The sequence below is a fragment of the Kitasatospora purpeofusca genome, assembly GCF_042691725.1.
Classification (GTDB): domain Bacteria; phylum Actinomycetota; class Actinomycetes; order Streptomycetales; family Streptomycetaceae; genus Kitasatospora; species Kitasatospora purpeofusca_B.
Genome location: NZ_CP170483.1, coordinates 5,267,408 through 5,323,790 on the forward strand (window position 1 = coordinate 5,267,408; position 56,383 = coordinate 5,323,790).

53 protein-coding genes and 1 tRNA gene (2 of these 54 cut by a window edge) are annotated in these 56,383 nt (G+C 71.8%); 44 read left to right on the plus strand and 10 right to left on the minus strand.

The window, feature by feature from the left end; translation table 11 throughout:
* The 18 genes from rplJ to ACFCLZ_RS22670 all read left to right on the plus strand — a co-directional run.
* A protein-coding gene (gene rplJ, locus ACFCLZ_RS22585; RefSeq protein WP_380278698.1) for a 50S ribosomal protein L10 crosses the window boundary here: on the plus strand, positions 1-86 show its end. The gene continues 478 nt to the left of window position 1, outside the view; only the last 86 of its 564 coding nucleotides appear in the window; its start codon lies off the left edge, out of view; it ends in the stop codon at positions 84-86.
* Between the two features lie 90 nt (positions 87-176).
* Entirely contained in the window at positions 177-560 is a 384-nt protein-coding gene (gene rplL, locus ACFCLZ_RS22590) for a 50S ribosomal protein L7/L12 (protein ID WP_380278700.1), read from the plus strand.
* Between the two features lie 698 nt (positions 561-1,258).
* Positions 1,259-4,735 (plus strand): DNA-directed RNA polymerase subunit beta, encoded by a 3,477-nt coding sequence (gene rpoB / locus ACFCLZ_RS22595; protein ID WP_380278702.1) that lies wholly within the window; start codon positions 1,259-1,261, stop codon positions 4,733-4,735.
* Positions 4,736-4,836: 101 nt separating this feature from the next.
* Positions 4,837-8,730, plus strand: a complete 3,894-nt coding sequence (locus tag ACFCLZ_RS22600) for a DNA-directed RNA polymerase subunit beta' (RefSeq protein ID WP_380278704.1) — start codon at positions 4,837-4,839, stop codon at positions 8,728-8,730.
* 157 nt (positions 8,731-8,887) lie between these two features.
* A tRNA-Met gene (locus tag ACFCLZ_RS22605) sits at positions 8,888-8,961 on the plus strand.
* A 171-nt stretch (positions 8,962-9,132) separates the two neighbouring features.
* Positions 9,133-9,831: a hypothetical protein gene (locus ACFCLZ_RS22610; RefSeq protein ID WP_380278705.1), complete on the plus strand. Its 699-nt coding sequence runs from the start codon at positions 9,133-9,135 to the stop codon at positions 9,829-9,831.
* 91 nt (positions 9,832-9,922) lie between these two features.
* Positions 9,923-11,131 (plus strand): sensor histidine kinase, encoded by a 1,209-nt coding sequence (locus ACFCLZ_RS22615; RefSeq protein WP_380278707.1) that lies wholly within the window; start codon positions 9,923-9,925, stop codon positions 11,129-11,131.
* Positions 11,128-11,808 carry a response regulator gene (locus ACFCLZ_RS22620; protein WP_380278709.1) on the plus strand — a complete coding sequence of 227 codons (681 nt, stop codon included), beginning with the start codon at positions 11,128-11,130 and terminating at the stop codon, positions 11,806-11,808. Before ACFCLZ_RS22615 ends, ACFCLZ_RS22620 begins: the two co-directional genes overlap by 4 nt.
* 164 nt (positions 11,809-11,972) lie before the next feature.
* A complete protein-coding gene (locus ACFCLZ_RS22625) occupies positions 11,973-12,560 on the plus strand; it encodes a hypothetical protein (RefSeq protein ID WP_380278711.1) in 588 nt (195 codons plus the stop codon).
* Positions 12,561-12,634: 74 nt separating this feature from the next.
* Positions 12,635-13,375, plus strand: a complete 741-nt coding sequence (locus ACFCLZ_RS22630) for an NAD-dependent deacetylase (RefSeq protein WP_380278712.1) — start codon at positions 12,635-12,637, stop codon at positions 13,373-13,375.
* A gap of 224 nt (positions 13,376-13,599) precedes the next feature.
* Positions 13,600-14,991 (plus strand): methyl-accepting chemotaxis protein, encoded by a 1,392-nt coding sequence (locus ACFCLZ_RS22635; RefSeq protein WP_380278714.1) that lies wholly within the window; start codon positions 13,600-13,602, stop codon positions 14,989-14,991.
* Positions 14,988-15,500, plus strand: a complete 513-nt coding sequence (locus ACFCLZ_RS22640) for a hypothetical protein (RefSeq protein WP_380278716.1) — start codon at positions 14,988-14,990, stop codon at positions 15,498-15,500. Before ACFCLZ_RS22635 ends, ACFCLZ_RS22640 begins: the two co-directional genes overlap by 4 nt.
* Before the next feature lie 34 nt (positions 15,501-15,534).
* Entirely contained in the window at positions 15,535-16,194 is a 660-nt protein-coding gene (locus ACFCLZ_RS22645; protein ID WP_380278718.1) for a VWA domain-containing protein, read from the plus strand.
* A gap of 14 nt (positions 16,195-16,208) precedes the next feature.
* Positions 16,209-17,462: a protein phosphatase 2C domain-containing protein gene (locus ACFCLZ_RS22650; RefSeq protein WP_380278720.1), complete on the plus strand. Its 1,254-nt coding sequence runs from the start codon at positions 16,209-16,211 to the stop codon at positions 17,460-17,462.
* The gene (locus ACFCLZ_RS22655; RefSeq protein WP_380278721.1) at positions 17,459-18,442 is read left to right on the plus strand and encodes a hypothetical protein; all 984 of its coding nucleotides are present in this window, start codon (positions 17,459-17,461) and stop codon (positions 18,440-18,442) included. The genes ACFCLZ_RS22650 and ACFCLZ_RS22655 overlap by 4 nt, the downstream gene beginning before the upstream one ends.
* 104 nt (positions 18,443-18,546) lie before the next feature.
* A complete protein-coding gene (locus tag ACFCLZ_RS22660; RefSeq protein WP_380278723.1) occupies positions 18,547-19,761 on the plus strand; it encodes a cytochrome P450 in 1,215 nt (404 codons plus the stop codon).
* The gene (locus ACFCLZ_RS22665) at positions 19,758-20,783 is read left to right on the plus strand and encodes an ADP-ribosylglycohydrolase family protein (protein WP_380278725.1); all 1,026 of its coding nucleotides are present in this window, start codon (positions 19,758-19,760) and stop codon (positions 20,781-20,783) included. Before ACFCLZ_RS22660 ends, ACFCLZ_RS22665 begins: the two co-directional genes overlap by 4 nt.
* Before the next feature lie 213 nt (positions 20,784-20,996).
* Complete coding sequence (locus ACFCLZ_RS22670; protein WP_380278727.1) at positions 20,997-22,310, plus strand: serpin family protein; 1,314 nt, start codon at positions 20,997-20,999, stop codon at positions 22,308-22,310.
* Positions 22,311-22,317: 7 nt separating this feature from the next.
* Here the strand turns inward: ACFCLZ_RS22670 and ACFCLZ_RS22675 are convergent, their stop codons facing one another.
* The 5 genes from ACFCLZ_RS22675 to ACFCLZ_RS22695 form a co-directional block, all read right to left on the minus strand.
* Entirely contained in the window at positions 22,318-23,421 is a 1,104-nt protein-coding gene (locus tag ACFCLZ_RS22675) for an ADP-ribosylglycohydrolase family protein (RefSeq protein WP_380278729.1), read from the minus strand.
* Positions 23,422-23,485: 64 nt separating this feature from the next.
* Positions 23,486-24,784 carry a DUF2786 domain-containing protein gene (locus tag ACFCLZ_RS22680; protein ID WP_380278731.1) on the minus strand — a complete coding sequence of 433 codons (1,299 nt, stop codon included), beginning with the start codon at positions 24,782-24,784 and terminating at the stop codon, positions 23,486-23,488.
* A 327-nt stretch (positions 24,785-25,111) separates the two neighbouring features.
* Complete coding sequence (locus ACFCLZ_RS22685; protein ID WP_380278733.1) at positions 25,112-26,020, minus strand: hypothetical protein; 909 nt, start codon at positions 26,018-26,020, stop codon at positions 25,112-25,114.
* A 73-nt stretch (positions 26,021-26,093) separates the two neighbouring features.
* A complete protein-coding gene (locus tag ACFCLZ_RS22690) occupies positions 26,094-27,737 on the minus strand; it encodes a transporter (protein ID WP_380278734.1) in 1,644 nt (547 codons plus the stop codon).
* On the minus strand, positions 27,734-28,543 hold the full coding sequence (locus tag ACFCLZ_RS22695) for an ABC transporter ATP-binding protein (protein WP_380278736.1): 810 nt from the start codon (positions 28,541-28,543) through the stop codon (positions 27,734-27,736). Before ACFCLZ_RS22695 ends, ACFCLZ_RS22690 begins: the two co-directional genes overlap by 4 nt.
* Positions 28,544-28,856: 313 nt before the next feature.
* Between ACFCLZ_RS22695 and ACFCLZ_RS22700 the strand changes: the two genes are divergently transcribed.
* The 9 genes from ACFCLZ_RS22700 (at position 28,857) to ACFCLZ_RS22740 (ending at position 39,887) form a co-directional block, all read left to right on the plus strand.
* Complete coding sequence (locus ACFCLZ_RS22700; protein ID WP_380278737.1) at positions 28,857-29,474, plus strand: DUF1707 and DUF4190 domain-containing protein; 618 nt, start codon at positions 28,857-28,859, stop codon at positions 29,472-29,474.
* Positions 29,475-29,898: 424 nt separating this feature from the next.
* Complete coding sequence (gene rpsL / locus ACFCLZ_RS22705) at positions 29,899-30,270, plus strand: 30S ribosomal protein S12 (protein WP_014144289.1); 372 nt, start codon at positions 29,899-29,901, stop codon at positions 30,268-30,270.
* A gap of 2 nt (positions 30,271-30,272) precedes the next feature.
* Positions 30,273-30,743, plus strand: coding sequence for a 30S ribosomal protein S7 (gene rpsG, locus ACFCLZ_RS22710; protein WP_148644378.1), 471 nt, complete (start codon positions 30,273-30,275; stop codon positions 30,741-30,743).
* Positions 30,744-30,782: 39 nt separating this feature from the next.
* A complete protein-coding gene (gene fusA / locus ACFCLZ_RS22715) occupies positions 30,783-32,888 on the plus strand; it encodes an elongation factor G (protein ID WP_380278739.1) in 2,106 nt (701 codons plus the stop codon).
* Between the two features lie 199 nt (positions 32,889-33,087).
* Complete coding sequence (tuf, locus tag ACFCLZ_RS22720) at positions 33,088-34,281, plus strand: elongation factor Tu (RefSeq protein ID WP_376086168.1); 1,194 nt, start codon at positions 33,088-33,090, stop codon at positions 34,279-34,281.
* Positions 34,282-34,526: 245 nt separating this feature from the next.
* Positions 34,527-35,693: an acyltransferase family protein gene (locus tag ACFCLZ_RS22725; protein ID WP_380278741.1), complete on the plus strand. Its 1,167-nt coding sequence runs from the start codon at positions 34,527-34,529 to the stop codon at positions 35,691-35,693.
* Positions 35,694-35,895: 202 nt separating this feature from the next.
* Positions 35,896-36,912, plus strand: coding sequence for a glycosyltransferase family 2 protein (locus tag ACFCLZ_RS22730; RefSeq protein WP_380278742.1), 1,017 nt, complete (start codon positions 35,896-35,898; stop codon positions 36,910-36,912).
* A gap of 92 nt (positions 36,913-37,004) precedes the next feature.
* The gene (locus tag ACFCLZ_RS22735; RefSeq protein WP_380278744.1) at positions 37,005-39,404 is read left to right on the plus strand and encodes a hypothetical protein; all 2,400 of its coding nucleotides are present in this window, start codon (positions 37,005-37,007) and stop codon (positions 39,402-39,404) included.
* Between the two features lie 30 nt (positions 39,405-39,434).
* Positions 39,435-39,887 carry a GtrA family protein gene (locus ACFCLZ_RS22740; protein ID WP_380278745.1) on the plus strand — a complete coding sequence of 151 codons (453 nt, stop codon included), beginning with the start codon at positions 39,435-39,437 and terminating at the stop codon, positions 39,885-39,887.
* A gap of 13 nt (positions 39,888-39,900) precedes the next feature.
* Here the strand turns inward: ACFCLZ_RS22740 and ACFCLZ_RS22745 are convergent, their stop codons facing one another.
* The 5 genes from ACFCLZ_RS22745 to rfbA form a co-directional block, all read right to left on the minus strand.
* Positions 39,901-41,094, minus strand: coding sequence for an acyltransferase family protein (locus tag ACFCLZ_RS22745; protein ID WP_380278747.1), 1,194 nt, complete (start codon positions 41,092-41,094; stop codon positions 39,901-39,903).
* Positions 41,095-41,173: 79 nt separating this feature from the next.
* A complete protein-coding gene (locus ACFCLZ_RS22750; RefSeq protein ID WP_380278749.1) occupies positions 41,174-42,130 on the minus strand; it encodes an NAD-dependent epimerase/dehydratase family protein in 957 nt (318 codons plus the stop codon).
* Between the two features lie 72 nt (positions 42,131-42,202).
* The gene (locus tag ACFCLZ_RS22755) at positions 42,203-43,105 is read right to left on the minus strand and encodes a glycosyltransferase family 2 protein (protein WP_380278751.1); all 903 of its coding nucleotides are present in this window, start codon (positions 43,103-43,105) and stop codon (positions 42,203-42,205) included.
* Between the two features lie 174 nt (positions 43,106-43,279).
* Positions 43,280-43,879 carry a dTDP-4-dehydrorhamnose 3,5-epimerase family protein gene (locus tag ACFCLZ_RS22760; RefSeq protein ID WP_380278753.1) on the minus strand — a complete coding sequence of 200 codons (600 nt, stop codon included), beginning with the start codon at positions 43,877-43,879 and terminating at the stop codon, positions 43,280-43,282.
* Positions 43,876-44,751 carry a glucose-1-phosphate thymidylyltransferase RfbA gene (gene rfbA, locus ACFCLZ_RS22765; protein WP_380278755.1) on the minus strand — a complete coding sequence of 292 codons (876 nt, stop codon included), beginning with the start codon at positions 44,749-44,751 and terminating at the stop codon, positions 43,876-43,878. Before rfbA ends, ACFCLZ_RS22760 begins: the two co-directional genes overlap by 4 nt.
* A gap of 104 nt (positions 44,752-44,855) precedes the next feature.
* Here rfbA and rfbB point away from each other — a divergent pair, with 104 nt between their 5' ends.
* The 17 genes from rfbB to rplN all read left to right on the plus strand — a co-directional run.
* A complete protein-coding gene (gene rfbB / locus ACFCLZ_RS22770) occupies positions 44,856-45,830 on the plus strand; it encodes a dTDP-glucose 4,6-dehydratase (RefSeq protein ID WP_380278757.1) in 975 nt (324 codons plus the stop codon).
* Entirely contained in the window at positions 45,827-47,128 is a 1,302-nt protein-coding gene (locus ACFCLZ_RS22775) for a hypothetical protein (RefSeq protein WP_380278759.1), read from the plus strand. The genes rfbB and ACFCLZ_RS22775 overlap by 4 nt, the downstream gene beginning before the upstream one ends.
* 95 nt (positions 47,129-47,223) lie before the next feature.
* Positions 47,224-47,625, plus strand: a complete 402-nt coding sequence (locus ACFCLZ_RS22780; RefSeq protein WP_380278761.1) for a DUF2304 family protein — start codon at positions 47,224-47,226, stop codon at positions 47,623-47,625.
* Positions 47,622-48,398, plus strand: a complete 777-nt coding sequence (locus ACFCLZ_RS22785; protein WP_380278763.1) for a glycosyltransferase family 2 protein — start codon at positions 47,622-47,624, stop codon at positions 48,396-48,398. The genes ACFCLZ_RS22780 and ACFCLZ_RS22785 overlap by 4 nt, the downstream gene beginning before the upstream one ends.
* 326 nt (positions 48,399-48,724) lie before the next feature.
* The gene (locus tag ACFCLZ_RS22790) at positions 48,725-50,542 is read left to right on the plus strand and encodes a hypothetical protein (protein ID WP_380278764.1); all 1,818 of its coding nucleotides are present in this window, start codon (positions 48,725-48,727) and stop codon (positions 50,540-50,542) included.
* Between the two features lie 422 nt (positions 50,543-50,964).
* Positions 50,965-51,273, plus strand: coding sequence for a 30S ribosomal protein S10 (gene rpsJ / locus ACFCLZ_RS22795; RefSeq protein ID WP_012785157.1), 309 nt, complete (start codon positions 50,965-50,967; stop codon positions 51,271-51,273).
* A 14-nt stretch (positions 51,274-51,287) separates the two neighbouring features.
* Positions 51,288-51,935 carry a 50S ribosomal protein L3 gene (gene rplC / locus ACFCLZ_RS22800; RefSeq protein ID WP_189916064.1) on the plus strand — a complete coding sequence of 216 codons (648 nt, stop codon included), beginning with the start codon at positions 51,288-51,290 and terminating at the stop codon, positions 51,933-51,935.
* 5 nt (positions 51,936-51,940) lie between these two features.
* A complete protein-coding gene (gene rplD, locus ACFCLZ_RS22805) occupies positions 51,941-52,618 on the plus strand; it encodes a 50S ribosomal protein L4 (protein ID WP_344338031.1) in 678 nt (225 codons plus the stop codon).
* Positions 52,618-52,935 carry a 50S ribosomal protein L23 gene (gene rplW, locus ACFCLZ_RS22810; RefSeq protein WP_380278767.1) on the plus strand — a complete coding sequence of 106 codons (318 nt, stop codon included), beginning with the start codon at positions 52,618-52,620 and terminating at the stop codon, positions 52,933-52,935. The genes rplD and rplW overlap by 1 nt, the downstream gene beginning before the upstream one ends.
* Before the next feature lie 36 nt (positions 52,936-52,971).
* Positions 52,972-53,808 carry a 50S ribosomal protein L2 gene (gene rplB, locus ACFCLZ_RS22815; protein ID WP_376086155.1) on the plus strand — a complete coding sequence of 279 codons (837 nt, stop codon included), beginning with the start codon at positions 52,972-52,974 and terminating at the stop codon, positions 53,806-53,808.
* An 11-nt stretch (positions 53,809-53,819) separates the two neighbouring features.
* Positions 53,820-54,101: a 30S ribosomal protein S19 gene (gene rpsS / locus ACFCLZ_RS22820; RefSeq protein ID WP_030055821.1), complete on the plus strand. Its 282-nt coding sequence runs from the start codon at positions 53,820-53,822 to the stop codon at positions 54,099-54,101.
* A 50-nt stretch (positions 54,102-54,151) separates the two neighbouring features.
* Complete coding sequence (gene rplV, locus ACFCLZ_RS22825; RefSeq protein WP_045304593.1) at positions 54,152-54,499, plus strand: 50S ribosomal protein L22; 348 nt, start codon at positions 54,152-54,154, stop codon at positions 54,497-54,499.
* Entirely contained in the window at positions 54,499-55,323 is an 825-nt protein-coding gene (rpsC, locus tag ACFCLZ_RS22830) for a 30S ribosomal protein S3 (RefSeq protein WP_030263494.1), read from the plus strand. The genes rplV and rpsC overlap by 1 nt, the downstream gene beginning before the upstream one ends.
* 5 nt (positions 55,324-55,328) lie before the next feature.
* The gene (rplP, locus tag ACFCLZ_RS22835; RefSeq protein ID WP_030300385.1) at positions 55,329-55,748 is read left to right on the plus strand and encodes a 50S ribosomal protein L16; all 420 of its coding nucleotides are present in this window, start codon (positions 55,329-55,331) and stop codon (positions 55,746-55,748) included.
* Positions 55,748-55,972, plus strand: coding sequence for a 50S ribosomal protein L29 (rpmC, locus tag ACFCLZ_RS22840; RefSeq protein WP_030300387.1), 225 nt, complete (start codon positions 55,748-55,750; stop codon positions 55,970-55,972). Before rplP ends, rpmC begins: the two co-directional genes overlap by 1 nt.
* A complete protein-coding gene (gene rpsQ / locus ACFCLZ_RS22845; protein ID WP_030055826.1) occupies positions 55,972-56,244 on the plus strand; it encodes a 30S ribosomal protein S17 in 273 nt (90 codons plus the stop codon). Before rpmC ends, rpsQ begins: the two co-directional genes overlap by 1 nt.
* A gap of 102 nt (positions 56,245-56,346) precedes the next feature.
* Positions 56,347-56,383 carry the beginning of a 50S ribosomal protein L14 gene (gene rplN / locus ACFCLZ_RS22850; RefSeq protein ID WP_030393301.1) on the plus strand. The gene runs 335 nt beyond the window's last position, so only the first 37 of its 372 coding nucleotides appear in the window; it begins with the start codon at positions 56,347-56,349; its stop codon lies off the right edge, out of view.

A 56,383-nucleotide genomic window follows, 5' to 3' on the forward strand; every position in this document is an offset into this window, starting at 1 on the left:
GCACTGTGGACGCGCTGCGCGACAAGGTCGAGCAGGGCGGTGCCGGTACGCCGGCTCCCGCCGCCGAGGAGACCGCGGCCGAGTAATCGGCCGGGGCCACGCCTCGCTGCGGGCCCGTACGCCCGCCAACCCGTACATCCGGCACCACCTGCCGATTTAGTGGAAGGACGCCAATCATGGCGAAGCTGTCCCAGGACGAGCTGCTCGCGCAGTTCGAGGACCTCACCCTCATCGAGCTGGCCGCGTTCGTGAAGGCCTTCGAGGAGAAGTTCGACGTCACCGCCGCCGCCCCGGTCGCCGTTGCCGCCGCCGGTGGCGCTGCCGCCGCCGCCGAGGCCGTCGAGGAGCAGGACGAGTTCGACGTCATCCTCGAGGGTGCCGGCGACAAGAAGATCCAGGTCATCAAGGAGGTGCGCACCCTGACCTCCCTCGGCCTGAAGGAGGCCAAGGACCTCGTTGACACCGCCGGTGCCAAGGTCCTGGAGAAGGTTGCCAAGGACGTTGCCGAGAAGGCCAAGGCCGCCCTCGAGGCCGCCGGCGCCAAGGTCACCGTCAAGTGACTCTCCGCCCCCTCTGAGGGGGCTGTGGGCCGGGCCGATCACCCTTGTGGTGGTCGGCCCGGCCTTTTGCGTTCTCCGGCCCCGCCGGCCGTTCCGTGCGTGGACACACCGGTGTGGCCGAACGCTCACTCGGCACTGTCGGTGCGGGCGGGTATGGTGATCGCTGTCATCGGGTGAGGCCCCGACCACGGCTTCTGTAACGCCGGGGTGGTCCGGCGCGATGAAGGGGTCGAGGTCCGCGCCGGAGGCGGGCCCTTGACGAACCCGGCAGGGCGCGCGATTCTCAAGGCGCGAGTCGGCCCGGTTGGTCCTCCGTCGGATGCATAACCGGCGGCTCCGGCGGGAAGTGACTCCACGTGAGTCGTGGGGCCCGGTGAGTTCGGGCCGGTGCAGTACCCGGCGGGCGTTCGCGCCCGACGGCTACCGGGAGGAGTCTCCGATTCGGTCTCCGAATCAGAGCTGGACAGCAGTGTCGCCATTGGCTACACTGTCCCTTTGCGCTGCCTGTTAGCTGCTCCGTGACTCGTCGCCCGGAGTTTGCGTTGCCCCGAAGGGGTCTGGCACCACCTCCGCAAAGCGGCTCTGACCTGAGGTTTCGACCTCGGCAGAGGCCAGTGGCGAGGGAGGCGGGACCAAGCCCGTGAAGGCCCGGCTGGTACGCGCGTAGTGAGCTCCGAGCCCTCGGAAGGACCCCCCTCTTGGCCGCGCCGCGCAACGCCTCGAACAATTCCGCCGCATCCACCGCCCCGCTCCGCGTCTCCTTCGCGAAGATCAAGGAGCCCCTCGAGGTCCCGAACCTCCTGGCCCTGCAGACCGAGAGCTTTGACTGGCTGCTCGGCAACGCGGCCTGGAAGACCCGGGTCGAGCAGGCGCTGGAGAACGGTCTGGACGTCCCCACCAAGTCCGGTCTGGAGGAGATCTTCGAGGAGATCTCGCCGATCGAGGACTTCAGCGGGTCGATGTCCCTGACCTTCCGCGACCACCGTTTCGAGCCGCCGAAGAACTCGATTGACGAGTGCAAGGACCGCGACTTCACGTTCGCGGCCCCGCTCTTCGTCACGGCCGAGTTCACCAACAACGAGACCGGTGAGATCAAGTCTCAGACGGTCTTCATGGGCGACTTCCCGCTCATGACCCACAAGGGCACGTTCGTGATCAACGGCACCGAGCGTGTCGTCGTGTCGCAGCTCGTCCGCTCCCCGGGTGTGTACTTCGACTCCACCCTGGACAAGGTGTCCGACAAGGACATCTTCTCCTGCAAGGTCATCCCCTCGCGTGGTGCCTGGCTGGAGATGGAGATCGACAAGCGCGACATGGTCGGCGTCCGCATCGACCGCAAGCGCAAGCAGTCCGTCACCGTGCTGCTCAAGGCCCTCGGCTGGACCAACGAGATGATTCTCGAGGAGTTCGGCGAGTACGAGTCGATGCGCGCCACCCTGGAGAAGGACCACACCCAGGGCCAGGACGACGCGCTGCTCGACATCTACCGCAAGCTGCGCCCGGGCGAGCCGCCGACGCGCGAGGCCGCGCAGACGCTGCTGGAGAACCTGTACTTCAACCCGAAGCGCTACGACCTCGCCAAGGTCGGCCGCTACAAGGTGAACCGCAAGCTCGGCAACGCCGAGTCGCTGGACTCCGGTGTGCTCACCGAGCCCGACATCATCAACGCGATCAAGTACCTGGTCAAGCTGCACGCCGGCGAGGTCGACTGGCGTGACGAGACCGGCCGCGACATCGTGGTCGAGGTCGACGACATCGACCACTTCGGCAACCGCCGCCTGCGCAACGTGGGCGAGCTCATCCAGAACCAGGTCCGTACGGGTCTCGCCCGTATGGAGCGCGTCGTGCGCGAGCGCATGACCACCCAGGACGTCGAGGCGATCACGCCGCAGACCCTGATCAACATCCGGCCGGTCGTCGCCTCCATCAAGGAGTTCTTCGGCACCAGCCAGCTGTCGCAGTTCATGGACCAGACGAACCCGCTGTCGGGCCTGACCCACAAGCGCCGTCTGTCCGCGCTCGGCCCCGGCGGTCTCTCCCGTGAGCGCGCCGGCTTCGAGGTCCGTGACGTGCACCCCTCGCACTACGGCCGCATGTGTCCGATCGAGACCCCGGAAGGCCCGAACATCGGTCTGATCGGGTCGCTGGCCTCGTACGGCCGGGTCAACGCCTTCGGCTTCATCGAGACCCCGTACCGCAAGGTCGTCGAGGGCGTGGTCACCGAGCAGGTCGACTACCTGACCGCCGACGAGGAGGACCGCTACGTCATCGCCCAGGCGAACGCCCCGCTGACCGCGGACCTGCACTTCGCCGAGCCGCGCGTCCTGGTCCGCCGCCGCGGCGGCGAGATCGACTACATCCCGGGCACCGAGATCGACTACATGGACGTCTCGCCGCGCCAGATGGTGTCGGTCGCGACCGCCATGATCCCGTTCCTCGAGCACGACGACGCCAACCGCGCGCTCATGGGCTCGAACATGATGCGCCAGGCGGTGCCGCTGCTGAAGAGCGAGGCCCCGCTGGTCGGCACCGGCATGGAGTACCGCTGCGCCGTCGACGCCGCGGACGTCATCACCGCCGAGAAGCCGGGTGTCGTCCAGGAGGTCTCGGCCGACTACGTCACCGTGGCCAACGACGACGGCACGTACACCACGTACCGCGCCGCCAAGTTCACTCGCTCGAACCAGGGCACCGCCTTCAACCAGAAGGTGCTCGTGGACGAGGGCACCCGGGTGGAGGTCAACCAGGTGCTGGCCGACGGCCCGTGCACCGACGAGGGCGAGATGGCCCTCGGCAAGAACCTCCTCGTGGCGTTCATGTCCTGGGAGGGCCACAACTACGAGGACGCGATCATCCTGTCGCAGCGCCTCGTGCAGGACGACGTCCTCTCCTCGATCCACATCGAGGAGCACGAGGTCGACGCCCGTGACACCAAGCTCGGCCCCGAGGAGATCACCCGGGACATCCCGAACGTCTCCGAGGAGGTCCTCGCCGACCTCGACGAGCGCGGCATCATCCGCATCGGCGCCGACGTCGTCACCGGCGACATCCTGGTCGGCAAGGTCACCCCGAAGGGCGAGACCGAGCTGACCCCGGAGGAGCGCCTGCTGCGCGCGATCTTCGGCGAGAAGGCCCGTGAGGTCCGCGACACCTCGCTGAAGGTCCCGCACGGTGAGTCCGGCAAGGTCATCGGCGTGCGCGTGTTCGACCGCGAGGAGGGCGACGAGCTCCCCCCGGGTGTCAACCAGCTGGTCCGCGTCTACGTGGCCCAGAAGCGCAAGATCACCAACGGTGACAAGCTCGCCGGCCGTCACGGCAACAAGGGCGTCATCTCCAAGATCCTGCCGGTCGAGGACATGCCGTTCCTGGAGGACGGCACCCCGGTCGACATCATCCTCAACCCGCTGGGTGTCCCGTCCCGAATGAACCCGGGACAGGTCCTGGAGATCCACCTCGGCTGGCTCTCCAAGCAGGGCTGGGACGTCTCCGGCCTCGCCGACGAGTGGGCCAAGCGCCTCCAGGCGATCGGCGCCGACAAGGTCGAGGGCGGCACCAACCTGGCCACCCCGGTGTTCGACGGCGCCCGCGAGGACGAGATCACCGGTCTGCTGGACCACACCACCCTCACCCGTGACGGTGAGCGCCTGGTGAACTCCACCGGCAAGGCGCGGCTGTTCGACGGCCGCTCCGGCGAGCCGTTCCCGATGCCCGTCTCGGTCGGCTACATGTACATCCTCAAGCTGCACCACCTGGTCGACGACAAGCTGCACGCCCGCTCGACCGGCCCGTACTCGATGATCACCCAGCAGCCGCTCGGTGGTAAGGCGCAGTTCGGTGGTCAGCGCTTCGGTGAGATGGAGGTGTGGGCCCTTGAGGCATACGGCGCGGCCTACGCGCTGCAGGAGCTCCTCACCATCAAGTCCGACGACGTCCTCGGCCGCGTGAAGGTCTACGAGGCCATCGTCAAGGGCGAGAACATCCCCGAGCCCGGCATTCCCGAGTCCTTCAAGGTCCTCATCAAGGAAATGCAGTCGCTCTGCCTCAACGTGGAGGTGCTGTCCTCGGACGGCCAGTCCATCGAGATGCGGGACTCCGACGAGGACGTCTTCCGCGCCGCCGAAGAGCTCGGCATCGACCTGTCCCGGCGCGAGCCGAGCAGCGTCGAAGAGGTCTGACGGAGGTGGGGCCGGCTGCCCACTGAGCAGCCGGCCCGCCCCCAGGCCCCCCTCAGACCACACGAACGACTCTCGACTTACGAAAGAGGGCTTGACGACCAGTGCTTGACGTCAACTTCTTCGACGAGCTCCGCATCGGCCTGGCCACCGCCGACGACATCCGCCAGTGGTCGCACGGCGAGGTCAAGAAGCCGGAGACCATCAACTACCGCACCCTGAAGCCCGAAAAGGACGGCCTCTTCTGCGAGAAGATCTTCGGCCCGACCCGGGACTGGGAGTGCTACTGCGGTAAGTACAAGCGCGTCCGCTTCAAGGGCATCATCTGCGAGCGCTGCGGCGTCGAGGTGACCCGCGCCAAGGTGCGCCGCGAGCGGATGGGCCACATCGAGCTGGCCGCCCCGGTCACCCACATCTGGTACTTCAAGGGTGTGCCGTCCCGCCTCGGCTACCTGCTGGACCTGGCGCCGAAGGACCTCGAGAAGGTCATCTACTTCGCCGCCTACATGATCACCTGGGTCGACGACGAGCGCCGCCAGCGCGACCTGCCGTCCCTGGAGGCGCACGTCTCGGTCGAGCGCCAGCAGATCGAGAACCGCCGCGACTCCGACCTCGAGGCCCGTGCCAAGAAGGCCGAGACCGACCTGGCCGAGCTGGAGGCCGAGGGCGCCAAGGCCGACGTGCGCCGCAAGGTGCGCGAGGGCGCCGAGCGCGAGATGAAGCAGCTGCGCGACCGCGCGCAGCGCGAGCTCGACCGCCTCGACGAGGTGTGGGCCCGCTTCAAGAACCTCAAGGTCCAGGACCTCGAGGGCGACGAGCTGCTCTACCGCGAGCTGCGCGACCGCTTCGGCACCTACTTCTCCGGCTCGATGGGCGCGGCGGCCCTCAAGGACCGCCTCGAGACCTTCGACCTGGCGGAGGAGTCCGAGCGCCTGCGCGAGATCATCCGCACCGGCAAGGGCCAGAAGAAGACCCGTGCGCTGAAGCGCCTCAAGGTCGTCTCCGCGTTCCTGCAGACCACCAACAAGCCCAACGGCATGGTGCTGGACTGCGTCCCGGTCATCCCGCCGGACCTGCGTCCGATGGTGCAGCTGGACGGTGGCCGCTTCGCGACCTCCGACCTGAACGACCTGTACCGCCGCGTCATCAACCGCAACAACCGCCTGAAGCGGCTTCTCGACCTCGGCGCGCCCGAGATCATCGTGAACAACGAGAAGCGCATGCTCCAGGAGGCCGTCGACGCGCTGTTCGACAACGGCCGCCGCGGCCGTCCGGTCACCGGCCCGGGCAACCGCCCGCTGAAGTCCCTCAGCGACATGCTGAAGGGCAAGCAGGGCCGTTTCCGCCAGAACCTGCTCGGCAAGCGCGTCGACTACTCGGCCCGTTCGGTCATCGTCGTCGGCCCGCAGCTCAAGCTGCACCAGTGCGGTCTGCCCAAGGCCATGGCGCTGGAGCTCTTCAAGCCGTTCGTGATGAAGCGCCTGGTCGACCTGAACCACGCGCAGAACATCAAGTCGGCCAAGCGCATGGTCGAGCGCGCCCGCCCGGTCGTGTGGGACGTCCTCGAAGAGGTCATCGCCGAGCACCCGGTCCTGCTGAACCGTGCGCCCACCCTGCACCGCCTCGGCATCCAGGCCTTCGAGCCGCAGCTGGTCGAGGGCAAGGCCATCCAGATCCACCCGCTCGTCTGCACCGCGTTCAACGCGGACTTCGACGGTGACCAGATGGCCGTCCACCTGCCGCTCTCCGCGGAGGCGCAGGCCGAGGCCCGCATCCTGATGCTGTCCTCGAACAACATCCTGAAGCCGGCCGACGGTCGCCCCGTCACCATGCCGACCCAGGACATGGTGCTCGGTCTGTTCTTCCTGACCTCGGACCGCGACAACGTGAAGGGCGCCGGCCGCACCTTCTCGTCGACCGCCGAGGCGATCATGGCCTTCGACGCCCGCGAGCTGGACGTCCAGGCCCCGATCGAGCTGCGCCTGCCCATCGGCACCGTCCCGCCCCGCGGCTGGACCCCGCCGCTGGACGAGGACGGCCAGTCGTCCTGGTTCGAGGGCGAGTCCTTCCGCCTGAAGACCACCCTGGGCCGCGCGCTCTTCAACGAGCTGCTGCCCGAGGACTACCCGTTCGTCGACTACGAGGTGGGCAAGAAGCAGCTCTCCGCGATCGTCAACGACCTGGCCGAGCGCTACCCCAAGGTCACCGTCGCGGCGACCCTGGACAACCTGAAGGCGTCCGGCTTCCACTGGTCGACCCGTTCGGGTGTCACCGTCTCGATCTCGGACGTCATCGTCCCGCCGAGCAAGCCCCAGATCCTGGAGGGCTTCGAGGCGAAGGCGGAGAAGGTCCAGAAGCAGTACGAGCGCGGTCTGATCACCAACGACGAGCGCAAGCAGGAGCTCGTCGGCATCTGGACCCAGGCGACCAACGAGGTCGCGGACGCCATGGCCGCGAACTTCCCGAAGACCAACCCGATCTTCATGATGGTCGACTCGGGCGCGCGTGGAAACATGATGCAGATGCGCCAGATCGCCGGTATGCGTGGTCTGGTGTCCAACGCGAAGAACGAGACCATCCCGCGACCCATCAAGGCGTCGTTCCGTGAGGGTCTCTCCGTGCTGGAGTACTTCATCTCCACCCACGGTGCCCGTAAGGGTCTCGCGGACACCGCCCTGCGTACCGCCGACTCCGGCTACCTCACCCGTCGTCTGGTCGACGTCTCCCAGGACGTCATCATTCGCGAGGAGGACTGCGGTACCGAGCGCGGCCTGAAGCTGGCGATCGGCTCCGTGGGCGCCGACGGCGTGCTGCGCAAGGCCGACGACGTCGAGACCAGCGTCTACGCCCGCATGCTCGCCGAGGACATCACGGTGGACGGCAAGCTGCTGGCCACCGCGAACACCGACCTCGGTGACGTGCTGATCGACGAGCTGATCCGCCACGGCATCAGCGAGGTCAAGACCCGCTCGATCCTGACCTGTGAGTCGGCCGTCGGCACCTGTGCCTTCTGCTACGGCCGCTCGCTGGCCACCGGCAAGCTGGTCGACATCGGTGAGGCGGTCGGCATCATCGCCGCCCAGTCCATCGGTGAGCCCGGCACCCAGCTGACCATGCGTACCTTCCACACCGGTGGTGTGGCCGGTGACGACATCACCCAGGGTCTGCCGCGTGTCGTCGAGCTCTTCGAGGCCCGTACCCCCAAGGGTGTGGCCCCGATCTCGGAGGCGCAGGGCCGGGTCCGCATCGAGGACACCGAGAAGACCCGCAAGCTGGTCGTCACCCCGGACGACGGCACCGACGAGATCGCCTACCCGGTCTCCAAGCGTGTCAAGCTCCTGGTGAGCGAGGGCGAGGCGGTCGAGGTCGGCCAGAAGCTGACCATGGGTGCCACCAACCCGCACGACGTCCTGCGCATCATGGGCCAGCGTGCCGTCCAGATCCACCTGGTGGCCGAGGTCCAGAAGGTCTACAACTCGCAGGGTGTGTCGATCCACGACAAGCACATCGAGATCATCATCCGGCAGATGCTCCGCCGCGTGACGATCATCGAGTCGGGCGACGCCGAGCTGCTCCCGGGCGAGCTCGTCGAGCGCGGCCGCTTCGAGACCGAGAACCGTCGTGTGGTCTCCGAGGGCGGTCACCCCGCCTCCGGCCGTCCGCAGCTGATGGGTATCACCAAGGCCTCGCTGGCCACCGAGTCCTGGCTGTCGGCCGCCTCCTTCCAGGAGACGACCCGGGTCCTCACCGACGCGGCGATCCACGCCAAGTCGGACCCGCTGCTGGGCCTCAAGGAGAACGTCATCCTCGGTAAGCTCATCCCGGCCGGTACGGGTCTGCCCCGCTACCGCAACATCCGGGTCGAGCCGACCGAGGAGGCCAAGGCCGCGATGTACTCGGCCGTCGGCTACGACGACTACGACCTGTCGCCCTTCGGCGCCGGCTCCGGCCAGGCGGTCCCGCTGGACGACTACGACTACGGCCCGTACACCGGCTGAGTCGGACGGTCCCCGTCCGCAGGGCGGCCACCCCCTTCCCGGGGGGTGGCCGCCCTGCGGCGTTCCCCGGGGCGGCGTTCCCCGGGGCGGCGTTTTCAGGGGAAAGCGAAGCCGATTAGGTATCCCGGCCGAAGTCGCGTAGAGTCGTGTTTACCGACGCGGGGTGGAGCAGCTCGGTAGCTCGCTGGGCTCATAACCCAGAGGTCGCAGGTTCAAATCCTGTCCCCGCTACAAATCGAAGGGCCCGGAGGCTTCAAGCCTCCGGGCCCTTCGGCGTTCCAGGAGTACTCCGTCGTGCGGGGGAGGGCGGGAAACCGCTCCGGCGGGGGAGGTGGGGGCGGGGGCGGAGGGGAAAGGCTCGGGGCGTCGGATCGACGGTGCGAACGGGCGGAGGACGCGGGGATGGGTGTGCGGCGGCTGCTGGGGGCGGTGGCGATCACCGGGGCGGTGGGGCTGGGGTCGGCCGGGTACCTGTGGGAGGCCGGGTACCTGGGGCCGGCGGGCGAGCCCGAGCGGCTGACGGTGTCCTACGGGGTGGCCGAGCCGGTGCGGGAGCTGGTGGTCGAGGGGCTGACCGGCGGCATCGAGGTCCGGGCCGGGGACGCGGTGCGGGTGGTCGAGGAGCAGTCCTTCCGCGGCGATCCGCCGCGGACCCGGCACGAGGTGAGCGGCGGGACGCTGCGGCTGGCGTACGACTGCTCAAACTGCGGGGTCGGCTACCGGGTGACCGTCCCGGCCGGGACGAAGGTCCGGCTGAGCAGCGGGACCGGCGGGATCCGGCTGGAGGGGCTGGCCGGGGAGGTGCGGGCGACGGCCGGCACCGGCGGGGTGGAGGCGAGCGGGCTGACCTCGGCGGAGGTGCGGGTGAGCGTGGCGACGGGCGGCATCGACTTGGGCTTCGCGACGAGCCCGACCACCGTGGAGGCGCGGGCGGACACCGGCGGGGTGCGGGTCGCGGTGCCCGGCGGGGAGGAGCCGTACGCGGTGGACGCCGGGGCGGGCGCCGGCGGGGTCGAGGTGACGGTGCCCCGGCGGGCCGGCGCGGCGCGCAGCATCACGGCGCGCGCCGGGGCCGGGGGCGTGGCGGTCACGGGTGGCTGAGGCCCGCGGCGGCGGGGGCGTGCCCACCGGGCTGCCGGTCGGGCATGATCTTCTCCGCGGGGGCGGCTTCCCCGGCTACGGGGGAGAGGTCATGGCCGGACGGACGGCGCGGTGGCGGGCACGGGTGGCGGGGATCGACCCGTTCGTGGTGGACGGCCTGCCGGCGGCGGCCTCGGCGGCGGTCTCGCTCTGGTCGGTGTACCAGGACGTCACCGACAGGCCCTGGTGGGTCTACCTGCTGGCGCTGGGGACGGCCCTGCCGCTGCCTTGGCGGCGGCGCGCGCCCGTCACCGTGATGGTGGTCAGCGGCCTGGTGTCGGCGGTGCTCTCGGTGGTCGCCCATTCGGCGATGCCGCAGCTGCCGCTGTTCGTGGTGGTCACCCTGTACACGGTGGCCGACCGGGCCCGGGACTGGCAGCGCTGGAGCGTGCTGGCGGTGGTCGCGACCGCCAACGTGGTGGGCACGCACTCGCCGAACGGCGCGCTGTTCTCGCTGATCACCACGGTCGGCGCGTTCGTCTTCGGGTGTCTGGTGCGAGAACTGCGCCGGCTGGCGGCGGTGGAGGCGGAGCGGGCCCGGGAGGCCGGCCGGCGGGCGGCCAGCGACGCGGCCCGGGCGGTCGCCGAGGAACGGGCCCGGATCGCCCGGGAGATGCACGACATCCTGGCGCACGCCGTCGCGCTGATGGTGATCCAGGCGGAGGCGGGGCCGCTGGTGGTGCACGGCGACCCGGACCGGGCGGTCAAGGCGTTCGACACCATCGCCGACTCCGGGCGGGACGCGATGGCGCAGCTGCGGCGGCTGCTGGGGGTGCTGAAGGAGGAGGGCAGCGAGCCGGAGCTGGCGCCGCAGCCCCGGCTGGCCGAGCTGCCCGCGCTGGCCGAGCGGGTGCGCCGGACCGGGGTGCTGGTCGAGCTGGAGGTCGACGAGGAGGTCGGGCCGCTGCCTCCCGACGTCGAGGCGGCCGGCTACCGGATCGTGCAGGAGGCGCTGACCAACACGGTCAAGCACGCGGAGGCGAGCCGGATCTCGGTCCGGGTGGTCCGCGAGGGGGAGGAACTGGCGGTGCTGGTGTCCGACGACGGCCGCGGGGTGCGGCTGGGGCGGGGACGGGCGGCTTCTGCGGCGTCCGGCTCCTCGGGCTCCTCCGGCTCCTTCGGCGGCCGCGGGCTGGTCGGCATCCGGGAGCGCGCGGCGGCCTGCGGCGGCCGGGCCGAGGCCGGCCCCGGGCCGCGGGGGCGGGGATTCCTGGTGAGCGCCCGGCTGCCGCTGGGCACGGTGCGGAGGGTGGCGGGATGACGCCGATCCGGGTGGTGGTCGCGGACGACCAGGAGCTGGTGCGGGCCGGGTTCGGGATGATCCTGGACGCGCAGCCGGACATCGAGGTGGTCGCCGAGGCGGCGAACGGCGCGGAGGCGGTGGAGGCCGTCCGGACGCACGGTCCGGACGTGCTGCTGCTGGACGTCCGGATGCCGGTGATGGACGGCCTGGAGGCGGCCCGCCGGGTCTGCGCGGAGTACCCCGGCACCCGGGTGATCATGCTGACCACCTTCGACGTCGACGACTACGTCTTCGACGCGCTGTACGCGGGGGCCAGCGGGTTCCTGCTCAAGGACGTCCGCCGCGACGACCTGGCGCACGGGGTGCGGATGGTGGCCTCCGGGGAGGCGCTGCTGGCTCCGTCGGTGACCCGCCGGCTGATCGGCGAGTTCGCCGCCCGCCGCCCGGGCTCCGCCGAGCGGCCGGTGCGGGCGCCGTCGCGGCTGCTGGAGCAGCTGACCGCGCGCGAGCGGGAGACGCTGGTGCTGCTGGCGCGGGGGCTGTCCAACGCGGAGATCGCCGCCGCGCTGGTGGTCAGCGAGCACACGGTGAAGACCCATGTCAGCAATGTGCTGGCCAAGCTGGGGCTGCGGGACCGGGTGCACGCGGTGGTCTTCGCGTACGAGGCGGGCGCGGTGGTGGCGGGGGAGGCCTGACGGGCCTCGCCGTGACGGACCTCGTCGTGACGGGCCTCGCCGTGACGACCTCCCCCGCGCGGGGGAGCGGCCGGGTTCGCCGGTACGGGTGATCCGCGACGAGGGGCGCGGCGGACAGGATCCGGGGTGTCGGTCACCACGGACCCTTCGTCAGGAGCACACCCATGGACACCTCGCGGTGCAGCAGCGTCACCACGTTCGCCGTCGTCGCCGCCCCCGTGCTGATAGCGCTGTACGGCGGCATCCGGCTGCTGGACGGCTCGCGCGAGCCGGGCCCCGGCTGGCTGGTCGGCCACGGCCTGATGCTGCTGGGGCTGCTGCTGTTCGGCCCCGTGCTGGCCGCGCTGGGGCGGGGGCGCGGGGTGTGGGGCCGGGCGGTGGCGGGGGTGGCGTTCGCCGGGCTGGCCGCCTCGCTGGGGCAGATCGGGATCGACCTGTACGTCGGGGCGGTGGCGGTGGACAAGGCCGACCAGCACCGGCTGTTCGACGGGATCCAGAGCCGGCCGGGCGTGCTGCCGGCCTTCTACTCGGTGGGCCCGCTGCTGTTCCACGTCGGCCTGCTGGCGCTGCTGGTGCTCGCCGCGGCCGGCGCCGGGCGGGTGCTGCGCTGGTGGAGCCCGGTGCTGGTGCTCGCCGGGACGGTGCTGACCGCGGCCGACCTGGCGTTCGTCCCGGTCGCCGCAGGCTGCTACCTGGTGGCGCTGGCCCCGCTGGGCGGCTTCGGCGCCGCCGCCCGGCCGGCCGCAGTCTGAGCGGCGGGCCGGCCCGCCGGGGCGCGTCGATTTATCGGTGGCGGGCGGACCGTGCGGGCCGTACCGTCCCGGGCATGAACGCCAAGCGCCCGCTGATCGCCGTGCTCACCGGCGCCGGGATCTCCACCGACTCCGGCATCCCCGACTACCGCGGCCCGAACGGGCTCTGGCAGCGCGACCCGGACGCGCAGCGGCTGGTCACCATCGGCCCGTACCTGGCTGAGCCCGAGGTCCGCCGCCAGGCCTGGCGGATGCGGGCCGAGGCGGGGGCGCTCGCCGCCGAGCCGAACGCCGGGCACCGGGCGCTGGTCGGGCTGGAGCGCTCCGGGCTGCCGGTGCGGGTGCTCACCCAGAACGTCGACGGGCTGCACCAGCGGGCCGGGCAGACGCCCCGCAAGGTGCTCGAACTCCACGGCACCGCACGGGAGGTGCAGTGCGTGGAGTGCCGGGCGGTGGGCCCGACGGAGGAGGCGCTGGAGAGGGTCGCGGCGGGCGAGCCGGACCCGCAGTGCCGGGCCTGCGGCGGGATCCTGCGCCCGCGCACCGTGATGTTCGGCGAGCAGTTGGACCCGGAGGTGCTGCAGCAGGCGGACGCGATCAGCAAGGCCTGCGAGCTGTTCATCGCCGTCGGCACCAGTCTGCAGGTGTTCCCGGTGGCCGCGCTGCCGTACAACGCGGTGAAGACCGGCTCCCGGCTGATCATCGTGAACGGCGAGCCGACGCCGTTCGACGAGGCCGCCGAGGAGGTCGTCCGGGAGCCGATCTCCACCGCCCTGCCGGCCCTGGTCCGCCGGCTGGTCGGCCGGTACCTCTGAGCCCGCCGCGGCCACCTGCGGGGCACGGCATGTTCGGTGACGAACCGTCAGTTCCGATCCGAACCGGCCGCTCCCGGTGGCCGGTTCTGCGCTACGCTGCCGCGCGGAGCGGCGTGGCCGGATTCCGGCCGCCGGGGGGAGGTCGCACGGGCGGGCGCGCCCGTGTGTGCCGTACCGGCCACGGGCGTCCCCCGCTCCGCGGCGGCGCGTACGAAGGAGCCCTCATGACCTCAGGCCGACTGCTGGACCGCCATGCGATCGGGGGCGAGCTGCGGGCGCTGGCGGACCGGCCAGGGCTGGCGCAGCGTCAGGAGGAGCTCAGGGAGCTCGGTTTGGCGCTGTCGGGAACCGGCGACCTCGACCGGTGGGCCGAACTCGACCTGGTGCACAGCTTCGTCCGGCCGGAGAGCGTGCGCGCCGCGGTGCGGCCGCGCCCCGAGCCGAGGTTCTGGGCCTGGGCCGAAGTCGCCCTGGGCGCCCTGGTGTTCGTCCCGCTGCTGGTCACCTGGGCCGGGCTGATGCAGGCCACCAGCGCCTACCGGGCGCTGATCGGCGCGGACGCCGGGCAGGCCGCGCGCCCGTTCCTGCAGCTCTGGCAGACCGGGTTCGAGGGCCGGCTGCCCGGCTGGGCCACCTTCGGCGACGTCGCCCTGTCCGCCACCCTGTTCATCGCGCTGCTGCTGGCGCTCTCCGTCGCGCACGGTGTGCGCAGGGCGGGCACCGAGCGCCGCGAGGCGGCGGCCGAGGGCGAGGCGGAGGACCTGCTGGCGGAGCTGGCGCCGGTGCTCACCCGCGCCCAGCTGGTGCTGAACGAGCGCCGCCGGTCCACCCCGCAGCGCTTCGCGGCCGAGCTGACCGGCGCGGCGCAGACCCTGGAGCGGCTCGGCCGGCAGGCCGCCGACACCCAGCGCGAGCTGAGCGAGGCGGCGCTGGCCGTCGAGCGCTCGGTCGCCGGGGCCGAACAGCGCCTCGCCGAGGCGGGCGAGGCGGTCGACCCGCTGCGCCGGGCCGTCGACGGCGTCGAGAAGGCGGTCGACGGGATCGGCGAGGCGGTCGACGGGGTCGGCCGGGCGGTGCGGGACAGCGGGGACCGGCTCGCCGAGACCGTCCGGGACGGCGCGGCGGCCACCGACGGCCTCGTCCACCGGGGCGGGACGCAGGTCGCCGACGCGGCCGAGCTGCTCCGGCGGGCCACCGACCGGGTGGGGGCCGAACTCGCCGGTGCGGGCGAGCGGGTGGAGGAGGCGGTGCGCGACCTGGCGGTCGCCCAGCGCGGGTTCACCACCGGCGCGGAGACCGTGGCCGACGTCAACGGGCAGGTGCTGGAGCGGCTCGACGGGCTGACCCGGGAGGTCGCGGCGCTGGCCGACCGGGTCGCGGCGGCGGCCTCGGCGGCCACCGCGGCGGCGGCGCGCCTGGAGGCGTCCGGGGCGGGCGGGCAGCGCGCCGGGTCGGGCCCGGTCATGGTGAAGACGGTGTCCGGGCCGGGGCCCGACACGGGCGCCGCCCGGTCCCGGGACGCCGAAGCCGCCGGCGCGGCCGACGCCGCCGGGGACGTCGACGACCGGACGCTGCTGGAACTGGACGAGGTGCCGGTGCACGGGCAGGGCCGATGAGGGGCCGGTTCCGGACGGCGCGGCCGCGGGCCCGGGGCGTGCACCTGGCCGGCTGGCTGTTCGCCGACATGCTGCTCGTGCTCGCCCTGGTCGCGATGGGCGACCAGGGCGACCCGGTGGCCGCCGAGCGGGCCGTCGCCGCGCCCACCGCCACCCCGAGCGCGAGCGCCACCGCCGGCCCCAGCGCCACGCCCACCCCGACCGGGCCGCGCGGCGTCGAGCACGACCCGGTCACCGTCGACGTCAGCGGGGACGCCTCGGACACGGCCGGCCTGACCGCGCAGATCCGGACGGCCACCGAGCGGTACGCCGGACGGCAGGCCGCCGTGGTCCTCACCTTCGGCAGCAACCGCGACCCGGGCGTCGGCCAGGCCTACGCCCACACCGTCAACGGCCTGCTGGCGCAGGCCCGTCCGGAGATGTTCCAGGGCACCACCACCCGGGACTTCATCTCGCTGGCGGACAACCCCCGGCACGCCTCGCTGGAGATCTACTTCTACACCGGCTGATGTCTGTCGACCTGCCAATCGAAGGAGAAGTGCAGTGCAGATCCTCCCGTTCTACGCCGTGTGCGACGAGTCGGGGTCGATGAGCGCCGACATCGACACCCTCAACAAGGCCCTGTTCGAGCTCCACCAGGAGATCAGTACCAACCCGACCATCGCCGACAAGACCCGGTTCGGGCTGATCGGCTTCTCCACCGACGCCCACGAGCTGCAGCCGCTGGTCGACCTCAGCGACCTCGACGAGCTGCCCGCCCTGGAGGCCTCCGGACTCACGTCCTTCGGCAACGCCTTCGGCCTGCTCCGCCAGGCGATCGAGCGGGACGTGCAGGCGCTGAAGGCGGACGGCCACGACGTCTACCGCCCGGTGGTCTTCTTCCTGTCCGACGGCGTGCCGACCGACTCCGACTGGGACCAGCCGTACCGGGACCTGCTGGCCGCCGCGTTCCGGCCGCACATCATCGCCTTCGGCATCGGCCAGGCCGACAAGAGCGTGATCGCACGGGTCGCGACGTTCAAGGCGTTCATGCAGGACGAGGGCACGGCGAACCCGGCGGTCGCGCTGCGGGAGTTCGCGGCCAGCCTGACCCGCTCGATCGTCCGCTCGGTGAGCGGGGCGACCGAGGCCGGCCAGGGCATGAGCCTGCAGGTCGACGACCACGTGCCCGGGTTCACCTCCGTCTCGCTCGACAAGCTCTGAGACCGGGCCGCCGGATGAACGCGTACGACAACCAGTTGCCGGGAGGCCGCGCGCCGGAGCCCGGACCGGAGCACGCGCCGACCCGCAAGGGCGACCCGATCGACCTCGCGGCCTCGGTGTACGAGCACGGCTGGGGTCCGGAGCCGGTGGCGCCGACGGCGGGGGCGGCGCCGGCCGTCGTCTCCGGGCCGGTGGTCCCGGAGGGGTTCCTGCCGCGCCCGATCGGCCCGGGGCCGTCGGCGGTCCGCGGGCCGTGGAGCGCCGACGGGCCGGGCGCCGCCGAGCCGGCCGTTCCCGCCGCCGGGGCCGTTTCCGCCGCCGGGGCCGTTCCCGCGCTCGGGGCCGGGCCGGTCGTCCGGCCGGCCGCGTTCCAGCAGCCCGGCCCGCTCGACCACGTCGGCCGCAAGGCCCCCGCCTACCCCGCCGAGCCGACGGACATCCCCGCCGTCCCGGGCGGCGACCTCTTCGGCGCCCTGCTGCCCGACACCGTGGTGGACGGCGGACGGTTCGGCCCGGTCACCGTCCGCGCCGCCTCCGTCCGCGGCGACGGCCACCGCTACGCCGCCGAGTGCCGCCAGGACGCCGTCCTGGTCGTGCGGACCGGTGAGCTGCTGCTGGTCGCGGTGGCCGACGGCGTCGGCTCCCAGCCGCACTCCCACCACGGCTCCCACGGGATCCTCCGGATGCTGACCGCGCAGGTCGCGCCGAAGGCGGACACCCTGCTGGCCTTCCTGCGCTCCGGCGCCGAACTCGACTTCGCCAGCCTGATGAGCCGGCTCATCGCGGCGGCGGCCGACGAACTCGCCGAGGAGGCCAGGAAGCAGGGCCGTCCGCCGAAGTCCTACTCGACGACCCTGCGGGCCCTGCTGGTCCCGGCCGACCCGGCCGTCCCGTTCCGCGGCTTCGTCTCGGTCGGCGACGGCGGCCTGCTGCGGCTGCGCGAGGGCGTCGGCTGGGAGAGCCTCGAAGCGGACGGCGGCGCCGAGGGCGGTGCGCTGATCAGCACCCGGACCGACTGCCTCCCCGAGGCGTACGAGCACGCCCGGGCCCGGCTGATCACCGACACCCGCCCCGGCGACCTGCTGGTGCTCTGCACCGACGGGCTCGCGCTCCCGCTGCTCAAGGAGCCCGAGCTGCAGCGGTGGCTCGGCGAACGCTGGGGCCGCGAGGTGCCGGGCCTGGCCGAGTTCCTCTGGCAGACCCAGGTCCGGGTGCGCAGCTACGACGACGACCGCTCGGTCGTCTGCCTCTGGGAGGCCGCGCCGTGACCGCCGCGGACATCGCCACCGCGCTGGCCGGCGGCGGGGACGCCCTGCTGGCGCTGCTGCCGGTCGGCGCCGAGGCCGGCCGGGGCGGCCAGGGGCTGGTGCAGCGCCTCGACGGCTACCCCGGCCTGCTGTTCAAGCGCTACCTGGAGGCCGGCCGGGTCAACGGCGCGGCCCTGGCCGAGCTGGTCGGCCTGCGGCTCGCGCTGCCGCGGGCCGACCGGGACCGGCTGGACGCCCAGGCCGCCTGGCCGCTCTGCCGGGTGCTGGACGGCCCGCGCTGCGTCGGCTTCCTGATGCGGGAGGCCCCGTCGGCGATGACCTGGCGGACGGCCACCGGCGCGCGCAAGCTCACCGAGGCGCAGTACCTGCTCTACCCGGAGAAGACCGCCACCCAGGGCATCGTGCGCCCCGACCCGGAGCAGCGGCTGGCCCTGCTGCTGGAGCTGGTCGGGCTGATCGACCGGCTGCACCGCTGGGGGCTGGTGATCGGGGACCTCTCGCACGCCAATGTGCTGTGGACGGTGCTGCCCGAGCCGGCGGTGCACCTGCTGGACTGCGACGGCATCCGCCGGATCGGCGCCTCCCCGGTGCTGGAGCAGGCGGACACGCCCAACTGGGCGGACCCGCGCTCCCCGCACGGCAGCGCCGCCTCCGTGGACAGCGACCGCTACAAGGCGGCGCTGCTGATCGGCCGGTCGCTGGCGCAGGATCCGTACGTGGCGCCGGGCACGCCGTTGGACCCGCTGCCGGGGGTGCTGGCGGACCGGCAGCTGGCGATGGTCCGGCGGGTCTGGGAGCAGGCCGCCGGCCCGTACGGGAGCCGGCCGGACCTGACCGCCTGGCTGCTGGCGCTCGGCGGCCGGGGGAGTATCCCGCTCGCGCCGGGCCAGGCCCCGCCGCGCCCGGCCCGGCCGGCGGACGAGCGGCTGTTCGACGGCCGGGCGGCCCGGGGCAGCATCCGCCTGCAGCGGCCCGGCTGACGGGGCCGGGAGCCGGGGTCGGCCGACGGGGGCCGGGGGCCGGATGGAGTGCATGCGTACGATGATCCTTCCGGCTCCCCCTCACAGCCTGGAGTGATCGACCGATGACGACGACGGCGAAGTTCGACCCCTGGTCGGCGGCGTTCGTGGCCCACCCCTACGACGCGTACGCCGCCCTGCGTGAGCAGGCCCCCGTGGCGTACTTCGAACCCACCGGCCAGTGGCTGGTCTCCCGCTTCGAGGACGTCAGCGCGCTGCTCCGCGACCGCCGGCTCGGCCGCACCTACACCCACCGGTTCAGCCACCAGGAGTTCGGCCGCCCCGAGCCCGACCCGGCGCACGAGCCGTTCCACACCCTCAACGACAACGGCCTGCTCGACCTGGAGGCCCCGGACCACACCCGGATCCGCCGCCTGGTCTCCAAGGCCTTCACCCCGCGGATGGTCGAAGGCCTGCGCCCCACCGTCCGGCGGCTCGCCGGGGAACTCGTCGACGGACTGCTCGCCGACGGCGGCGGCGACCTGATCGCCGCCGTCGCCGAGCCGCTGCCGGTCGCGGTGATCGCCGAGATGCTCGGCGTCCCGGAGTCCGACCGGCACCTGCTGCGCCCGTGGTCGGCCGACATCACCGGGATGTTCGAGCTCAACCCGAGCGAGGAGGTGGCCCGCCGGGCCGTCACCGCGAGCACCGAGTTCTCGGACTACCTGCGCGCCCTCATCCGCGAGCGCCGGGCCGCCCCCGGCGAGGACCTGATCAGCGCGCTGATCCAGGCCCAGGAGGGCTCGGACGCGCTCAGCGAGCAGGAGATGATCTCCACCTGCGTGCTGCTGCTCAACGCCGGCCACGAGGCGACCGTCAACACCACCGGCAACGGCTGGTGGGCGCTGTTCCGCAACCCCGGCGAGCTGGCCCGGCTGCGCGCCGACGTCGACGGGCTGCTGCCCACCGCCGTCGAGGAGCTGATGCGCTGGGACACCCCGCTGCAGATGTTCGAGCGCTGGGTGCTGGAGGACATCGAGGTCCGCGGCGTCACCATTCCGCGCGGCTCCGAGGTCGCCCTGCTCTTCGGCTCCGCCAACCGCGACCCCGAGCGCTTCGCCGACCCCGACCGCCTCGACCTCGGCCGCACCGACAACCCGCACATCACCTTCGGCGCCGGAATCCACTTCTGTCTCGGCGCCCCGCTCGCCAGACTGGAGCTCACCGAGTCCTACGGCACGCTGCTCCGCCGGGCCCCGGGCCTGCGGCTGGTCCGCGAGCCCGAGTGGCAGCCGGGCTACGTGATCCGGGGGCTGAAGGAGTTGCTGGTCGAGGTGTGACGACGAAGGGGGAGCGGGCCGTGGGCGGCAGGGCGACGGGGGCGATGCTGGGGCTGGCGATCGGGGACGCGCTCGGCAGGCACACCGAGTTCGACGACATCGGGACGATCGCGTGGCAGTGGCCGCACTGGCGTCAACTGCCGCTGCCGAAGCGGGCCCTGGTCACCGACGACACCCAGATGACGCTCGCCCTGGCCCGCGCTCTGCGCACCGCCCTGGCCCGGGGGCCGCTCACCCCGCTGCGGCTGGAGCGGCCGCTGCGGGAGGAGTTCGTCGACTGGTGGCGTTCGCCGCAGAACACCCGTGCCCCCGGGATGACCTGTCTGCGGTCCTGCGAGCGGCTCAGCAGGCCCGACCGCCGCTGGCAGGCGGCGAGCGACGTCGGCTCCAAGGGCTGCGGCGCCAACATGCGGGTCGCCCCGATCGGCCTGGTCCGGGAGCTGACCCCGGCCCAGGCCGCCGGCGCCGCCCAGCTCCAGTCCGGGCTCACCCACGGCCACCCGACCGCGCTCGCGGCCAGTGACCTCACCGCGTACGCCGTCCGCAGGCTCGCCGAGGGCCTGGCGCCGGCCGGCCTGACCGCCGCGCTGCGGGCGTACGCGCTCGCCAACCGCGGCCGGTACGACGCGTTCTGGCTCGGCGACCTCGCCGACCACGCCCAGGACCGCACGGCCGAGGCGTTCGCCACCCGGGGCTGGGACGAGTGCCTGGGGGTGCTCGACCGGCTGGACGCCGCGCTCGCGGCGCCGGACGTCGAGGCCGACCCCTGCCTGGCCACCGGCGAGGGCTGGATCGCCGAGGAGGCGCTGGCCACCGGGCTGCTCTGCTTCCTGCTGCTGCCGGACGACCCGGTGGCCGCCGTCCGCCGGGCCGCCTACTCCTCCGGGGACTCCGACTCGATCGCCTGCCTGACCGGCGCCTTCGCCGGGGCGCACCTGGGCGCCGACGCCTGGCCGGCCGCGTGGGTGGAGCGGATCGAGCACCGGGACGAGCTGCTGGAGTTCGGCGCGCTCTGGGACTGACCGTCCGCCGGTCCGTCACTCGCCGCCGCAGGCGTGCGGCGACGAAGGCGGCCGGGCCGGGGAAGCGGGGACCGGATCGTCGTTCCGCCCGCTCGCGGCGCACGATCACGGCACGGCGGTCCGGGGCCGGGAACCGGGCCCGGGCCCGCCGCGTCCAACCGGCACCAGGCGCGGGCGACGGCCCGCACCGTGATCCGAGAGGCGAGGCCGGCCATGTCCGCGACGTCCGTCCGCACCCGTCGCCCGGCGGCGCTCCTGCTCTGCTGCGCGGCCCTGCTCACCGCCTGCGGCTCCTCCGGCGGCGGCGCGGCCGTGGTCCGGGCCGACCCCGCGACCGTGCCGCCCGCCGACCCCGCCCAGGTCGCCGCCACCGCCGCGGCCACCGGAGCCTTCGGCCTCGACCTGCTGCACACCCTCACCGCCGACCCCGCCGCGGCCGGCCGCAACCTGGTGCTCTCGCCGTCCGGCCTGGCCACGGTCCTCGCCATGGTGCTGCCCGGCGCGCGCGGCGCCACCGCCGACGAACTGGCCAAGGCGCTGCACACCGGACTCGCCCCCGAGCAGTACGCGCTCGCCACCGGCGCCCTGAACCGGCCGGCGGCGGCCACGGCCGAGGGCGGGCCGGTCCTCAGGCAGTCCGACGACCTCTGGGCCCAGCGCGACTACCCGATCGACCAGCACTACCTCGGCGTCCTGGCCGCCGCCTTCGGTACCGGCGTGCACACCGCCGACTTCCGGAAGGACCCGGAGGGCGCCCGCAAGGCCGTCAACGGCGTCGTCGAGAAGGCCACCGAGGGGCGGATCAAGAACCTCTTCGGCCCGGGCGGGATCAACCCGGACACCCGGCTCGCGCTCACCGACGCGCTCTACCTCAAGGCCGACTGGGCCGAGCCGTTCAAGGCGGGGAGGACCGCCGACCGGCCGTTCCACCGCCTCGACGGCACCGAGGCCGCCGTCCCCACCATGGCCCGGAGCGCCCGCCTGCGCTACGCCGAGGGCTCCGGCGGCATCCTCGGCGAACCCTGGCAGGCCGTCGAACTCCCTTACGCGGGAAGCACCTTGGCGATGGATCTGGTGGTTCCCGCGCAGGGCGGCTTCGCGGCCTTCCGCAAGGGCCTGGACCAGGCGGAGCTGGACCGGATCCTCGGTTCGCTCGCCGAGCGGACCGTCGACCTCACCCTGCCGAAGTTCCACTTCGACACCTCGAACGAGCTTTCGCCCGTGCTGCGGGCCCTGGGTGTCAAGGCGGCCTTCGGGCCGGCCGCCGACCTCTCCGGCATCCCCGGACCGGGCGCCGACGGGGGACTCGCCATCAGCACGGTGGTGCAGAAGGCCACCGTGCAGGTCGACGAGCAGGGCACGGTCGCGGCGGCCGGCAGCGGCGTCGGCATGGGGGTGATGGCCGCGCCCGCGCCGGCGAACCCCGTCGAGCTGCACATCGACCGGCCGTTCCTCTTCCTGATCCGGGACACCGCCACCGGACGGCCGCTCTTCCTCGGACAGGTCACCGACCCGGCGGCCCGCTGACGTGCCGCTATCCGGCCGGGTAGCGGTCCCCGAGCGCCGGGTGGCCCGGCTCGCGGCTGCCGAACAGCACCAGCAGGTCGTCCGCCGTCCGCAGCAGCGCCTCCCGGCCCTCCACCGCCTCCGCCCAGGCGGCCGGCAGCGCGCTCGCGCCGTACGCCGCGCCGACCAGGTTGCCGCAGACCGCGCCCGTCGAGTCGCTGTCCCCGGAGTGGTTCACCGACAGCAGCAGCGCCGCCCGGGCCGGATCCGGCCCGCCGGCCGCCGCGAGCAGGCAGTACACCGCGATCGCCAGGCACTCCTCGGCGATCCAGCCCAGCCCGACCCGCTCCACCGCCTCCGCCGAGGGCTCGGACTCCTGGGCCACCCGCACCGCCCGGGCCAGTGCCTGCACCGTTTCCTTGGAGGCCGGCCACTCCCGGGTCTGCTCCACCGTCTCGCCGACCGCCGCCCAGGGCTCCGTCCCGGCCGCCAGCCGCTCCACCAGCGCCGCGAACGCGCCCGCTGCCAGGTAGCCGGTCGGATGCCCGTGGGTCAGCTGCGCGCACTGCGCGGCCAGCCCGAACGACTGCTCCACGCTCAGCCGGCCCAGCCCGAACGGCGCCGAGCGCATCACCGTGCCGCAGCCCTTGGAGTGCGCGTTGATCGGTCCCGGCTGTCCCAGCGCCACCGGCGGCTCGAACACCGGGTGGTACTGCACCCCGGTCAGGCAGGCGTTGCCCGGCGCCCGCCGCGCGTACAGGAACGGCTCGCGCAGCAGCCAGCCGTCGTACGGGCGGGGGAGCGGCTCGTGGTCCGGCGCGCCCTGCTGCTGGGTGAGCAGCCAGCGGCGGTAGGCGCCGTGCACCGCCTCCGGCACCGAACCGCCGCCGCCGGACCAGCCGCGGACGAAGCCGCGGATCAGGCCCTCGGCGGTGAACAGCGTCATCTGGGTGTCGTCGGTGACCTCGGCCACCCGGCCGCCGCCCGGCAGGCCCGTCACGCCGGCCGGGCCGAAGCGCTCGCGGATCTGCTGCAGCTGCTGGAACTCCACCGGCCAGCCCAGCGCGTCGCCGATCGCGCCGCCGAGCAGCGCCCCGCGCACCCGGTCCCGGTAGCCCGTCTCCGTACTCACATCGCCCACCCCTCGTAGTCCCCGCGACCTGTTCTACCAGGCGCGCCGCTGCGCGCCGCGGACCTCAGCGCCGGATCTCCCCGGAGCGGCCGCGCAGGGACGCCCGGTCCGCCGCCGCGCGGCCCGCCGCCCAGCCCTCGCCGTCGCTCACCCGCACGCGCTGGGACACCAGCTTGGGGAACATCCGGTCCACCTGCTGGTCCACCGCCTCGGTGCGGGCCTTGAGGGCCGGCAGCAGCCGTTCGTCCGGGACCAGCTGTTCCGCCGTGCCGTCCTCGCGCAGGTGCCGGCCGGCGGCGGCGTCGCTGGTGGTCCGCTCGGTGGCCTCGGCCAGCCGCTCGCGGATCCGCGCGGCGTACGCGACCAGGAAGGACTGCCGGAACGCCTTGGTGCGGGAGGCACCGTCCAGGTGCTGGCGGGCGCCGGCCTGCTGCATCGCGTGGGTCGCCTGCACGAGGAGCGAGGTGTAGAGCAGCTCGACGCCGTCCAGGTCGGCGTCGAAGCCGATCACGGTGCAGAAGCCGAACTCCTTCGCCCACACCACGCGGCAGCGGTTGGCGGCCGCGACGGCGTCCAGCAGCATCGTCTTCGGGCTCTCGTACGGGTTGTCCACGCCGATCCGCAGCGCGCCGGGCGCGTGCGGGTCGGCGCCGTCGACGGCGAGCAGGGCCTCGTCGATGCTGTGCTGGGCCATGAGCTGCTGGGCCTTGGCGGTGAGCGCCTCGGCCTCCTCGGGGAAGTCGGTGGACTCGGCCTTCGCCAGCAGGGCGCGGATCCGTGACAGCATCCGCGGCTCGTCGGCCACCGGGCCGCGCGGGCGGCTCTCGGCGCGTGGCGCCCGGCCCGGGGCGGGGCCCACCGGGGCGATCGGGGGCAGCCGGCCCCAGCCGCGCAGCAGCTCCAGGAGCGCGGTGGCGAGGGCGAAGCGGTCCAGACGGTGGCGGTGGGCGAAGGCGGGGAGGTAGTCCTCGTCGGACTTCCACCAGGTGTCCGCCTCCAGCTCGCGCAGCTGCTCCTGCCAGCGGCGGTCCGCCGCGGCGGCGGGGTAGCGGCGGTTCTCGGCGGCGATCAGGTCGACGGCGAGCGCCAGGTGCACCGGCTTCAGCTCGCGGCGGACCACGCGTACCAGGTCCGCGGGGCGCCATCCGGCGGACCAGCACCGGCCGACCGCCGTGTCGGCGTACCCGAGCACCGCCCGGCTGACCGCCGGCCACTGCCCGGCGGAGGCCGCCAGCAGCGAGGCCCCGGTGTCCAGCGCGAGGTCCAACCCCTCCTCGGACGCCGTCACCACCCCCCGCACCGCCGTCTCCAGCAGCACCCCGGCCTCCCCGCCGGTCCCGCCGCCCTGCTTCCGCCTGCCCACGCCGCCTACCTCCGGTCCCAATGCCTCCCACCCATGATGCCGGACCGCCCCCTGCGACCCGGGCCTGTGGCGGGGCGGCTTCGGCTTCGCCTCGCCGCGTCGTGTCTGTGGCGGGGCGGCTTCGGCTTCGCCTCGCCGCGTCGTGTCTGTGGCGGGGCGGCTTCGGCTTCGCCTCGCCGCGTCGTGTCTGTGGCGGGGCGGCTTCGGCTTCGCCTCGCCGCGTCGTGTCTGTGGCGGGGCGGCTTCGGCTTCGCCTCGCCGCGTCGTGTCTGTGGCGGGGCGGCTTCGGCTTCGCCTCGCCGCTGTCGCTTCGGTTGCTGTGGTCGATCAGGTGAGTGGGAGGCCCGATCGGCCTTCTTCACCAGCCGGCTGCGGAGTGGGAAGTCGGCCTCGCCGACTTCCCACTCCCGGGGTGAGGGTCCACCGTCCGGTGAGCAGGTCGAGGGTGGCCGTGCAGGCGGGGTGCTCCGGGCGGGGGTCGGTGAGGCGCCAGGGGCGGGGGAGCGGGGACAGGGCGAGGGCCACTTCGGTGGTGCTCGCGGTGGCGAGGGTTCCCGCCCAGTGCGGGGCGGTGGCGATCAGGCGCTCGGCCAGGGCGCGGTCGGGTTCCGGGACGCGCACCGGGGCCGAATCCTGACCGTCGGTCAGGGCGGAGCCGGCCATCAGGGCCAGCAGGCGGACCAGGACGGCGGACGGCAGCGCGGGATCCGTCGTCTCCAGTGAGACGTAGCAGTCGTCGTGACCGGAGAAGCGCAGGGTGGAGCCGTCGAGGAGGGGGAGCACCGGACGGTCGAGGTCGGTCGTGGCGACGGTCAGGGCGAGGTGGTCGAGCTGTTCGGGTGTCAGGTTCGCAGGAGCGTCGACCAGCGACAGCTCGTACGGCGACCAGCTGCCGTCGAAGAACGTCGGCAGGCTGCTGCGGTCGAGCAGCAGGAGTTCCTCACCGTCCCCGAGCGGGTGGACGGTGCAGTCCACGCCCTGCTCCGCGGCGATCAGGGACGGCAGCCACTGCTGGTGGTTCTCGTGCAGGAAGCTGTTGGTGTCCAGGGCCGCGACGACGATGCGCTCGTTCGCGGCGGCGGCGAGCAGGTCGACCAGCTCGCCGGCCTGTGCGGCGGTCGCGCCTACCAGCCAGGAGCCCTCGGCCTCCCGGAGGCTGAAGCTCAGCGGGAAGGGCGCACGCTTCAGCCCGATGCTGTTGACATTGAAGGCGCTGTAGCGCTCCACCGAGATCATCGGGCCATCATCCGACGACGGGCCGCCGGGCACCGAAGGGTTTTCGGTGCCCGGCAGGACACCCGACCGGCCGTCAGCGTTCGACGGCCTTGGCGAGGATCTCGGGGAGGCGTTCCAGCAGCCGGCCGGCGGCGAGGCGCAGGCCGAGGGTGGCGATCAGGGCGCCGTAGAGGGGGCCGGCGAGGAGGAGGGGCCAGCTGGGGGCGTCGGTGGCGAGGGCCCAGGAGAGGTAGGCGATGGCGGGGGAGGCCACGATGACGCTGCCGAACATCGAGCCGAAGCTGTTGAGCATCACCAGGCCGCCCTGGCCCGGGGCGGCGTTGCGCATCGGGTTGTTGTCGGCGGGCATGGTGTACGGCGCGAGCACGCTGAGCACGGCGCCGATGGCGATACCGCTGCCGAGCAGGGCGAAGGCGACGCCGACGGCCGCGGGCAGGCCGGACCAGTCGCCGGTGGCCGCGGCGAGGACGACGGCGAGCACCAGGGTGACCGGGACGGCGTAGGAGAGCAGGGCGAACGCGCGGCCGCGCAGTTCGTCGCGGGCGTCGGCCGGGGTGAGCAGGGTGGCGGCGACCATCCAGAACGCGGAGCCGTCCATGCCGAACAGGTTCAGCATCTGCAGGCCGAGGAACATCCCGGTCATCGCCACCAGGTAGACCGTGGACCAGCCCTGGACGATCGACAGCACGCAGACCACCAGCGTCATGCCGATGCTGGTGAAGACGGCGGCCTTGGCCCGCGGCTCGCGCCAGGCGTACCGCAGGTGGCGCTGCATCACGGCGCCGACCCGGCCGTCCGGCAGGAAGCGCCAGCCGCGCCCCGAGTCCTGGACGCCGCGCACCACCTCCACCGTCGAGGCGTCGGCGGTGACCATCAGCTGCTGCAGGCTGGCCCGCCACCAGCGCAGCAGCAGGACGAGCAGCGCGGCGGTCGCGGCGAGCTGGAGCAGCGCGAGCGGGTACCGGCCCTCGCCGGCGGTGCGGGCGGCGTCGACGGCGGAGACCGGCGGCACCCAGCGCAGCACGGAGGCGATCGGGCCGAGCGGTTCGAGGTCCAGGCCGTCGGTGCCCGGCTTGCCGAAGACGCTCTGCGAGCCGACGTTGGCGATCTGCACCAGCAGCGCGAAGAGCAGGCCGCCGAAGATGGCGAAGTCCTTGCCCCGCCGGCTGGAGAGCAGCCGGGCGTTGCCGGCGGCGACCGCGCGCGACAGGACGACGACGGTGACCACGGCGAGCGGCACGCCGACCACCCCGGCCGCCGCCGAGGCGCCGCCGACGGCGCCGGAGAGCGCGGCGCCGGTGAGCAGGACCAGGCTGATCAGCGGCCCGGGCCCGAGCAGGGCGGCCAGCACCGAGCCGCGCAGCAGCGGCCCGGGCCGCAGCGGCAGCATGGTGAGCCGGGTCGGGTCGGCGCTCTCGTCGCTGGAGAACAGGAAGAGCGGGATCGCCGCCCAGCCGAGGGTCAGCGCGCCGGTGAGGACCACGCCCGCGTCACCGGCGGACCCGCTGTGGACGGCGTGCTCCAGCATCGCCATCGCGAGCGCGATCCCACCGGCGAACAGCACGCCGAGGACGGCGCCGAGCGCGTAGAGGGCCGCACGGCCGCGGCTGCGGCGCAGGCCGTTGCGCAGCAGCCGCAGCTTGAGGGAGACCAGGGTGCGCACGACCGTGCGGTCGTCGGGCAGCCCGGCGGGCGCGGCGGCGGGGGAGGTGCTCACCGCTCGCCCCCGCCGAGCCAGCCGAGCGCCTGGCCGTCGTCCTCGCGGACGCCGATCAGCTCCAGGAACGCCTCGTGCAGACTGCGCCCGCCGCGGACGGTGTCCAGCGGGCCCTGGGCTATCACCCGGCCTGTGCTGACGACGGCGACCCAGTCGCAGAGCTGCTCGACGAGCTCCATGACGTGGCTGGAGAAGACGACGGTGGAGCCGGCCGCCGCGTACCGCTTGAGCACGCCGCGGATGGTCTGGGCGGAGACCGGGTCGACGCCCTCGAAGGGCTCGTCGAGGAACAGCACGTCGGGGTTGTGCAGCAGCGCGGCGGCCAGGCCGATCTTCTTGCGCATGCCGGTGGAGTAGTCGGCGACCAGCTTGTCGGCGTGGCCGGCGAGGTCGAGGACGGCGAGCAGTTCCTCGGCGCGGCGGTCGACCTCGGCGCCGGGCAGGCCGCGCAGCCGGCCGTTGTACTGGAGCAGCTCGCGCCCGCTGAGCCGCTCGAACATCCGCAGGCCCTCGGGGAGGATGCCGATCCGGGCCTTGGCGGCGACCGGGTCGGCCCAGACGTCGGCGCCGTGGACGAGCACGGTGCCCTGGTCCGGCCGGAGCAGGCCGGTGACCATCGACAGGGTGGTGGTCTTGCCGGCGCCGTTGGGGCCGACCAGTCCGACGAACGCCCCGGACGGCAGCTCCAGGCTGAGCCCGGCGACGGCGGCCTGGGTGCCGAAGTGCTTCCACAGGCCCTGGATGGACACGGCCGAGGGCACGGGGGCGGCGGGGACGGGGGACGGCGGCGGCGCTGACGCCTGCATGGCGGCTCTTTCTGCTGGTGGTCGGACCGGTCGGGGCGGGTGCAGGTTCCATGATCGACACGGGCCCGACGACAGCCTGCCACCGTCCGGCCCGGCCTGTCTCCTGTGGCGATGCCCCCCGTGTGTCGGAGCCAAACGGGTGAGGCGAGCGGCCGACGGGACCGGGCGCGGGCCCGGTCGCCGCGGGTTTTCGGGAAAAGACCGCCCGATGCGCGGAATTGGCAACTACTCAGGTCGCCCGTTCGTCCTGCACTATGAGAGTCGAGTGAACGGGGAGGGACCGTGGTCGCGCGGGCGTATCGGGAGGTGGCGGATGGCCGTTCAGCCGTGGGGTGACCAGGGCCACGGGATGGCCAAGCCGCCCGCGTCCATGCCGCCCGTCCCGGGGATGCCGCCCGCCGCTCCGCCGCACATGGCGCCGTCGCACGCCGCGATGCAGCAGTCGGCGATGCGCGCGGCGACCGCGGACCGCGAGCGGACGGTGGACGTGCTGAAGGCCGCGTTCGCGGAGGGCCGGCTGAGCGCCGCGGAGTACGGCGACCGGTTCGACGCGGCGAGCACCGCGCAGACCTACGGCCAGCTCGCCCGGCTGGTCGCCGACCTGCCGTCCGGCCCGATGGTGGCCCCGCAGATGATGGCGCCGCCGATGGCCGGACCGGTCGCCGTCCCGGTGCCGCCGACCTTCCTGGCCCCGCCGCCGGCGCGCCGGACCAACGCCGTCGCGGTGACCTCGCTCGTGCTCGGCCTGCTCTGCGTGCCGACCGGCGGCCTGCTGGGGGTGCCGGCCGTGATCGCCGGCCACATCGGCCGCAAGCAGGCGGCGGAGCGCAACGAGGAGGGTGACGGCATGGCCGTCACCGGGATCGTCTTCGGCTGGCTGTCGATCGCCTTCTGGGCCCTGATCTTCACCATGGTGGTCATGTTCGGCTGACCGCCGGACGCCCGCGCGGCGGCCGTCCCGAGTGGCGGCGTCCCCCTCGGTGTGGTAGGGCGGTAGAAGGCGACCCGACACCGGGCGGCCGCGCGCGGGACATCCGGGCGACACCCGGCCGACGGCCGCCACCTGCGGCGTTGCATTTGTTTTGACCGAGCCCGATGCGCTAGGTACGCTCTGACCTTGTGCCTGGGGTGTCCCCGGGTCCTTGTGCGTGCATGCACACCGGTCGCCGCGCCGAGCCGGAGCGCCTCCCAGCGCGCCGCGCGTAGAGCGCCGTCGCTGTACATCAGCCCACGGGATTCCGTGCCGGAAAAAACCCAACACACCCGACCGCGTGGGTCGACCACGGGGCCGTGTGACGAGGGAATCACCACAGGTTAGTTCCACCAAGCCTTGGCACACAGAAAACGGAGAAACGGTGCCTACGATCCAGCAGCTGGTCCGAAAGGGCCGGCAGGACAAGGTCGAGAAGAACAAGACTCCCGCGCTGAAGGGTTCCCCGCAGCGCCGTGGGGTCTGCACGCGTGTGTACACGACCACCCCGAAGAAGCCGAACTCGGCCCTTCGTAAGGTCGCCCGTGTGCGCCTCACCAGCGGGATCGAGGTCACCGCTTACATCCCGGGCGAGGGCCACAACCTGCAGGAGCACTCCATCGTGCTGGTTCGCGGTGGTCGTGTGAAGGACCTTCCTGGTGTCCGCTACAAGATCATCCGCGGTTCGCTCGACACCCAGGGTGTCAAGAACCGCAAGCAGGCTCGCAGCCGCTACGGCGCCAAGAAGGAGAAGTAAGAATGCCTCGTAAGGGCCCCGCCCCGAAGCGCCCGGTCATCATCGACCCGGTCTACGGCTCCCCGGTCGTCACCCAGCTGGTCAACAAGATCCTGCTGCACGGCAAGCGCTCCACCGCCGAGCGGATCGTCTACGGCGCCCTCGAGGGCGTCCGTGAGAAGACCGGCTCGGACCCGGTCGTCGCGCTGAAGCGTGCGCTGGAGAACGTCAAGCCGGCCCTCGAGGTCAAGTCCCGCCGTGTCGGTGGCGCGACCTACCAGGTTCCGGTCGAGGTCCGTCCGGGCCGCGCCAGCACCCTGGCGCTGCGCTGGATGGTCGGCTACTCGCGCGCGCGTCGCGAGAAGACCATGACCGAGCGCCTGATGAACGAGATCCTCGACGCCAGCAACGGCCTGGGCGCTTCGGTGAAGCGTCGCGAGGACACCCACAAGATGGCCGAGTCCAACAAGGCCTTCGCGCACTACCGCTGGTAGTCCCTACCCCGTCACTAGACAGAGAGAGAACGAGCCACCATGGCTGCAACCTCCCTTGACCTCGCCAAGGTCCGCAACATCGGGATCATGGCGCACATCGACGCGGGCAAGACCACCACCACCGAGCGGATCCTGTTCTACACCGGCGTGTCGTACAAGATCGGTGAGGTCCACGATGGCGCTGCCACCATGGACTGGATGGAGCAGGAGCAGGAGCGCGGCATCACGATCACGTCGGCCGCGACGACCTGTCACTGGACCGTCGACGATGCCGACCACACCATCAACATCATCGACACCCCGGGTCACGTCGACTTCACCGTCGAGGTGGAGCGTTCGCTGCGCGTCCTCGACGGTGCCGTGACGGTGTTCGACGGTGTCGCCGGTGTCGAGCCCCAGTCCGAGACCGTGTGGCGGCAGGCTGACCGCTACGGCGTCCCGCGCATCTGCTTCATCAACAAGCTGGACCGCACGGGCGCCAACTTCTTCTTCTGCGTCCAGACCATCGTGGACCGCCTCGGCGCCACCCCGCTGGTCATGCAGCTCCCGATCGGTGCCGAGGCGGACTTCCAGGGCGTTGTCGACCTGGTCCGCATGAAGGCGCTGGTCTGGTCCGCCGAGGCCGCCAAGGGCGAGATGTACGACATCGTCGACATCCCGGCCGAGCTGCAGGAGCAGGCGGACGAGTACCGCGAGGCGCTGATCGACACGGTGTCGAACGTCAGCGACGAGATCATGGAGCTCGCCCTCGAGGGCGAGGACATCCCGGTCGAGCTGCTGCAGACGGCGATCCGCAAGGGCACGCTGAACTCGGACTTCACCCCGATCTTCTGCGGCACCGCGTTCAAGAACAAGGGCGTCCAGCCCCTGCTCGACGCCGTCGTCAAGTACCTGCCGTCCCCGCTGGACATCGAGTCCATCGAGGGCACCAAGCCGGGCGACGACACCGTCAAGATCTCCCGCAAGGCCTCGGACGACGAGCCGCTCGCCGCGCTCGCGTTCAAGATCATGTCGGACCCGCACCTCGGCAAGCTCACCTTCGTCCGGGTCTACTCGGGCCGCCTGGAGTCCGGCACCTCGGTGCTGAACGCCGTCAAGGGCAAGAAGGAGCGCATCGGCAAGATCTACCGCATGCACGCGAACAAGCGTGAGGAGATCGACTCGGTGGGCGCCGGCGACATCATCGCCGTCATGGGCCTGAAGCAGACCACCACCGGTGAGACGCTGTCCGACGAGAAGAACCCGGTCATCCTGGAGTCCATGGACTTCCCGGCCCCGGTCATCCGCGTCGCGATCGAGCCCAAGTCCAAGGGTGACCAGGAGAAGCTGGGTGTTGCCATCCAGCGTCTCGCCGAGGAGGACCCGTCCTTCCAGGTCAACACGGACGAGGAGACCGGCCAGACCATCATCGCGGGTATGGGCGAGCTGCACCTCGAGGTGCTCGTCGACCGTATGCGCCGTGAGTTCAAGGTCGAGGCCAACGTCGGCAAGCCGCAGGTCGCGTACCGCGAGACCATCCGCCAGGCGGTCGAGCGCATCGACTACACCCACAAGAAGCAGACCGGTGGTTCCGGTCAGTTCGCCAAGGTGCAGATCGCGATCGAGCCGCTCGAGCAGGCCGAGGGCTACGAGTTCGTCAACCTGGTCACCGGTGGCCGCGTCCCGCGCGAGTACATCCCGTCGGTCGACGCCGGCTGCCAGGAGGCCATGGAGTTCGGCATCCTCGCCGGCTACCCGCTGCAGGGTGTCCGCGTGAAGCTGCTCGACGGTGCCGCGCACGACGTCGACTCCTCCGAGCTCGCGTTCAAGATCGCCGGTTCGATGGCCTTCAAGGAAGGCGCGCGGAAGGCCAAGCCGGTCCTCCTCGAGCCGATGATGGCCGTCGAGGTCACCACGCCCGAGGACTACATGGGCGACGTGATCGGCGACATCAACTCTCGCCGTGGCCAGATCCGGTCCATGGACGAGCGTCACGGTGCCCGCGTCGTCACGGCGCTGGTGCCCCTCTCCGAGATGTTCGGCTACGTCGGTGACCTGCGCAGCAAGACCTCCGGTCGCGCGAGCTACTCGATGCAGTTCGACTCGTACGCCGAGGTTCCGCGGAACGTGGCGGACGACATCATCGCGAAGGCCAAGGGCGAGTGACGTCCCGACTTTCGGGACGATAACCACCCCTTAGGCTATTAGGAGGCAACCCGGGAGGATCCGGTTCGGATCCTCCCGGGGCCTCCGGCCCCCCCACCAGCGGGACGGCACGGGATGTCCTCCGGACAACCCGCACCACAACCGATCAAAGACCAACTGACGTCACCACGGCGTACAGAACTGTCCTCAGGAGGACTCAGTGGCGAAGGCGAAGTTCGAGCGGACGAAGCCCCACGTCAACATCGGCACCATCGGTCACATCGACCACGGTAAGACCACGCTGACCGCGGCCATTACCAAGGTGCTGCACGACGCGTACCCGGAGATCAACCCCTTCACGCCGTTCGACCAGATCGACAAGGCGCCGGAGGAGCGGCAGCGCGGTATCACCATCTCCATCGCGCACGTCGAGTACCAGACCGAGGCGCGCCACTACGCCCACGTCGACTGCCCGGGTCACGCGGACTACATCAAGAACATGATCACCGGTGCCGCCCAGATGGACGGTGCCATCCTGGTGGTCGCCGCCACCGACGGCCCGATGCCGCAGACCAAGGAGCACGTCCTCCTGGCCCGCCAGGTCGGCGTTCCGTACATCGTCGTCGCCCTGAACAAGGCCGACATGGTGGACGACGAGGAGATCCTGGAGCTCGTCGAGCTCGAGGTCCGCGAGCTGCTCTCCGAGTACGAGTTCCCGGGCGACGACCTGCCGGTCGTCCGCGTCTCCGCGCTGAAGGCGCTGGAGGGCGACAAGGAGTGGGGCGAGAAGCTCCTCGGCCTGATGCACGCGGTCGACGAGAACATCCCGACCCCGGCCCGCGCCGTGGACCAGCCGTTCCTGATGCCGATCGAGGACGTCTTCACGATCACCGGTCGTGGCACCGTCGTCACCGGTCGTATCGAGCGCGGTATCCTCAAGGTCAACGAGACCGTCGACATCATCGGCATCAAGACCGAGAAGACCACCACCACGGTCACCGGCATCGAGATGTTCCGCAAGCTGCTCGACGAGGGCCAGGCCGGTGAGAACGTCGGTCTGCTGCTCCGTGGCATCAAGCGCGAGGACGTCGAGCGCGGCCAGGTCATCATCAAGCCGGGTTCGGTCACCCCGCACACCGACTTCGAGGCCCAGGCCTACATCCTGTCGAAGGACGAGGGTGGCCGCCACACCCCGTTCTTCAACAACTACCGCCCGCAGTTCTACTTCCGTACCACGGACGTGACCGGCGTCGTGACCCTCCCCGAGGGCACCGAGATGGTCATGCCGGGCGACAACACCGCCATGACGGTCGCGCTGATCCAGCCGATCGCCATGGAGGAGGGCCTGAAGTTCGCCATCCGTGAGGGTGGCCGCACCGTCGGCGCCGGCCAGGTCACCAAGATCATCAAGTAATTGGTGTTCTGACCTGCCTGGACCGCACAGGCGATCCGAAGGGCCCCGCACCCCCCTGGGTGTGCGGGGCCCTTCGGCGTTCCCGGCCGGCTCCGGAGCGCAGCCGCGCCTCGGACGCGCGGCTTCTGGATAAACTGAGCGACCCCGCGGCCCTCCCCCGAACAGGGCTGACCGGGGTCCTCCGCGCCCCACCCGTCGAAAGCGCTCCGGAAATGGCCTCTCCTCCGCTCCTGACGAAGCCCTCCTTGCTCCGGCGCCGTGCCGCCGCTCGCGGGATAGGCGGGGCGGCCGAGGGCGGACCGGCCGGGCGTCCGCGCCTGTACGCCCTCGACGGGATGCGCCTGTTCGCGGCGCTGAGCGTGGTCTCCTTCCACTGGGCGGCCTATGTGGACGTCTCCGGGGTGTGGGAGGGGGTGACGCCCAAGGACGCGCTGCCCCTGCTGAACAGGGTGGCGGCCTACGGCTGGCTGGGTGTCGAACTCTTCTTCGTCATCAGCGGCTTCGTGATCTGCATGAGCTGCTGGGGCAAGCGGCCCGGCGAGTTCTTCGTCTCCCGGGTGGTCCGCCTCTACCCGGGCTACTGGGTGGGCGTCCTGCTCACCGGCTTCGTGGTGCTCACCTTCAAGGAGTACGCCCGGACGTTCGCGGCGAAGGGCCTGCACGTCGACACCGTCCTCGCCAACCTGACCATGCTTCAGGAGCCGCTCGGCCTGCGGCACGTCGACGGCGTCTACTGGACGCTCTGGGTCGAGATGCGGTTCTACCTGCTGTTCGCCCTGGTGGTGGCGACCGGCCTCACCTACCGCAGGGTGGTGGCGTTCTGCGGGATCTGGACCATCCTCGCCGTCCTCGCGCCGCAGGCCGGGATCCCGTTGCTGGCCACGATCGCCATGCCCGACGGGGCGCCGTTCTTCATCGCCGGCGTCGCCATGTTCCTGATGTACCGCTTCGGCCAGAACCTGCTGCTGTGGGGGATCGTCGGCTTCTCCTGGATCCTCGCGCTGTCCCGCCTGCGCCACCTGCGGGAGGTCTACGTCGAGGTCCTCGGCCACGGGCTGTCCTGGTACGTCATGGCCGCCGCGGTGACCGCCGCCTTCGGGCTGGTGCTCGGCGCGGCGCTCGGCCTGTTCGACCGGATCCAGTGGAAGCGGCTGACCGTCGCGGGGGCGCTCACCTATCCGCTGTACCTGATCCACCAGGAGATCGGCTGGACGGTGATCCACGTCCTGCGCCTGAACCGGGTCGGGGTCGCGGCGGCCCTCGGGATCACGCTGGTCCTGGTGCTGCTGACGGCCTGGACGATCCACCGGGTGGTCGAGCGGCCGGTCTCCGGACTCCTCAAGAACGCGCTGGACCGTTCGATGGCGACGCTTCGCAGGGCCTCGGACGAACCGCCGGCACTGGGGTCCTGAGGGGACGGGTCAGGATGAATGCGACGCTCAGAACGCATTCATGCGGTGCTGAAAACCTGCTGTTAGCCTGACCGCGATCACCCGGTCGGCACAGGCGGCTCACCTCTTCTCCCACCCGCCGTTCCACCAGGCCGGGACCCGGGCGCGGGCTGCCGATGTCCGATCGATCGCTTTCGAGACCCAAGGGACGAGGCGACACCTGATGTTCAACGCAGCAGCCCACGACGCGGGGAAGGCGGCCGAGGGGCCGGCGCCGCTGTTGTCGGTCGTCATGCCGATCTACAACGAGCAGGAGGCCCTGCCGCTCACCGTCGAGCGGCTGCGGCCGATCCTGGACGACCTGGGGATCGGCTACGAGGTCGTCGGCGTCGACGACGGCAGCACCGACGCCACCCCGGCGATCATGCAGAAGGTGCGCCAGGACTGGCCGCAGTTCCGGATCGTCCGCTTCGCCCGCAACTCCGGGCACCAGGCCGCGCTGACCGCCGGCATCCACCGCGCCTTCGGCGACTACGTGGTGTCCATCGACGCCGACCTCCAGGACCCGCCGGAGAAGATCCCCGAGATGCTCTCGCTCGCGCGGGAGCGCAACCTCGACGTCGTCTACGGCGTGCGCGGCGACCGCGGCACCGACACCGCCTTCAAGCGCCGCACCGCCGGCGCCTACTACTGGCTGATGCGCAAGCTGGTCGGCAAGAAGATGCCGAACCAGGCCGGCGACTTCCGCCTGCTCAGCCGCGCCGCGGTGAACGCCCTCAAGGCGATGCCCGAGCACCAGCCGGTCTACCGCCTGCTGGTGCCGTGGCTGGGCTTCCCCAGCGGCGAGGTCGTCTACGTGCGCGAGGAGCGGGTCGCCGGTTCGACCCACTACCCGCTCTCCAAGATGGTCCGGCTCGCCCTCGACAGCATCACCAACTTCTCCGCCGCCCCGCTGCGGCTCGCCACCTGGCTCGGCATGCTGAGCTTCGTGCTCTGCGTCGCGCTCGGCATCTACACTGCGGTCGAGTACGTGCGCGGCGAGACCGTGCCCGGATGGTCCTCACTGTTCGTCGGGATGCTGTTCCTGGGCGCCGTCCAGCTGATCTGCATCGGCCTGCTCGGCGAGTACGTCGGCCGGATCTACTCGGCGGCCCAGGCCCGTCCGGCGTACTTCGTCGGCTACGACTCGGCCGAGGAGACCGACGACGGGACGCGCAGGGTCTCCGCCTACGCGATGTGACCCCCGACCCGGCCGGGGCCGCGCGCCCCGCCGCGGGCCGGGCCGACAGCCGGGGCCGGCCGGGCGACGCAGTGGCGCAGGAGAAGTGGACGATGGGGACGACTGACGGCACCGCACCCGCGCCGGACGCGCGGTCCGCCACGCCGGGGCGCTGCGGCGCCGGCGCCGCACCGGGGGCCGAGGACGCCCCGCGCGCACCGGGCGCCCGGCTGCTCGGGTTCCTGCCCGCCGTCGCGGCCTACGCCCTGCTGGTCGCTCTGCTGGCGGCTGCCGACACCTCCTTCGGCGACATCGCCCGCTACACGGGCTACGTGCTCTGGGGCGTCCTGCTGCCCGGCACGCTGGTGTTCCGCGCGCTCCGCCGCCGGCCGCACACGCTGCTGGAGGACCTCGCCCTCGGCGCGGTGGTCGGTCTGGCCCTCGAACTGCTCGCCTGGGCCGTGCTGGTCGGCCTCGGCCTCCAGTCGGTGGCCGTCGCCTGGCCGCTGGCCGTGGTGGTCCCGTTCCTCGCGGTGCCGGGGCTGCGGCGGCACTGGTTCCCGCGCGGCCACCGCCGGATGCCGGCCGGCTGGTCCTGGTCGGTCGCCGGCACGGTCGGGCTCACCAGCGGCTACCTGTACGCGGTCTTCCTGAGCAGGAACCCGGTGCTGCCGGACACCGAGACCACCCGGCAGTACATCGACCTGCCGTACCTGCTCTCGCTGGCCGGCAACGCCAAGCACCACATGCCGCCGACCTTCCCGCAGGCCGCCGGGGAACCGCTGCACTACCACTGGTTCACCTTCGTCCACATGGCCATGGGGGATCTGGTCGGGCACCTCGACCTGCCGGTGATCCAGATGCGGCTGATGGTGCCCGCGCTGGCCGCGCTCGCCATGGTGGTCACCGCCGTGGTGGCCCACCGGCTGACCGGCCGGCCGTGGGCCGGCCCGGTCGCGGCCCTGCTGATCTTCGCGGTGGGCGAGTTCGGCGCGGGCTACCCGAACGACTCGCCGAGCTGGACCTTCGGGGCCCCGGCCGTGCCGCTGATGATGTGGGCGAGCCTGTCACTGACGTACAGTCAGCCGCTGCTGATGGCCCTGGTGGGCGTGGTCGGCGACGCGCTGCGCGGCCGCGGCGAGGGGGAGACCGGAGGGGACGGCGGGGTCCCCGCGCTCGGCCGGGGCGCCTTCGTCCTGACCGCCCTGTTCGCGCTGGCCTCCAGCGCGGCCAAGGCGAGTTCGCTGCCGGTGACACTGGCCGCCCTGGCGTTCGCGGGCCTGATGGTGCTGATCGGCACCCGGCGCGTCCCGTGGACCGTCGTCTGGCTCGGCGCGATCGTCGCCGGCGCCCAACTCTTCGCCACCGCCGTGCTGTTCCGCTTCGAGAGCTACGGCCTCGAAGCGGTGCCCTTCGGCAACATCGCCAAGTACTGGGCCGATCCGCAGCAGAGCCGTACCGCCGCGACGCAGAGCGTGGTGGTCGCCGCCACCCTGGTCGCGTTCCTGCTCAACCACCAGCTCCGGATGGCGGGGATGATCCCGCTGCTGCGGCGCCGGCGGCTCGGGCTGGAGCCGGCCCAGTGGTTCCTGCTCGGCGGAGCCGTCGCCGGGCCGGCGGCGTATCTGGTGGTCAACGGCTTCAACTCCAGCTACTTCACGCTCGCCGGGCTCTCCTTCGGCGTGCTGCTGTCCGCCTGGGGCTGCACCGAGGTCTTCGAGCGCGCCGCGCTGCCCGCCCGGGGCAGGGCCGCGCTGGCCGTCGGCACGCTCGCCTTCGTCCTGCTGCTCACCTACGGCATCCACCACCACGCCGACGACTGGGCGGCGTTCGCCCTGACGGCGGTCGGCGACCCCGGGGGCGCCGCGTCCTACGCCGCGCTGGTGCCGTCGCTGGCCGCGGCCGCGGCGCTCGCGGGCGTCGCGGGGGTGTGCGGCCTGCTGTGGTGGGCCGCGGGCCGGGTGCTGCCCGCCCTGCGCCGTCGCGGCGGCCTCGTCCTGCTCACCGGGGCGTTGGCGGCGGGCGCGCCCGCGCTGCTGCTCGACGTACGGCAGGCCGGGGAGCTGCCGTGGGACGGCGCCTGGCCGCTGCCCGCCAGCCAGGTGCAGGCCGCGCGCTGGGTGCGCGCGCACAGCGCACCCGGGGACGTGCTCGCCACCAACACCCACTGCCGCTCGGACACCGACTACGCCCACCCCGGGGCGCAGTGCACGAACGCGCTGTCGTTCTACCTGAGCGCCTACTCGGAGCGCTCGGTGCTGGTGGAGGGCTGGGCCTACTCGCCGCGGCTGATGTCCGAGAAGTCCGGCAGCTTCTGGGACCAGCAGCTGCTCGCGCTGAACGACGACGCCGTCTACCGGCCGACCGCCGACGTCCTCGGCCGGCTGCGCGACGGGCACGGCGTCCGCTACGTCGTGGTGAACCGCAGGACCGGGCCGGAGTCGCCGGCCCTGAAGACCCTCAGCACACAGGTCTTCGACAACGGCCGGATGGCCGTGTACGAGCTCTCCTGACCCGACTCCGAAGAAACATTGGGCATCCAGATGGTCTCCACCGAAAAGCCCCCCGCGGCCGCGCCGGACCAGCGGCCGGCGGCGCCGCCGACCGCCACGGTCAAGCGCCAGCTCCCGTCGTTCGCGGTGATCGGCGTGCTGAGCACGCTGTTCTACCTCGGCCTGTACGTGGTCGCGCGCTGGTTCGTCGACGCGCAGGTGGCGAACCTCGTCGCACTCGCGGTGAGCGCGGTCGCCAACACCGCCGCCAACCGGCGCTTCACCTTCGGCATCACCGGCAGCGACGGCGCCGTCAAGCACCAGTTGCAGGGCGCGGTGGCGTTCCTGATCGGGCTGGGGCTGAGCGCCGGGGTGCTGGCCCTGCTGGACCGGGCCGTGCCGGACGCCTCCAAGGCGGTCGAGGTCGGCGGACTGATCGTGGCCAACGGCCTGGCCACGGTGGTGCGCTTCCTGCTGCTGAAGGTCTGGGTCTTCAAGGACTGAGGCCTCGGGGCCCTCAGGCCCCTTCGGGAGCCGCCGCGCGGGGCCGCGCCCACGGCAGGGTGCGGTCCCGCAGCCGCAGCGCCGGCTGCTCCACGCAGTGCCAGGAGAGCACCGCGAGCACGGCGGCGGCGGCCAGCGCACAGGCCAGGAAGCCGGCCTTGCCGAGGCGCGCGGCGCCGAGCAGGGCGAGCGCCTGCTCGACCGGGAAGCCGTAGATGTAGAGCCCGTACGAGTAGTCGGCGCGCCGGCCTGCTCGCCGGCACCGGTCGGGCAGCCGGGCCGCCGCCCAGAACAGCAGGTAGACCAGCGCCGGGTGGCCGAACTCGGGGTAGCCGCCGAAGCGGACGGTCACCGGCAGGACGATCGCCGCGGCCAGCGCCAGCCCGTCGTACAGCGGCACCCGGTCGGCCCACAGCCGCGCCACCGAGCCGAGCAGGAACACCAGGCCGAGGTGGAGCAGCAGGGAGCCGCTGAGCGGGCCGAGGCCGGGCACGGCGATCGAGGGGCCGGCCGTCGGGTCGGCGGGGGAGGGCGGGTCGGCGAGGCCGGAGGCGGTGAGCAGCCAGAGCCCGGCCGTCGCGACCAGCAGGACGCGGCGGTGGCGGCGCAGCACGCCGAGGGCGGCGAGCAGGCCGACCACGAGGTAGAAGAGCATTTCGTACTTGAGCGACCACAGGGCGCCGTTGAAGCTGTGGTCGAAGTTGGTGCCGCGGCGCACGCCTTCGGCGAGCACCCCGGAGACGTCCCAGCCGGCGGTGGGGGAGCCGCTGCCGAGGCTGGTGATGTAGCCGGCCGGGCCGTCGGGGCGGCTCCAGAAGCCGGCCAGGGTGCCGTGCTGCCGGTAGTAGAGCGGCGGGGTGAGCACGAGCGCGCAGAACAGCAGCGAGACGAACAGGCCGGGCAGGATGCGCAGGGCGCGGTGCCAGGCGTAGCGCAGCGGCGGGAGCGCGGCCGCGCTGCCGGTGATCATGAAGCCGGACAGCGCGAAGAAGCCGAGGACGGCGGTCTTGCCGACGTCCGTGGTCCCGCCGCTCCACTCCCACAGCGGGTCCAGCGGGCCCCAGCCGACCGGCCAGACGTGCGAGAAGATCACGGCGGCGGCCAGCAGCAGCCGCAGCGCGCCGAAGCTGTTGGTCCGGCCGGTGGTGAGCTGCGCGAGGGTGCCGCGCGGGCGGAGCAGGGGATGGCCCTGGGGGCGCGTGCTCATGGCTTCCCGACGGAGGGGGTGGGAGGAACCGGAGGGGGCGGACCGTGCGGCCCGCCCCCGTCACGCGAAAAGCCCGGGGTCAGGCGGTCTGCGCCTGCCACAGGGCGCGGACGGACTGGCGCAGCGAGCGCTTCGGCACCCAGCCCAGGTGGTCGCGGGCGGCGAGGACGTCCATCTGCTGCCACTCGGTCTCCGGGCCGGTGCCCTCCGGGGCGGGGACCTCGGTGACCGCGGTCGGCACGCCGCTCTCCTCGATCAGGAGGTCGACCAGCTGCCGGGCGGCGGCGGCCGAGCCGCTGCCGATGTTGAGCACCGGCGGGACGCGGCGGCCGGCGGCCAGGCCCTCGGCGGCGAGCTGCACGGCGTCCAGGGTGTCGATCAGGTCGACGAAGTCGCGCTGGGCGCTGAGCGGCTGGAGCGACAGCTCGGCGGTGGCGCCGGCCAGGCGGGCGGTGTCGAGCTTGGCGGCCATCACGCCGAGCAGGCTGTGGCCGGGCTGGCCGGCGCCGACGACGTTGCCGAGCCGCAGCACGACCGCGTCCAGCCGGCCGGACTCGGCGGCGCGCACGACGGCCTCGGTGGCGGCGAGCTTGAGCCGGCCGTACTCCATCACCGGGGCCGGCTCGTCCTGCTCGTGCTGGCTGACGCCGACCGGCGCCATGCCGTACTCGTGCACGCTGCCGAGGTGGACCAGCCGGGCCGGGGCGGCCATCGCGGCGACGGCCTCGATCAGCCGCTCGGTGAGCACGACGTTGGCCTCGTGCATCTGCTCGTCGGTGAGGCCCCACATGCCGCCGGCGGCGTTGACGACGGTGTCGATCCGCTCGCGGTCGAACAGCTCGGCCAGCTCGGCCGGGTCGGCGGTGGACAGGTCGAAGGCGGCGAACCGGCCGGGGGCCGGGACCTCGGGGGCCTTGCGGGCGACGCTGAGGACCTCGATGCCCTGCTCCAGGAGCCGGTCGCCGAGCAGTCGGCCGATGAAGCCGGTGCCGCCGAGGACGGCGTAGCGGGCCGGGGCCGGGTGCGGGGTGGTCATGGCAGGGGACTCCCTAGATGGCGGTGCTCGGCGGGGGGACGGGCTCGGCGCGGCCGGTTCGGCGGCCGAGGCTCAGCGGGGCTGGCCCGCGGTGCTGGTGGCGTTGCGCAGCAGGGTCTTGGCGCCGTCCCACTGCCCGGCGCGCATCGCGCCCGGGACCAGGGTGAGCGCGTGGATGCGGGCCGACAGGTGCAGCCGGGAGGCCTTGGCGGCGCGGTGCCAGCCGTGCGCGTCGAGCCGGTCGGCGGCGTCCAGGAAGTAGCGGCGGGCCTCGGTGAAGCGCGAGCCGCTGAACGCCGAGGACGTGGAGGCGGAGACCGCGTGGCGGCGGTACTGGAACGCCTTGGTGTCGTCGACGACCATGTGCTCGCCGGCCTGCAGCAGGTCGATGACCAGCGCGAGGTCCTGGATGATCTCCAGGTTGTCCCGGAAGCCGGCGGTCTTCACGGCGTCGGTGCGCCAGCAGATCGCCGGGAAGTACAGCCAGTTGCCGCGGAGCAGGCTGACCGCGAGCTCCTCGCCGCCGAGCAGCCGGCGGCCCTGGATCTTGGGCGCGTACAGCCGCCGCTTGGCCTCGTCGGCCAGCGTGGAGCTCACCTTGCCGGTGCTGTCGATGACGTCGACGCCGGGCTGCACCATGGCGACCCGCGGGTACTGCTCCAGGATGGAGCGGACGTTGGCCACGTAGTTGGGCAGCATGATGTCGTCGGTGCCCATGAACACCAGGTGCTCGTACTCGGCCAGGCCCAGGCACTTGCGGTAGTTGCCGGTGACGCCGAGGTTCTGCTCGTTGCGGAAGTAGCGCACCCGGTCGTCGTCGAGCTGCGCGAACCACTCCGGGACCCCGGGCTCCTTGCCGTCGTCCACGACGGTCAGCCGCCAGTCGCCGTCGGTCTGGGCCAGCACGCTGCGCACCGCGGCCTGCATCAGCGCGACGTCGCCGTAGTACGGAAGCAGGATTTCCAGTGTCGTCATGGGGGGCACATCCGCTGGTCGGAGTCGGGGCAGGGACAGGGGAGACCCTGCGGCGGGCCCATCATACTGAGCCGTTCGGGGCCGTCCGCCCGCCGCCGTCCCGTCCCCCGGCACGACGGTGCCCGGGCCGCCGCGGAGGGCGGACCCGGGCAGGGGCGAGGGTCGGGCGGAGGGTCAGGAGACGGCCAGGCCCGCGGTGTACTCCTGGCAGAGCGCGTAGTCCGGCAGCAGGCCGCCGGCGATCGCCTCGGCCAGCGAGGGGGCGACCCCGTCCTTGGCGGAGAGCCGCGGTTCCTCCACCGGCCACCGGATCCCCAGGTCCGGGTCGAGCGGGTGGACGCCGTGCTCGCCGACCGGGTTGTAGGTCTGCGAGCAGATGTAGGACAGCGCGGCGCCGTCGGTCAGCGCGCAGAACCCGTGGCCGAGGCCCTCGCAGACGTAGAGGGACTTGCGCTCGACGTCGTCGAGCCGGACGAGCTCCCACGTGCCGAAGGTCGGGGATCCGACCCGCAGGTCGACGACCACGTCGAGCACGGCGCCGCGCACGCAGCTGACGTACTTGGCCTGGCCGGGCGGGACGTCGGCGAAGTGGATGCCGCGGACGACGCCGCGAGCGGAGATCGACAGGTTGCCCTGGGCGAGGCGCAGCGGGTGGCCGACCGCCTCGGAGAGCATGTCGAAGCGGTACCACTCCATGAACATGCCGCGCGGGTCCCCGAGTTGCTTCGGGGTGATCTCTAACGCCCCGGGGACGGACAGCTCGCGGAGCTTCATTGCCGGGTCTCCTCCTCCAACAGGGCGATCAGGTAGTCGCCGTAGCCGCTCTTGCGCAGCGGCTCGGCCAGCTCGCGCAGCTGCTCGGAGCCGATCAGGCCGGCCCGCCAGGCGGCCTCCTCGATGCAGCCGATCTTGAAGCCCTGGCGCTCCTCGATGACCCGGACGAACTCGGAGGCCTGGACCATCGAGACGAAGGTGCCGGTGTCCAGCCAGGCGGTGCCGCGGTCGAGGGTGGTGACGTGCAGCTCGCCGGCCTTGAGGTACTCCTCGTTGACGGCGGTGATCTCCAGCTCGCCGCGGGCGCTCGGCTTCAGGCCGGCCGCGATCTTGACCACGCGGTTGTCGTAGAAGTACAGGCCGGGGACGGCGTAGCGGGACTTGGGCTGCGCGGGCTTCTCCTCGATGGAGATGACCTGGCCGTTGTCGTCGAACTCGACCACGCCGTAGGCGGTCGGGTCGGCGACGGGGTAGGCGAAGACGCGGCCGCCGACCGGCTCGGTGTGCTGCGAGAGGCGGGTGCCGAGGCCGCTGCCGTGGAAGATGTTGTCGCCGAGGATCAGCGCGACGGGCTCGTCGCCGATGAAGTCGGCGGCCAGGACGAACGCCTGGGCGATGCCCTCGGGCTTCTCCTGGACGGCGTACTCCAGCGTGAGGCCGAACTGGGAGCCGTCGCCGAGCAGCCGCTGGAACTGCTCCTGGTCCTGGGGGGTCGTTATGATCAGGATCTCGCTGATCCCCGCCATGACCAGGGTCGACAGCGGGTAGTAGATCATCGGCTTGTCGAAGACGGGGAGGAGCTGCTTCGAGACTGCTCGGGTCAGCGGCCACAGTCGTGAACCGGTGCCACCCGCCAAGAGGATTCCACGCATGTCGCGAAGCTTATGACAGGTGGGGCGGCCTGCTCGGGCGAGGTCGGCGGGGGTCCTCGCCCCCGGGCGGGGGGCCGCCGGGGCACGGGTAGACTGCCCGCACTATGCGCATCCTCGTGACCGGCGGTGCCGGCTTCATCGGTTCAGAGTTCGTCCGGCAGCTGCTCGGCGCCGGCGCAACGGATCAGATCACCGTCTTCGACAAGCTCACCTATTCGGGTGTCGAGGCCAACCTGGCGCCCGTCGCCGACCACAGCGGCTACACCTTCGTCCGCGGCGACATCTGCGACCCGGAGGCCGTCGACGCGGTCATGCCCGGCCACGACGTGGTCGTCCACTTCGCGGCGGAGTCGCACGTGGACCGCTCGATCGAGGGAGCCGGTCCGTTCGTCGTCACCAACGTCCTGGGCACCCAGGTGCTGCTGGACTCGGCGAAGAAGCACGGCGTCGGCCGTTTCGTGCACGTGTCCACCGACGAGGTGTACGGCTCCATCTCCGAGGGCTCGTGGACCGAGGAGTGGCCGCTGGCCCCGAACTCCCCGTACTCCGCCTCGAAGGCCGGCTCCGACCTGCTGGCGCTCGCCTACCACCGCACCCACGGCATGGACGTGGTGGTCACCCGCTGCTCCAACAACTACGGGCACTACCAGTTCCCGGAGAAGGTCATCCCGCTGTTCACCACCAACCTGCTGGACGGCAGGAAGGTGCCGCTGTACGGCACCGGCGGCAACATCCGCGACTGGCTGCACGTCTCCGACCACTGCCGCGGCATCGAGCTGGCCATGCGCAAGGGCCGGGCCGGCGAGGTCTACAACATCGGCGGCGGCACCGAGATCACCAACAAGGAGCTGACCGGCCTGCTGCTGGAGGCCGCCGGCGCCGACTGGTCGATGGTCGAGCCGGTCGCCGACCGCAAGGGCCACGACCTGCGCTACTCGCTGGACATCAGCAAGATCGGCGAGGAGCTCGGCTACGCGCCGCAGGTCCGCTTCGAGGACGGTCTCGCCGCCACCATCGCGTGGTACCGGGACAACCGCGCCTGGTGGGAGCCGCTGAAGGCCAAGGCCGCCCTGCGATGACCAATCCGGTGTCCAAGCTGCTCGGGGCACTGCCCCCGGGTGTCCGGCTCGTCCTCGGCGGCACCGTCGTGCTCGGTGCCTCGTCGTACATCTTCCTGGCGCTGGCCGGGCACAGCTTGGACACCGACCAGGTCGCGGGCGTCAACGTCCTGTGGACCCTGGTGATGTCCGTCGGGTACGGCCTGTTCACACCGGTCGAGCTGGAGCTGAACCGCTTGGTCGCCGCCCGGGACGTGGCCGGCAACGGCCCGGGCCCGGCGATCCGGCGGATCCTGCTGGCCACCCTGGCGGTGCTGGCCGTGGTCCTGGCCGGCGTCGCCGTCGCGGCCCGGCCGATCGCCGACCGGTTCTTCGACGGCGACCTCGGACTGGTCGCCGGGCTGGGCGGCGCCATGGTGGGCCTGGCGATCAGCTCGGTGGCGCGCGGCGCGCTGGCCGGGCTCGGCCACTTCGGCGCCTACGGCATGCAGCTCGCCGTCGACGGCGGGCTGCGGATCGGCCTGGCCGCGCTGATCCCGCTGTTCGGCGTGCACTCGCCGACGGCGTTCGCGCTGATCCTGGTGGTCGCCCCGCTGTCGGCCTCGGTGATCGGCCTGCGCAAGGTGATCGCCGACCGGCGCGGCGGCCCGGCCCCGGTCTGGCGGGACGTCACCGCGGGCCTGGGGCTGCTGACGGCCTCGATGCTGCTCTCCCAGCTGATGGTCAACGCCGTGGTGGTGAGCGTCAGCGGGCTCTCGCCGTCGTCGAAGGCGCTGATCGCCGCGCTGGCCAACGCGGTGGTGCTGGCCCGCGTCCCGCTGTTCGCCTACGCGGCGATCCAGGCCTCGCTGGTCTCCTCGCTGTCCGGTGCGGCGGCCGCCGGCAACCAGGCGGAGTTCCGCAGGATGCTGCTGCGCACCGGCGGGATCGTGGTCGCGATGTGCGCGGCGGCCGGCGTGCCGACGGTGCTGCTCGGCCCGTGGGCCGTCCAGGTGCTCTTCAAGGCGCAGGACGTGCTGGGCGCGACGGACTTCCTCTGGCTGGTGGCGGGCACCCTCTGCTTCATGCTGGCGACCGTGTTCGGCCAGGCGCTGCTGTCGCTGGGCCGCCACCAGCGCCAGCTGTTCGCCTGGCTGGCGGGCACCGTTGTCCTGGTCGCCGTCGTCCTGCTGCCCGGGGAGATCGCCACCCGGGCCGAACTCGCCTACCTGGCTGGTGCCGGAGTGAGCGCGGCTGCCATGCTATGGGCGCTGGCGCGTTCGATGGCCGCCCCGGTCCCCGCGGTGGCGGAGCAACGGGCACCTCTGGCGGCGCGTTAGCACACGGGGCGTCGGCTGCGGGGCATCGCCACGCCTTTTAAGATGTCCATACCATTTGTTGGCCACGCCACTGCCGCTGAAAGGCGCTCCCAGTCGTGCAACTCTCCGTCATTACCTCGATCACCGGCGTGCTGGTGCTCGTCTACATCCTGGAGTTGCTGCGCCGGCAGCAACTCCGGGAGAAGTACGCGGCGATCTGGCTCGCGATCGGTGTCGTCGTGGCACCGCTCGGATTCTTCCCCACGATCCTGGACTCAACCGCCCGCCGGGTCGGTATCGCGTCCGGTGTCAGCCTCGTGCTGTTCGCGGGCTTCGTGCTCGTCCTGCTGGTGTCGCTGCACCTCAGCTGGGAGGCCTCCCGGCTGGAGGCGGAGACCCGCACCCTGGCCGAGGACGTCGCCATGATGCGGGCGCACCTGGCCGAGCACACCGGCTTCCCGGTCGCGGGGACGAACAACGAGGCGCGCGGCACGACCGACCCCGAGGTGAGGGCATGATCGACGGCAAGAAGGTTCTGATCATCCTTCCCGCCTGGAACGAGTCGGAGGGTCTGCCCAAGATCCTGCGCGAGATCCAGCAGAAGCTGCCCGGGGTGGACACCCTGGTGGTGGACGACGGCTCGGTGGACAACACCGCGGCCGTCGCGGCGGCGCACGGCTCCAAGGTCGCCCAGCTCCCGTACAACCTGGGCGTCGGCGGCGCGATGCGGCTCGGCTACCGCTACGCGCACCTGCACGACTACGACATCGCGCTGCAGTGCGACGCCGACGGTCAGCACGACCCCGCGTACGTCCCGACGCTGCTCGCCAAGCTCGACGAGGCCGACCTGGTCATCGGCGCGCGGTTCGCCGGCGAGGGCTCCTACAAGGTGCGCGGCCCGCGCGCCTGGGCGATGAAGCTGCTGTCGGTCGTGCTGTCCCGGGTGGCGCGCACCAAGCTCACCGACACCACCTCGGGCTTCAAGGCCTGCAACAAGCCGATGATCGAGTTCTTCTCGCAGTGGTACCCGGTCGAGTACCTCGGCGACACGATCGAGAGCATGGTCGGCGCCGCCCGCTGCGGCTTCGTGATCCGGCAGGTGCCGGTCGCGATGCGCGAGCGGACCACCGGCACCCCCAGCGCCTCCCCGATCAAGGCCACCGTCTACCTGGCCCGGGCCGGCCTGGTGCTGCTGCTGGCGATGATCCGCCGGATGCCGCCGCACCTGAAGCTGATCCAGCCGGCCACCAGGACGGCCGCCCAGCGGCGCGAGCTGGTCGGCAGGGTCTGACCCCGGCACCGGCGCGAGGCCCGGAGCGCGTGCGCCAGGCGCACACGCCCCGGGCCTCGCGCCCACCGGGCGCGAGCGCCGGGCCGATCGGGCACCCTGCGGCGGCTCGGCGGCGCGGCACCGGCGGGACTTGCTAGCGTGTCGGTGGCCGCCGGGTCGTTCGTGTCCGGTGGCCCGAGCCGAGGACGACCGCGTACCGGTGCCCGCCTGGCCCGTGCCCACGGCGCCTCCGCCGGTTGTCGGAGTGACCTTCACAATCGACGCGGCCGCGGCGGCTGCGGGGTCCCGCGCAGCGCCGGACCATTCAGGGGAAGAGTCGGAGTTCAGTGCAGACTTCAGCAGAGACCGTCGAGGAGCACCCGGACGGCGCCGTCGGGAGCAGACCGCAGACCGACGCGGAGCGGCCGCCCGGTGCGACGACCCGGGTGGCGGCGTGGTTCGAGCGGGCCCAGGGCCGGCGCTGGTTCTGGCCAGGCGCGCTGGCCGCCGGATACCTCGGCGAGGTGCTCTTCCGGCTCGTCCTCGTCCGCCACCTGTACTACCCGTCGGTCCACGCCGACGAGGACTCCTACCTCGTCCTCGCCCGCGTGCTGGCCGGCCGCGGCACCACCGAGATGCCGGTCGGCTCGGTCATCCCCGGCGGCTACCCGCTGCTGATCTCCCCGGCCTTCCGGATCGCCGACGACCCGGCCACCGCGTACCACATGATCATGGGGATCAACGGGCTGCTCAACGCGCTGGTCTTCCCGCTGGCCTTCCTCGCGCTGCGCCGCTTCGGCCTGCAGCGGCCGCTGGCCTACATCTTCGCCGCCGCCACCGCCCTGCTGCCGCCGGTGGTCTTCTACTCGCAGTACGTCCTGTCGGACACCGTGCTCCCGGTGCTGATCCTGTCCTGGCTGCTCTGCATGCACGGCTGGCTCAGCGAGGGCTCCCTCAAGCGCCGCACCTGGTTCGCGGCGGGCACGGCCGCGGCCGCCGCCTACTCGATGGCGACCCACGACCGCGGCGGCGTGGTGGTGGCCCTGACCGCCGTGGTGTTCCTCGGCGTCCTGGTGCTGCGCTGGGCGCCGTGGCGGACCACCGTGACCGGCCTCGGCGTGCTGGCGGTCGGCCTGGTCTTCGTAAAGGCGCTGTCCTCGTGGCTCAACAACCAGTTCGACGTGGACGCGAGCAAGACCGGCACCTACCTGATCGAGGGCATCACCAACCCCGACATCCTGCAGCGCACGCTGACCAGGACCATCGGCCAGATCTGGTACTTCATCATCTCCACCTGGGGCATCGGCGGCCTGGCGGTCGTCGTCTGCCTCTTCGCGGTCTTCAGCAAGCGCTTCCCGCGCCCGTACCGGATCGTCGGCGGCGTGACGGTGGCGCTGCTCTTCGGCACCGCGCTGGCCGCCGCGGCCACGCTCCCGGAGGACTGGCGGATCGACAACTGGGTGTACGCCCGGTACTGCTCCTACCTGGTCCCGGTCGCCTTCGTCACGGGCGTCGCGGTGCTCGCCCGGTTCGGCCGGCGCAGCCTCGGCTACGCCGTGGCCGCCACCATGGGGCTCGCCGTGCTGATCGCCCAGCTGGTGATCTGGTCGGCGGGCTCGCTGCTGGTCAAGCAGGTCTTCATCGGCTGGGGCATGCCGGACGCGCTGTTCCTGGCCAGTGACTGGGGCCGGCTCAACATGTGGCGGACGACCGCCGCGGCGTTCATCATCCTGGGCGCCATCGTGATGTTCCGGTACGCCGGCGGCCGCCGGGTCCTGTGGGCCACCGGCATCTCGCTCGCGCTGTTCGGCGCCTTCGCCACGACGACCATCACCGAGCAGATCACCGACCCCTACACGGCCTGGCGCAAGACCTACGCGACCGACTTCACCAAGGCCGCCGGGATCAAGTCCACCGACAACGCGGTGCTCGCCTGGGACATCGAGGGCAACATCCGGATGGCCCAGGCCTTCGAGGTCTACAAGGGCCGGGTCTGGTACCGGGACCCGCGCTGGCAGCCGGTGCCCGAGGAGGCCACCGTGATCGCCACCCCGCTGCCCGAGGCGGGCAAGGCCCCCGAGTCCTACTGGAAGGACCACCCGGCCGAGTGGTACGTCGAGCGGGTCGACCAGAAGCGCGGATTCATGATCTGGCGCAAGCACTGAGCGGCGCCGCGCCCGCCCGAAGCGGGCGCTGACCCCGCGCACCGCCCGTCGGGGCCGGTGAGGTACGCCTCACCGGCCCCGATTGGCATTCCGGAGCCCGGCTGTGGCAGTATGTCCAAGTTGCTCGGTTGAGTTGCCGATGCTGCGCGCCTCCCGCCGGGAGGACTGGAAGCGAGTCCCATGTACTCGTCGTTCCCGTGATGGCCGTCAAGCGTGAGTGTTACGCCACGGCAGCTGCGGGGCGGACGTACGGGAATCTTCCGGGAAGCGTGTGCGGGGCCTCGGCCCGGCCCCCCACCCCGAAAGTTTGAAACCGACGAATTAATCGCCGGTTTTTTGCAAGCGCGAGTGCGACACGCCCGAGCGCGGGGGTCGGAGCGGGGGTCGTGCAGTGACTAGGACAGAAGGACTACAAGGTAGCCATGGCGGGACAGAAGATCCGCATCCGGCTCAAGGCCTACGACCACGAGGTCATCGACTCCTCGGCGAAGAAGATCGTCGAGACGGTGATCCGTACTGGTGCGCAGGTCGCGGGCCCGGTGCCGCTGCCCACTGAGAAGAACGTGTACTGCGTCATCCGCTCGCCGCACAAGTACAAGGACTCGCGCGAGCACTTCGAGATGCGCACTCACAAGCGTCTGATCGACATCCTCGACCCCACGCCGAAGACGGTTGACTCGCTGATGCGTCTCGACCTGCCGGCTGGCGTCGACATCGAGATCAAGCTCTGAGAGGCGCACCGAAGATGGCTAAGCAGATTAAGGGCATCCTGGGCGAGAAGCTCGGCATGACCCAGGTCTGGGACGAGAACAACCGGGTCGTTCCGGTGACCGTCGTCAAGGCTGGGCCGAATGTCGTGACCCAGGTCCACACCGCCGACAGCCCGGCCGGCTACGACGCCGTCCAGATCGGCTTCGGCGAGATCGACCCCCGCAAGGTGAACAAGCCCCTCGCGGGCCACTTCGCCAAGGCCGGTGTCACCCCGCGCCGCCACCTGGTCGAGCTCCGGACCTCGGACGCGTCCGAGTACACCCTGGGCCAGGAGATCACCGCCGAGCTGTTCGAGGCGGGTGTCAAGGTCGACGTGACCGGCACCTCCAAGGGCAAGGGCTTCGCCGGTGTCATGAAGCGCCACAACTTCCGGGGCCTCGGCGCCGGTCACGGCGTGCAGCGCAAGCACCGTTCGCCCGGTTCCATCGGTGGCTGCGCCACCCCGGGCCGCGTGTTCAAGGGCCTGAAGATGGCCGGCCGGATGGGTCACGAGCGTGTGACCACCCAGAACCTGACCGTGCACGCGGTTGACGCGGAGAAGGGTCTGCTCCTGATCAAGGGCGCGATCCCGGGCCCGAACGGCGGCCTCGTCCTCGTCCGCACCGCGGCGAAGGGGCTGTGAAGGATATGAGCACCATTGACATCCTGTCGCCCTCGGGTGACAAGACCGGCAGCCTCGAGCTGCCGGCCGAGATCTTCGACGCGAAGGTCAGCGTTCCGCTGATGCATCAGGTCGTCGTGGCGCAGCTCGCTGCGGCCCGTCAGGGCACCCACAAGACCAAGACTCGCGGCGAGGTCCGTGGTGGCGGCAAGAAGCCGTACCGCCAGAAGGGCACCGGCCGCGCCCGCCAGGGCTCGACCCGCGCGCCGCAGTTCGCCGGCGGTGGCGTCGTGCACGGTCCCGTGCCGCGCGACTACTCGCAGCGGACCCCGAAGAAGATGATCGCCGCCGCCCTGCGCGGTGCGCTCACCGACCGGGCCCGCCACAACCGCATCCACGTCGTCACCGACGTGACCGCGACCGAGGCGCCGTCGACCAAGGCCGCCAAGAGCCTGTTCGGCAAGATCACCGAGCGCAAGAACGTCCTCCTGGTCGTCGAGCGTGCGGACGAGCTGGGCCTCAAGTCCGCTCGCAACCTGCCGAACGTCCACATCCTGGACGCCGGTCAGCTGAACACCTACGACGTGCTCGTCTCCGACGACGTGGTCTTCACCCAGGCCGCCTTCGAGCGTTTCGTGGCCGGTCCGGCCGCGTCCGCCAAGGCCGTTGCCGCTGAGGGCGAGCTCGAAGGGAGCGCCGCCTGATGAGCGACGTTACGAGCAAGACGTTCACGGACCCCCGTGACGTCCTGGTGAAGCCGGTCATCTCCGAGAAGAGCTACTCGCTCCTCGACGAGAACAAGTACACGTTCGTCGTGTCGCCCGGTGCCAACAAGACCCAGATCAAGCAGGCCGTCGAGGCGGTCTTCTCGGTCAAGGTCGAGTCCGTCAACACGCTCAACCGTCAGGGCAAGCGCAAGCGCTCCAAGACGGGTTTTGGCAAGCGCAAGGACACCAAGCGCGCCATCGTGACGCTGGCTGAGGGCAACCGCATCGACATCTTCGGTGGTCCGACCTCCTGACGGAGGCCGTGATCGTCGATCAAGACGAGGACGAAAATGGGTATCCGCAAGTACAAGCCGACTACGCCGGGCCGTCGTGGCTCCAGCGTGGCCGACTTCGTCGAAATCACGCGGTCCACGCCGGAGAAGTCGCTGGTTCGCCCCCTGCACAGCAAGGGCGGCCGTAACAACGCCGGTCGGATCACCGTTCGCCACCAGGGTGGCGGACACAAGCGCGCCTACCGCGTGATCGACTTCCGTCGTCACGACAAGGACGGCGTGCCGGCCAAGGTCGCGCACATCGAGTACGACCCGAACCGCACCGCGCGCATCGCGCTCCTGCACTACGCGGACGGCGAGAAGCGCTACATCATCGCGCCGCGCGGCATCGCGCAGGGCGACCGGGTGGAGAACGGCGCCGGCGCCGACATCAAGCCCGGCAACAACCTGCCGCTGCGCAACATCCCGGTCGGTACCACCATCCACGCGGTGGAGCTGCGTCCCGGCGGCGGTGCCAAGCTGGCCCGCTCGGCCGGCTCCGGCATCCAGCTGCTGGCGCGTGAGGGCAAGATGGCGCACCTGCGCATGCCCTCCGGTGAGATCCGCCTGGTGGACGCGCGCTGCCGCGCGACCGTCGGCGAGGTCGGCAACGCCGAGCAGTCGAACATCAACTGGGGCAAGGCCGGCCGTATGCGCTGGAAGGGCGTTCGCCCGACCGTGCGTGGTGTGGCCATGAACCCGATCGACCACCCGCACGGTGGTGGTGAGGGTAAGACCTCCGGTGGTCGCCACCCGGTTTCGCCGTGGGGCCAGAAGGAGGGTCGCACTCGTAGCCCGAAGAAGGCTTCGAACGCCCTCATCGTGCGCCGCCGCAAGACCAACAAGAAGCGCTAGGAGCAGGTCAGATGCCGCGCAGTCTCAAGAAGGGCCCCTTCATTGACGGCCACCTTCTCAAGAAGGTGGACGCGCAGAACGAGGCGGGTACCCAGAACGTCATCAAGACCTGGTCCCGTCGCTCCGTGATCTTCCCGGCCATGCTCGGCCACACGATCGCGGTGCACGATGGCCGCAAGCACGTCCCGGTGTTCGTCACCGAGTCGATGGTCGGCCACAAGCTCGGCGAGTTCGCGCCGACGCGTACCTTCCGCGGTCACGTCAAGGACGACCGCAAGTCGAAGCGTCGCTAGTCGCCAGCGAGATTACCGACTCAATGACTTACACCAGCAAGGGGACAACCATGGAAGCCAGGGCCCAGGCGCGGTACATCCGCGTCACGCCCATGAAGGCCCGCCGCGTGGTGGACCTCATCCGTGGCCTGAACGCCACGGAGGCCCAGGCGGTCCTGCGTTTCGCTCCGCAGGCCGCGACCGTGCCGGTCGGCAAGGTGCTCGACAGCGCCATTGCCAACGCCGCGCACAACTACAACCACTCCAACGTGGACGACCTCGTCATCAGCGAGGCGTACGTTGACGAGGGCCCGACCCTGAAGCGGTTCCGTCCGCGCGCCCAGGGCCGTGCCTACCGGATCCGCAAGCGGACCAGCCACATCACCGTGGTCGTCAGCAGCAAGGAAGGGACCCGGTAATGGGCCAGAAGGTTAACCCGCACGGGTTCCGCCTCGGCATCAGCACGGACTTCAAGTCCCGCTGGTACGCCGACAAGCTGTACAAGGACTACGTCAAGGAAGACGTTGCCATTCGTCGCATGATGACGAAGGGCATGGAGCGCGCCGGCATCTCCAAGGTCGAGATCGAGCGCACCCGCGACCGCGTCCGTGTGGACATCCACACCGCTCGCCCCGGCATCGTGATCGGCCGGCGCGGCACCGAGGCCGACCGCATCCGCGGCGACCTCGAGAAGCTGACCGGCAAGCAGGTCCAGCTGAACATCCTCGAGGTCAAGAACCCCGAGCTGGACGCCCAGCTCGTGGCTCAGGGCGTCGCGGAGCAGCTGTCCTCCCGCGTCTCCTTCCGCCGTGCCATGCGCAAGTCGATGCAGGGCACCATGAAGTCCGGCGCCAAGGGCATCAAGGTCCAGTGCTCCGGTCGTCTCGGCGGCGCCGAGATGAGCCGTTCGGAGTTCTACCGCGAGGGCCGTGTGCCGCTGCACACCCTGCGCGCGAACGTCGACTACGGCTTCTTCGAGGCCAAGACGACCTTCGGCCGCATCGGCGTGAAGGTCTGGATCTACAAGGGCGACGTCAAGAACATCGCCGAGGTCCGCGCTGAGAACGCCGCTGCCCGCTCGGGCAACCGCCCGGCCCGTCCCGAGGGTGGTCGTCCCGCCCGCGGTGGCGAGCGCCGTGGTGGCGAGCGCGGTGGCCGCGGCCGTCGTCCCGCCGCTGCCGAGGCCCCCGCGGCTCCGGCCGCCGAGGCTCCGGCTGCCGAGAACACCGGAACGGAGGCCTGACCGCAATGCTGATCCCCCGTCGGGTCAAGCACCGCAAGCAGCACCACCCGAAGCGCCGCGGCGCCTCCAAGGGTGGCACCGAGCTGGCGTTCGGCCAGTTCGGCATCCAGGCCGTGACCCCGGCCTACGTGACGAACCGTCAGATCGAGTCCGCTCGTATCGCGATCACCCGTCACATCCGCCGTGGCGGCAAGGTCTGGATCAACATCTACCCGGACCGTCCGCTGACCAAGAAGCCGGCCGAGACCCGCATGGGTTCCGGTAAGGGTTCGCCGGAGTGGTGGATCGCGAACGTGCACCCGGGTCGGGTCATGTTCGAGCTGTCGTACCCGAACGAGAAGGTTGCTCGTGAGGCGCTGACCCGCGCCGCTCACAAGCTGCCGATGAAGTGCCGGATCGTCCGGCGCGAGGACGGTGAGAGCTGATGTCGGCCGCTACCAAGGCTGCTGACCTCCGCCAGCTGGACAACGAGGGTCTCGTTGCCAAGCTGCGCGAGGCCAAGGAGGAGCTGTTCAACCTCCGCTTCCAGGCGGCGACCGGGCAGCTCGACAACCACGGACGGCTCAAGCTCGTCCGTAAGGACATCGCGCGGATCTACACCCTGATGCGCGAGCGCGAGCTGGGCATCGAGACGGTGGAGAACGCCTGATGACTGAGAACACCAACGAGACGCGCGGTTTCCGCAAGACCCGTGAGGGTCTCGTCGTCAGCGACAAGATGGACAAGACCGTCGTCGTCGCCGTCGAGGACCGCGTCAAGCACGCGCTGTACGGCAAGGTCATCCGCCGTACGAACAAGCTGAAGGCGCACGACGAGGCGAACGCCTGCGGCATCGGCGACCGGGTCCTCCTCGCGGAGACCCGCCCGCTGTCCGCGACGAAGCGCTGGCGCGTCGTCGAGATCCTCGAGAAGGCCAAGTAACGAAGTTGATGCGGTACGGCCGTATGTGCACCAGGTCCCTCGCGGGCGCTGGTGTGAGCAGCGGCCGGCCCGTCAGCTCTCGTTGACGATCAGGAGAAAGCTGTGATCCAGCAGGAGTCGCGACTGCGTGTCGCCGACA

Excerpts from the sequence above, each read along its gene's own strand:
- rplL (WP_380278700.1), top strand. The coding sequence starts at position 177 with ATGGCGAAGCTGTCCCAGGACGAGCTGCTCGCGCAGTTCGAGGACCTC.
- ACFCLZ_RS22610 (WP_380278705.1), top strand. The coding sequence starts at position 9,133 with ATGGGTGTGCGGCGGCTGCTGGGGGCGGTGGCGATCACCGGGGCGGTG.
- ACFCLZ_RS22615 (WP_380278707.1), top strand. The coding sequence starts at position 9,923 with ATGGCCGGACGGACGGCGCGGTGGCGGGCACGGGTGGCGGGGATCGAC.
- ACFCLZ_RS22620 (WP_380278709.1), top strand. The coding sequence starts at position 11,128 with ATGACGCCGATCCGGGTGGTGGTCGCGGACGACCAGGAGCTGGTGCGG.
- ACFCLZ_RS22625 (WP_380278711.1), top strand. The coding sequence starts at position 11,973 with ATGGACACCTCGCGGTGCAGCAGCGTCACCACGTTCGCCGTCGTCGCC.
- ACFCLZ_RS22630 (WP_380278712.1), top strand. The coding sequence starts at position 12,635 with ATGAACGCCAAGCGCCCGCTGATCGCCGTGCTCACCGGCGCCGGGATC.
- ACFCLZ_RS22635 (WP_380278714.1), top strand. The coding sequence starts at position 13,600 with ATGACCTCAGGCCGACTGCTGGACCGCCATGCGATCGGGGGCGAGCTG.
- ACFCLZ_RS22640 (WP_380278716.1), top strand. The coding sequence starts at position 14,988 with ATGAGGGGCCGGTTCCGGACGGCGCGGCCGCGGGCCCGGGGCGTGCAC.
- ACFCLZ_RS22650 (WP_380278720.1), top strand. The coding sequence starts at position 16,209 with ATGAACGCGTACGACAACCAGTTGCCGGGAGGCCGCGCGCCGGAGCCC.
- ACFCLZ_RS22660 (WP_380278723.1), top strand. The coding sequence starts at position 18,547 with ATGACGACGACGGCGAAGTTCGACCCCTGGTCGGCGGCGTTCGTGGCC.
- ACFCLZ_RS22670 (WP_380278727.1), top strand. The coding sequence starts at position 20,997 with ATGTCCGCGACGTCCGTCCGCACCCGTCGCCCGGCGGCGCTCCTGCTC.
- ACFCLZ_RS22685 (WP_380278733.1), bottom strand. The coding sequence starts at position 26,020 with ATGATCTCGGTGGAGCGCTACAGCGCCTTCAATGTCAACAGCATCGGG.
- ACFCLZ_RS22695 (WP_380278736.1), bottom strand. The coding sequence starts at position 28,543 with ATGCAGGCGTCAGCGCCGCCGCCGTCCCCCGTCCCCGCCGCCCCCGTG.
- ACFCLZ_RS22700 (WP_380278737.1), top strand. The coding sequence starts at position 28,857 with ATGGCCGTTCAGCCGTGGGGTGACCAGGGCCACGGGATGGCCAAGCCG.
- rpsG (WP_148644378.1), top strand. The coding sequence starts at position 30,273 with ATGCCTCGTAAGGGCCCCGCCCCGAAGCGCCCGGTCATCATCGACCCG.
- fusA (WP_380278739.1), top strand. The coding sequence starts at position 30,783 with ATGGCTGCAACCTCCCTTGACCTCGCCAAGGTCCGCAACATCGGGATC.
- ACFCLZ_RS22730 (WP_380278742.1), top strand. The coding sequence starts at position 35,896 with ATGTTCAACGCAGCAGCCCACGACGCGGGGAAGGCGGCCGAGGGGCCG.
- ACFCLZ_RS22735 (WP_380278744.1), top strand. The coding sequence starts at position 37,005 with ATGGGGACGACTGACGGCACCGCACCCGCGCCGGACGCGCGGTCCGCC.
- ACFCLZ_RS22740 (WP_380278745.1), top strand. The coding sequence starts at position 39,435 with ATGGTCTCCACCGAAAAGCCCCCCGCGGCCGCGCCGGACCAGCGGCCG.
- ACFCLZ_RS22745 (WP_380278747.1), bottom strand. The coding sequence starts at position 41,094 with ATGAGCACGCGCCCCCAGGGCCATCCCCTGCTCCGCCCGCGCGGCACC.
- ACFCLZ_RS22750 (WP_380278749.1), bottom strand. The coding sequence starts at position 42,130 with ATGACCACCCCGCACCCGGCCCCGGCCCGCTACGCCGTCCTCGGCGGC.
- ACFCLZ_RS22755 (WP_380278751.1), bottom strand. The coding sequence starts at position 43,105 with ATGACGACACTGGAAATCCTGCTTCCGTACTACGGCGACGTCGCGCTG.
- ACFCLZ_RS22760 (WP_380278753.1), bottom strand. The coding sequence starts at position 43,879 with ATGAAGCTCCGCGAGCTGTCCGTCCCCGGGGCGTTAGAGATCACCCCG.
- rfbA (WP_380278755.1), bottom strand. The coding sequence starts at position 44,751 with ATGCGTGGAATCCTCTTGGCGGGTGGCACCGGTTCACGACTGTGGCCG.
- rfbB (WP_380278757.1), top strand. The coding sequence starts at position 44,856 with ATGCGCATCCTCGTGACCGGCGGTGCCGGCTTCATCGGTTCAGAGTTC.
- ACFCLZ_RS22775 (WP_380278759.1), top strand. The coding sequence starts at position 45,827 with ATGACCAATCCGGTGTCCAAGCTGCTCGGGGCACTGCCCCCGGGTGTC.
- ACFCLZ_RS22785 (WP_380278763.1), top strand. The coding sequence starts at position 47,622 with ATGATCGACGGCAAGAAGGTTCTGATCATCCTTCCCGCCTGGAACGAG.
- rpsJ (WP_012785157.1), top strand. The coding sequence starts at position 50,965 with ATGGCGGGACAGAAGATCCGCATCCGGCTCAAGGCCTACGACCACGAG.
- rplC (WP_189916064.1), top strand. The coding sequence starts at position 51,288 with ATGGCTAAGCAGATTAAGGGCATCCTGGGCGAGAAGCTCGGCATGACC.
- rplD (WP_344338031.1), top strand. The coding sequence starts at position 51,941 with ATGAGCACCATTGACATCCTGTCGCCCTCGGGTGACAAGACCGGCAGC.
- rplW (WP_380278767.1), top strand. The coding sequence starts at position 52,618 with ATGAGCGACGTTACGAGCAAGACGTTCACGGACCCCCGTGACGTCCTG.
- rplB (WP_376086155.1), top strand. The coding sequence starts at position 52,972 with ATGGGTATCCGCAAGTACAAGCCGACTACGCCGGGCCGTCGTGGCTCC.
- rpsS (WP_030055821.1), top strand. The coding sequence starts at position 53,820 with ATGCCGCGCAGTCTCAAGAAGGGCCCCTTCATTGACGGCCACCTTCTC.
- rplV (WP_045304593.1), top strand. The coding sequence starts at position 54,152 with ATGGAAGCCAGGGCCCAGGCGCGGTACATCCGCGTCACGCCCATGAAG.
- rpsC (WP_030263494.1), top strand. The coding sequence starts at position 54,499 with ATGGGCCAGAAGGTTAACCCGCACGGGTTCCGCCTCGGCATCAGCACG.
- rplP (WP_030300385.1), top strand. The coding sequence starts at position 55,329 with ATGCTGATCCCCCGTCGGGTCAAGCACCGCAAGCAGCACCACCCGAAG.
- rpmC (WP_030300387.1), top strand. The coding sequence starts at position 55,748 with ATGTCGGCCGCTACCAAGGCTGCTGACCTCCGCCAGCTGGACAACGAG.
- rpsQ (WP_030055826.1), top strand. The coding sequence starts at position 55,972 with ATGACTGAGAACACCAACGAGACGCGCGGTTTCCGCAAGACCCGTGAG.